General features: G+C 61.9%; 58 protein-coding genes (2 of these 58 only partly in view). 40 read left to right on the forward strand and 18 right to left on the reverse strand.

Annotated elements, in window-relative coordinates:
• The 19 genes from napF to R2E40_RS07890 form a co-directional block, all read left to right on the forward strand.
• Positions 1 to 265: the 3' portion of a ferredoxin-type protein NapF gene (napF, locus tag R2E40_RS07800; RefSeq protein WP_042067718.1), read on the forward strand. It extends 245 nt beyond the left edge of the window; the window shows 265 of its 510 coding nt (coding positions 246-510); its start codon lies beyond the left edge, outside the window; it ends in the stop codon at positions 263 to 265.
• Between the two features lie 29 nt (positions 266 to 294).
• Complete coding sequence (locus R2E40_RS07805) at positions 295 to 558, forward strand: chaperone NapD (RefSeq protein WP_318165156.1); 264 nt, start codon at positions 295 to 297, stop codon at positions 556 to 558.
• A gap of 148 nt (positions 559 to 706) precedes the next feature.
• A complete protein-coding gene (gene napA, locus R2E40_RS07810) occupies positions 707 to 3,196 on the forward strand; it encodes a nitrate reductase catalytic subunit NapA (RefSeq protein ID WP_016350252.1) in 2,490 nt (829 codons plus the stop codon).
• A gap of 16 nt (positions 3,197 to 3,212) precedes the next feature.
• Positions 3,213 to 3,947, forward strand: a complete 735-nt coding sequence (napG, locus tag R2E40_RS07815; protein ID WP_318165157.1) for a ferredoxin-type protein NapG — start codon at positions 3,213 to 3,215, stop codon at positions 3,945 to 3,947.
• Positions 3,944 to 4,819: a quinol dehydrogenase ferredoxin subunit NapH gene (gene napH, locus R2E40_RS07820; RefSeq protein WP_318165158.1), complete on the forward strand. Its 876-nt coding sequence runs from the start codon at positions 3,944 to 3,946 to the stop codon at positions 4,817 to 4,819. Before napG ends, napH begins: the two co-directional genes overlap by 4 nt.
• A complete protein-coding gene (locus R2E40_RS07825; RefSeq protein WP_005299342.1) occupies positions 4,819 to 5,274 on the forward strand; it encodes a nitrate reductase cytochrome c-type subunit in 456 nt (151 codons plus the stop codon). The genes napH and R2E40_RS07825 overlap by 1 nt, the downstream gene beginning before the upstream one ends.
• 11 nt (positions 5,275 to 5,285) lie before the next feature.
• The gene (locus R2E40_RS07830) at positions 5,286 to 5,876 is read left to right on the forward strand and encodes a cytochrome c3 family protein (RefSeq protein ID WP_011705485.1); all 591 of its coding nucleotides are present in this window, start codon (positions 5,286 to 5,288) and stop codon (positions 5,874 to 5,876) included.
• A 262-nt stretch (positions 5,877 to 6,138) separates the two neighbouring features.
• Positions 6,139 to 6,645: a molybdenum cofactor biosynthesis protein B gene (gene moaB, locus R2E40_RS07835; protein WP_011705486.1), complete on the forward strand. Its 507-nt coding sequence runs from the start codon at positions 6,139 to 6,141 to the stop codon at positions 6,643 to 6,645.
• A gap of 9 nt (positions 6,646 to 6,654) precedes the next feature.
• Complete coding sequence (gene moaC, locus R2E40_RS07840) at positions 6,655 to 7,179, forward strand: cyclic pyranopterin monophosphate synthase MoaC (RefSeq protein WP_042067722.1); 525 nt, start codon at positions 6,655 to 6,657, stop codon at positions 7,177 to 7,179.
• Positions 7,176 to 7,421, forward strand: a complete 246-nt coding sequence (gene moaD, locus R2E40_RS07845; protein ID WP_016350256.1) for a molybdopterin synthase sulfur carrier subunit — start codon at positions 7,176 to 7,178, stop codon at positions 7,419 to 7,421. The genes moaC and moaD overlap by 4 nt, the downstream gene beginning before the upstream one ends.
• A 2-nt stretch (positions 7,422 to 7,423) precedes the next feature.
• Positions 7,424 to 7,897: a molybdopterin synthase catalytic subunit MoaE gene (gene moaE / locus R2E40_RS07850; RefSeq protein ID WP_259231236.1), complete on the forward strand. Its 474-nt coding sequence runs from the start codon at positions 7,424 to 7,426 to the stop codon at positions 7,895 to 7,897.
• 103 nt (positions 7,898 to 8,000) lie between these two features.
• Positions 8,001 to 8,729 carry a molybdate ABC transporter substrate-binding protein gene (modA, locus tag R2E40_RS07855; protein ID WP_042067725.1) on the forward strand — a complete coding sequence of 243 codons (729 nt, stop codon included), beginning with the start codon at positions 8,001 to 8,003 and terminating at the stop codon, positions 8,727 to 8,729.
• 104 nt (positions 8,730 to 8,833) lie between these two features.
• Positions 8,834 to 9,514, forward strand: coding sequence for a molybdate ABC transporter permease subunit (modB, locus tag R2E40_RS07860; RefSeq protein WP_011705491.1), 681 nt, complete (start codon positions 8,834 to 8,836; stop codon positions 9,512 to 9,514).
• Complete coding sequence (gene modC, locus R2E40_RS07865; RefSeq protein WP_318165159.1) at positions 9,511 to 10,587, forward strand: molybdenum ABC transporter ATP-binding protein; 1,077 nt, start codon at positions 9,511 to 9,513, stop codon at positions 10,585 to 10,587. The genes modB and modC overlap by 4 nt, the downstream gene beginning before the upstream one ends.
• A gap of 64 nt (positions 10,588 to 10,651) precedes the next feature.
• Complete coding sequence (locus tag R2E40_RS07870; protein WP_042067728.1) at positions 10,652 to 11,428, forward strand: alpha/beta fold hydrolase; 777 nt, start codon at positions 10,652 to 10,654, stop codon at positions 11,426 to 11,428.
• Positions 11,429 to 11,531: 103 nt separating this feature from the next.
• The gene (parM, locus tag R2E40_RS07875; RefSeq protein WP_235354726.1) at positions 11,532 to 12,575 is read left to right on the forward strand and encodes a plasmid segregation protein ParM domain-containing protein; all 1,044 of its coding nucleotides are present in this window, start codon (positions 11,532 to 11,534) and stop codon (positions 12,573 to 12,575) included.
• On the forward strand, positions 12,568 to 13,386 hold the full coding sequence (locus tag R2E40_RS07880; protein WP_235331491.1) for a hypothetical protein: 819 nt from the start codon (positions 12,568 to 12,570) through the stop codon (positions 13,384 to 13,386). Before parM ends, R2E40_RS07880 begins: the two co-directional genes overlap by 8 nt.
• A gap of 51 nt (positions 13,387 to 13,437) precedes the next feature.
• Positions 13,438 to 13,713: a Bor family protein gene (locus R2E40_RS07885; protein ID WP_227291474.1), complete on the forward strand. Its 276-nt coding sequence runs from the start codon at positions 13,438 to 13,440 to the stop codon at positions 13,711 to 13,713.
• Positions 13,714 to 13,888: 175 nt separating this feature from the next.
• On the forward strand, positions 13,889 to 14,179 hold the full coding sequence (locus tag R2E40_RS07890) for a Bor family protein (protein WP_017410450.1): 291 nt from the start codon (positions 13,889 to 13,891) through the stop codon (positions 14,177 to 14,179).
• Positions 14,180 to 14,257: 78 nt separating this feature from the next.
• Here the strand turns inward: R2E40_RS07890 and moeB are convergent, their stop codons facing one another.
• The gene (moeB, locus tag R2E40_RS07895) at positions 14,258 to 15,013 is read right to left on the reverse strand and encodes a molybdopterin-synthase adenylyltransferase MoeB (protein WP_318165160.1); all 756 of its coding nucleotides are present in this window, start codon (positions 15,011 to 15,013) and stop codon (positions 14,258 to 14,260) included.
• Positions 15,010 to 16,236, reverse strand: coding sequence for a molybdopterin molybdotransferase MoeA (gene moeA, locus R2E40_RS07900; protein WP_318165161.1), 1,227 nt, complete (start codon positions 16,234 to 16,236; stop codon positions 15,010 to 15,012). Before moeA ends, moeB begins: the two co-directional genes overlap by 4 nt.
• Before the next feature lie 304 nt (positions 16,237 to 16,540).
• On the opposite strand from moeA, the gene folE reads away from it, so the two are divergent.
• Complete coding sequence (gene folE, locus R2E40_RS07905) at positions 16,541 to 17,197, forward strand: GTP cyclohydrolase I FolE (RefSeq protein WP_011705496.1); 657 nt, start codon at positions 16,541 to 16,543, stop codon at positions 17,195 to 17,197.
• Positions 17,198 to 17,607: 410 nt separating this feature from the next.
• On the forward strand, positions 17,608 to 19,263 hold the full coding sequence (locus tag R2E40_RS07910; RefSeq protein WP_060388980.1) for a methyl-accepting chemotaxis protein: 1,656 nt from the start codon (positions 17,608 to 17,610) through the stop codon (positions 19,261 to 19,263).
• A gap of 271 nt (positions 19,264 to 19,534) precedes the next feature.
• Here the strand turns inward: R2E40_RS07910 and R2E40_RS07915 are convergent, their stop codons facing one another.
• A complete protein-coding gene (locus tag R2E40_RS07915) occupies positions 19,535 to 21,265 on the reverse strand; it encodes a formate--tetrahydrofolate ligase (RefSeq protein ID WP_318165162.1) in 1,731 nt (576 codons plus the stop codon).
• A gap of 66 nt (positions 21,266 to 21,331) precedes the next feature.
• Between R2E40_RS07915 and R2E40_RS07920 the strand changes: the two genes are divergently transcribed.
• On the forward strand, positions 21,332 to 21,748 hold the full coding sequence (locus tag R2E40_RS07920) for a hypothetical protein (RefSeq protein WP_135320140.1): 417 nt from the start codon (positions 21,332 to 21,334) through the stop codon (positions 21,746 to 21,748).
• A 23-nt stretch (positions 21,749 to 21,771) separates the two neighbouring features.
• Here R2E40_RS07920 and R2E40_RS07925 read toward each other — a convergent pair whose 3' ends face one another.
• Positions 21,772 to 22,674, reverse strand: a complete 903-nt coding sequence (locus R2E40_RS07925; protein ID WP_043166406.1) for a LysR family transcriptional regulator — start codon at positions 22,672 to 22,674, stop codon at positions 21,772 to 21,774.
• A gap of 110 nt (positions 22,675 to 22,784) precedes the next feature.
• On the opposite strand from R2E40_RS07925, the gene R2E40_RS07930 reads away from it, so the two are divergent.
• From R2E40_RS07930 to R2E40_RS07945, 4 genes are all read left to right on the forward strand, one after another.
• The gene (locus R2E40_RS07930) at positions 22,785 to 23,345 is read left to right on the forward strand and encodes a YceI family protein (protein WP_011705502.1); all 561 of its coding nucleotides are present in this window, start codon (positions 22,785 to 22,787) and stop codon (positions 23,343 to 23,345) included.
• Positions 23,345 to 24,082 (forward strand): hypothetical protein, encoded by a 738-nt coding sequence (locus tag R2E40_RS07935; protein WP_318165163.1) that lies wholly within the window; start codon positions 23,345 to 23,347, stop codon positions 24,080 to 24,082. Before R2E40_RS07930 ends, R2E40_RS07935 begins: the two co-directional genes overlap by 1 nt.
• A 186-nt stretch (positions 24,083 to 24,268) precedes the next feature.
• Positions 24,269 to 25,390, forward strand: a complete 1,122-nt coding sequence (locus R2E40_RS07940; RefSeq protein ID WP_016350268.1) for an adenosylhomocysteinase — start codon at positions 24,269 to 24,271, stop codon at positions 25,388 to 25,390.
• Between the two features lie 37 nt (positions 25,391 to 25,427).
• Entirely contained in the window at positions 25,428 to 25,739 is a 312-nt protein-coding gene (locus R2E40_RS07945; protein ID WP_029303416.1) for a SelT/SelW/SelH family protein, read from the forward strand.
• 62 nt (positions 25,740 to 25,801) lie between these two features.
• Here R2E40_RS07945 and R2E40_RS07950 read toward each other — a convergent pair whose 3' ends face one another.
• From R2E40_RS07950 to R2E40_RS07960, 3 genes are all read right to left on the reverse strand, one after another.
• The gene (locus tag R2E40_RS07950; protein WP_318165164.1) at positions 25,802 to 27,526 is read right to left on the reverse strand and encodes a lysophospholipid acyltransferase family protein; all 1,725 of its coding nucleotides are present in this window, start codon (positions 27,524 to 27,526) and stop codon (positions 25,802 to 25,804) included.
• A 141-nt stretch (positions 27,527 to 27,667) separates the two neighbouring features.
• A complete protein-coding gene (gene pepT, locus R2E40_RS07955) occupies positions 27,668 to 28,891 on the reverse strand; it encodes a peptidase T (protein ID WP_318165165.1) in 1,224 nt (407 codons plus the stop codon).
• Between the two features lie 782 nt (positions 28,892 to 29,673).
• Positions 29,674 to 29,931 carry a hypothetical protein gene (locus tag R2E40_RS07960; protein WP_024943755.1) on the reverse strand — a complete coding sequence of 86 codons (258 nt, stop codon included), beginning with the start codon at positions 29,929 to 29,931 and terminating at the stop codon, positions 29,674 to 29,676.
• 27 nt (positions 29,932 to 29,958) lie between these two features.
• Between R2E40_RS07960 and speA the strand changes: the two genes are divergently transcribed.
• Both speA and R2E40_RS07970 read left to right on the forward strand, forming a co-directional pair.
• Complete coding sequence (speA, locus tag R2E40_RS07965; RefSeq protein ID WP_024943754.1) at positions 29,959 to 31,860, forward strand: biosynthetic arginine decarboxylase; 1,902 nt, start codon at positions 29,959 to 29,961, stop codon at positions 31,858 to 31,860.
• Positions 31,861 to 32,145: 285 nt separating this feature from the next.
• Positions 32,146 to 32,334, forward strand: coding sequence for a hypothetical protein (locus R2E40_RS07970; protein ID WP_201886462.1), 189 nt, complete (start codon positions 32,146 to 32,148; stop codon positions 32,332 to 32,334).
• Between the two features lie 55 nt (positions 32,335 to 32,389).
• Here the strand turns inward: R2E40_RS07970 and R2E40_RS07975 are convergent, their stop codons facing one another.
• From R2E40_RS07975 to R2E40_RS07985, 3 genes are all read right to left on the reverse strand, one after another.
• Positions 32,390 to 32,680 (reverse strand): hypothetical protein, encoded by a 291-nt coding sequence (locus R2E40_RS07975; protein WP_201886461.1) that lies wholly within the window; start codon positions 32,678 to 32,680, stop codon positions 32,390 to 32,392.
• Positions 32,681 to 32,954: 274 nt separating this feature from the next.
• Positions 32,955 to 34,961, reverse strand: a complete 2,007-nt coding sequence (locus R2E40_RS07980; protein WP_318165166.1) for a methyl-accepting chemotaxis protein — start codon at positions 34,959 to 34,961, stop codon at positions 32,955 to 32,957.
• Between the two features lie 189 nt (positions 34,962 to 35,150).
• Complete coding sequence (locus R2E40_RS07985; protein WP_041218311.1) at positions 35,151 to 36,446, reverse strand: amino acid permease; 1,296 nt, start codon at positions 36,444 to 36,446, stop codon at positions 35,151 to 35,153.
• 247 nt (positions 36,447 to 36,693) lie between these two features.
• Here R2E40_RS07985 and R2E40_RS07990 point away from each other — a divergent pair, with 247 nt between their 5' ends.
• From R2E40_RS07990 to R2E40_RS08005, 4 genes are all read left to right on the forward strand, one after another.
• The gene (locus tag R2E40_RS07990) at positions 36,694 to 37,077 is read left to right on the forward strand and encodes a Rid family detoxifying hydrolase (protein WP_005299455.1); all 384 of its coding nucleotides are present in this window, start codon (positions 36,694 to 36,696) and stop codon (positions 37,075 to 37,077) included.
• A gap of 22 nt (positions 37,078 to 37,099) precedes the next feature.
• Positions 37,100 to 38,389 carry a serine dehydratase subunit alpha family protein gene (locus tag R2E40_RS07995; protein ID WP_318165167.1) on the forward strand — a complete coding sequence of 430 codons (1,290 nt, stop codon included), beginning with the start codon at positions 37,100 to 37,102 and terminating at the stop codon, positions 38,387 to 38,389.
• A gap of 58 nt (positions 38,390 to 38,447) precedes the next feature.
• A complete protein-coding gene (locus tag R2E40_RS08000; RefSeq protein ID WP_017779224.1) occupies positions 38,448 to 39,101 on the forward strand; it encodes a transcriptional regulator in 654 nt (217 codons plus the stop codon).
• Between the two features lie 140 nt (positions 39,102 to 39,241).
• Positions 39,242 to 39,829 (forward strand): histidine phosphatase family protein, encoded by a 588-nt coding sequence (locus tag R2E40_RS08005; RefSeq protein WP_113994085.1) that lies wholly within the window; start codon positions 39,242 to 39,244, stop codon positions 39,827 to 39,829.
• A 58-nt stretch (positions 39,830 to 39,887) separates the two neighbouring features.
• Here R2E40_RS08005 and R2E40_RS08010 read toward each other — a convergent pair whose 3' ends face one another.
• The gene (locus R2E40_RS08010) at positions 39,888 to 40,565 is read right to left on the reverse strand and encodes an HNH endonuclease signature motif containing protein (RefSeq protein WP_318165168.1); all 678 of its coding nucleotides are present in this window, start codon (positions 40,563 to 40,565) and stop codon (positions 39,888 to 39,890) included.
• A 256-nt stretch (positions 40,566 to 40,821) separates the two neighbouring features.
• On the opposite strand from R2E40_RS08010, the gene R2E40_RS08015 reads away from it, so the two are divergent.
• The 3 genes from R2E40_RS08015 to R2E40_RS08025 all read left to right on the forward strand — a co-directional run bounded on the left by R2E40_RS08015 (position 40,822) and on the right by R2E40_RS08025 (position 42,845).
• The gene (locus R2E40_RS08015; RefSeq protein WP_318165169.1) at positions 40,822 to 41,289 is read left to right on the forward strand and encodes a hypothetical protein; all 468 of its coding nucleotides are present in this window, start codon (positions 40,822 to 40,824) and stop codon (positions 41,287 to 41,289) included.
• Positions 41,290 to 41,442: 153 nt separating this feature from the next.
• Complete coding sequence (locus R2E40_RS08020; RefSeq protein ID WP_042065349.1) at positions 41,443 to 41,811, forward strand: VOC family protein; 369 nt, start codon at positions 41,443 to 41,445, stop codon at positions 41,809 to 41,811.
• A 449-nt stretch (positions 41,812 to 42,260) separates the two neighbouring features.
• The gene (locus tag R2E40_RS08025) at positions 42,261 to 42,845 is read left to right on the forward strand and encodes a radical SAM protein (protein ID WP_318165170.1); all 585 of its coding nucleotides are present in this window, start codon (positions 42,261 to 42,263) and stop codon (positions 42,843 to 42,845) included.
• A gap of 57 nt (positions 42,846 to 42,902) precedes the next feature.
• Here the strand turns inward: R2E40_RS08025 and R2E40_RS08030 are convergent, their stop codons facing one another.
• On the reverse strand, positions 42,903 to 43,865 hold the full coding sequence (locus R2E40_RS08030) for an IS1595 family transposase (protein ID WP_318164300.1): 963 nt from the start codon (positions 43,863 to 43,865) through the stop codon (positions 42,903 to 42,905).
• Positions 43,866 to 43,884: 19 nt separating this feature from the next.
• Here R2E40_RS08030 and R2E40_RS08035 point away from each other — a divergent pair, with 19 nt between their 5' ends.
• Genes R2E40_RS08035 through R2E40_RS08045 form a run of 3 tightly spaced genes read left to right on the forward strand, consistent with a single transcriptional unit; the run spans position 43,885 to position 45,891 of the window.
• Positions 43,885 to 44,316, forward strand: a complete 432-nt coding sequence (locus R2E40_RS08035; protein ID WP_318165171.1) for a hypothetical protein — start codon at positions 43,885 to 43,887, stop codon at positions 44,314 to 44,316.
• Between the two features lie 13 nt (positions 44,317 to 44,329).
• A complete protein-coding gene (locus R2E40_RS08040; protein ID WP_318165172.1) occupies positions 44,330 to 45,361 on the forward strand; it encodes a hypothetical protein in 1,032 nt (343 codons plus the stop codon).
• Positions 45,358 to 45,891 (forward strand): hypothetical protein, encoded by a 534-nt coding sequence (locus R2E40_RS08045; RefSeq protein ID WP_318165173.1) that lies wholly within the window; start codon positions 45,358 to 45,360, stop codon positions 45,889 to 45,891. The genes R2E40_RS08040 and R2E40_RS08045 overlap by 4 nt, the downstream gene beginning before the upstream one ends.
• Positions 45,892 to 45,966: 75 nt before the next feature.
• Here R2E40_RS08045 and R2E40_RS08050 read toward each other — a convergent pair whose 3' ends face one another.
• Together R2E40_RS08050 and gdhA are read right to left on the reverse strand one after the other, a co-directional pair.
• The gene (locus R2E40_RS08050; RefSeq protein WP_318165174.1) at positions 45,967 to 47,550 is read right to left on the reverse strand and encodes an alpha/beta hydrolase; all 1,584 of its coding nucleotides are present in this window, start codon (positions 47,548 to 47,550) and stop codon (positions 45,967 to 45,969) included.
• 197 nt (positions 47,551 to 47,747) lie between these two features.
• Complete coding sequence (gene gdhA, locus R2E40_RS08055; protein ID WP_318165175.1) at positions 47,748 to 49,094, reverse strand: NADP-specific glutamate dehydrogenase; 1,347 nt, start codon at positions 49,092 to 49,094, stop codon at positions 47,748 to 47,750.
• 629 nt (positions 49,095 to 49,723) lie between these two features.
• Between gdhA and rluF the strand changes: the two genes are divergently transcribed.
• Positions 49,724 to 50,758, forward strand: coding sequence for a 23S rRNA pseudouridine(2604) synthase RluF (rluF, locus tag R2E40_RS08060; RefSeq protein ID WP_318165176.1), 1,035 nt, complete (start codon positions 49,724 to 49,726; stop codon positions 50,756 to 50,758).
• A 73-nt stretch (positions 50,759 to 50,831) separates the two neighbouring features.
• Here the strand turns inward: rluF and R2E40_RS08065 are convergent, their stop codons facing one another.
• Both R2E40_RS08065 and R2E40_RS08070 read right to left on the reverse strand, forming a co-directional pair.
• Entirely contained in the window at positions 50,832 to 52,067 is a 1,236-nt protein-coding gene (locus tag R2E40_RS08065; RefSeq protein WP_318165177.1) for a cyanate transporter, read from the reverse strand.
• Complete coding sequence (locus tag R2E40_RS08070; RefSeq protein WP_318165178.1) at positions 52,060 to 52,563, reverse strand: nucleoside deaminase; 504 nt, start codon at positions 52,561 to 52,563, stop codon at positions 52,060 to 52,062. The genes R2E40_RS08065 and R2E40_RS08070 overlap by 8 nt, the downstream gene beginning before the upstream one ends.
• Before the next feature lie 110 nt (positions 52,564 to 52,673).
• Between R2E40_RS08070 and R2E40_RS08075 the strand changes: the two genes are divergently transcribed.
• A complete protein-coding gene (locus tag R2E40_RS08075) occupies positions 52,674 to 53,522 on the forward strand; it encodes a LysR family transcriptional regulator (RefSeq protein WP_139703573.1) in 849 nt (282 codons plus the stop codon).
• Positions 53,523 to 53,544: 22 nt separating this feature from the next.
• Here the strand turns inward: R2E40_RS08075 and R2E40_RS08080 are convergent, their stop codons facing one another.
• Both R2E40_RS08080 and R2E40_RS08085 read right to left on the reverse strand, forming a co-directional pair.
• Complete coding sequence (locus R2E40_RS08080) at positions 53,545 to 54,744, reverse strand: MFS transporter (RefSeq protein ID WP_318165179.1); 1,200 nt, start codon at positions 54,742 to 54,744, stop codon at positions 53,545 to 53,547.
• Positions 54,745 to 54,855: 111 nt separating this feature from the next.
• Positions 54,856 to 55,140: the 3' portion of a GyrI-like domain-containing protein gene (locus R2E40_RS08085; protein WP_318165180.1), read on the reverse strand. Its footprint extends 183 nt past the window's final position; 285 of the gene's 468 nt are visible here — the last part of the coding sequence; its start codon lies beyond the right edge, outside the window; it ends in the stop codon at positions 54,856 to 54,858.

Below are 55,140 nucleotides of genomic sequence, written 5' to 3' on the forward strand. Positions count from 1 at the left end.
AGTGCCGATATTTCGCCCGACCACGGAGGCACCCTGGCAATACATCGCCCATATTGAAGCCAACTGTCTGGCCCATGGCCAGGTATTCTGCCAGCGCTGCCAGGACAGCTGCGAACCCCGGGCGATCCGTTTCTCCCCCGTGCTGGGCCGGGTGCCGACCCCCAGCATCGATGCGGCAGCCTGTACCGGTTGCGGTGCCTGCGTGATGGATTGTCCGGTGGGCAGCATCCGGGTGGGGGCACCCGCTGGCGAGGAGTCCAGATGAAGCAGGATCTGTGTGAAGCAGGAGTCACAATGAAACAAGAGTTCCATGTATCGAGCCTGGTGGTGCTGACCCAGCCCTTCTTGCGTCACCAGCTCGCAGACGAGATCGCGACCCTCGAGGGAGCCGAGATCCATGCCGTCAGTGATGAGGGCAAGCTGGTGGTGACCCTGGAAGGTCCGAGCCAGCGTCCCATCATGGCGGCCATCGACGCCATCAATGCGATGCCGGGCGTATTGTCCGCCGCCCTGATTTACCACCAGTTTGATGAGCTCGAGGCCCAGTGCAAGGAGTAGCGCCATGAGGCCGAGCCTGCGTGACTCATCGTAATGGCCGCCATGGATGCAAAGATAAAGCGATGCCGGGGTACGAGTTCGCCGCCCTGAGCCAAAACCAGTTCGATACACTCGACAACTTACGCGATAAGCAATGTGAGGATATGCCATGAAGCTGAGTCGACGCGACTTTATGAAGGCCAACGCGGTGGCGGCAGCCGCTGCCGTTGCTGGTGTCAGTGCCCCTACGCTGGCGGCCAATCTGATCACCAGTACCGACAAGACCGCCATCACCTGGGACAAGGCGCCGTGCCGTTTCTGCGGTACCGGCTGTTCCGTGCTGGTAGGTTCCCAGGATGGGCGCGTCGTGGCGACCCAGGGCGATCCCGATGCACCGGTCAACCGCGGTCTTAACTGCATCAAGGGTTACTTCCTGTCCAAGATCATGTATGGCCAGGATCGCTTGACCCAGCCCATGCTGCGCATGACGGACGGCAAGTTCGACAAGAACGGCAACTTCGCTCCCATCAGCTGGGATCAGGCCTTCGACATCATGGCCGAGAAGTTCAAGGCCACCCTGAAAGAGAAGGGCCCGACCGCCGTCGGCATGTTCGGCTCCGGCCAGTGGACCGTGTGGGAAGGCTATGCCGCCGCCAAGCTGATGAAGGCGGGTCTGCGTACCAACAACCTGGATCCCAATGCCCGTCACTGCATGGCTTCCGCGGTGGTGGGCTTCATGCGTACCTTCGGCATGGATGAACCCATGGGCTGCTACGACGACATCGAGCAGGCCGACGCCTTCGTACTGTGGGGCTCCAACATGGCCGAGATGCACCCGATCCTCTGGTCGCGTATCTCCGATCGTCGTCTGTCCCACCAGGATGTGCAGGTGCACGTGCTCTCCACTTTCGAGCATCGCAGCTTCGAGCTGGCGGACAACGGCATGGTGTTCACCCCGCAGACCGACTTGGCGATCCTCAACTACATCGCCAACTACATCATTCAGAACGACAAGGTGAACTGGGAGTTCGTCAACAAGCACACCCAGTTCCGCAAAGGGGTGACCGACATCGGCTACGGCCTGCGTCCCACCAACCCGCTGCAGCAGAAGGCCAAGAATCCGGACAGCGGTGACTCCACCCCGATGAGCTTCGACGACTTCGCCAAGTTCGTGGCGGATTACGATCTGGAGTCCGTCTCCAAGCTCTCCGGCGTGCCGAAGGACAAGCTCGAGAAGCTGGCCCAGCTCTATGCTGATCCGAGCAAGAAGGTGGTCTCCTACTGGACCATGGGGTTCAACCAGCATACCCGCGGTGTCTGGGCCAACAACCTCTGCTACAACATCCACCTACTGACCGGCAAGATCTCCACCCCGGGCTCGGGTCCGTTCTCCCTGACTGGTCAGCCCTCCGCCTGCGGCACTGCCCGTGAAGTGGGTACCTTCGCCCACCGCCTGCCGGCCGACATGGTGGTGACCGAACCCAAGCACCGTGCCATCGCCGAGAAGATCTGGAAGCTGCCGGAAGGCACCATCCCGGAGCAGGTGGGCTACCACGCCGTGCTGCAAAACCGCATGCTCAAGGACGGCAAGCTCAACGCCTACTGGGTGATGTGCAACAACAACATGCAAGCCGGCCCGAACATGAACGAAGAGGGGCTGCCCGGTTATCGCAACCCGGCCAACTTCATCGTGGTGTCCGACCCTTATCCGACCGTGACCGCCCAGGCGGCCGACCTCATCCTGCCGACCGCCATGTGGGTGGAGAAAGAGGGGGCCTACGGCAACGCCGAGCGCCGTACCCAGTTCTGGCACCAGCAGGTCAAGCCGCCGGAAGGAGCCAAGTCCGACCTGTGGCAGCTGATGGAGTTCTCCAAGCGCTTCAAGGTGGAAGAGGTATGGCCGGCGGAACTCATCGCCAAGATGCCGGAAGTGAAGGGCAAGACCCTGTTCGACGTGCTCTATGCCAACGGCCAGGTCAACCAGTTCCCGAAAGAGCAGAGCAAGGGGGCCCTGAACGACGAGGCCGAGCACTTTGGTTTCTACGTCCAGAAGGGGCTGTTCGAAGAGTACGCCACCTTCGGTCGCGGCCATGGCCACGATCTGGCGCCGTTCGATCAGTATCACGAAGCCCGCGGCCTGCGCTGGCCGGTGGTGGACGGCAAGGAGACCCTGTGGCGCTATCGCGAAGGGTTCGACCCTTATGTGAAAGCGGGCGAAGGGGTGCGTTTCTACGGCAAGCCCGACGGCAAGGCGGTGATCTTCGCGCTGCCCTATGAGCCGGCCGCCGAAGCTCCGGACAAAGAGTACGACATGTGGCTCTCCACCGGTCGCGTGCTGGAGCACTGGCACACCGGCACCATGACCCGCCGGGTCCCCGAGCTCTATCGCGCCTTCCCGGATGCGGTGCTGTTCATGCACCCGGAAGATGCCAAGGCCCGTGGCGTGCGCCGTGGTGAAGAGGTGATCGTCTCCTCCCGCCGGGGCGAGGTGAAGACCCGGGTCGAGACCCGCGGCCGTAACCGTCCGCCCAAGGGACTGGTGTTTATGCCCTTCTTCGACGCGAGCCAGCTGGTCAACAAGCTGACCCTGGACGCCACCGATCCGCTCTCCAAAGAGACGGATTACAAGAAGTGCGCCGTCAAGGTCGTCAAGGCATAAGGCGGGGGAGCGCGAGATGAGTCGTAGTCGGCGCCAGTTTCTGGCCGACATGGCCAAGGGGGCCTGCGGTGTGGGCCTGCTTGGCGTGGGGCTCGGCGGCATGGCGCGTCAGCAGGTGCAGGCCGTGCCTACCCAGGCGCTGCGCCCGCCGGCTGCCCTCGACGAGGCACAGTTCCTCGGTGCCTGCGTGCGCTGCGGGCTCTGCGTCGAGGCCTGCCCCTACGACACCCTCAAGCTCGCCCGGCTGTTTGAACCCGTGACCACCGGCACCCCCTACTTCAAGGCGCGCGCCGTCCCGTGCGAGATGTGTGAAGACATCCCCTGCGTGGTGGCCTGCCCGAGCGGGGCGCTGGATCAGACCATGACCGACATCGATCAGGCGCGGATGGGAGTGGCAGTGCTCATCGATCACGAGACCTGCCTCAACTACCTGGGGCTGCGCTGCGACGTCTGCTACCGGGTCTGTCCACTGATCGACAAGGCAATCACCCTGGAGCTGCAACACAACCAGCGCACCGGCAAGCACGCCATGTTCCTGCCCACGGTGCACAGCGATGTCTGCACCGGTTGTGGCAAGTGCGAGCATGCCTGCGTGCTGGAGGAGGCGGCCATCAAGGTGGTGCCTCGCCAGCTCGCCAAGGGGGAGATTGGCCACCACTACCGGCTCGGCTGGGAAGAGAAGGCGAAGGCGGGCAAATCGCTCATCGGCGACAGGCTCACTCTGCCGACCCGCAAACCGGAGGGGCTATGAGTCGTTATCCGGGAGCCGAGGCCACGGCCAGGCTGGGCTGGTGGCGGTCACACCGCTTCCTGCTGCTGCGCCGGCTCTGCCAGTTCGGTGTGCTCACGCTGTTCCTGCTGGGGCCGCTGGCGGGCATCTGGATCCTCAAGGGCAACCTCTCCAGCTCGCTGCTGCTGGAGACGGTGCCGCTCACGGATCCGCTGACCCTGCTGCAGTCGTTGGCGGCGGGCCATTGGCCCATCCCCACCCTCTGGTTGGGGGCCGTCATCGTGCTGCTGGGTTACTGGCTGGTCGGGGGACGGGTGTTCTGCTCCTGGGTCTGTCCGGTCAACCTGGTCACCGATGCCGCGGCCTGGCTCAGGGGTCGTCTAGGCCTCAAGGGCAACGGTCAGTTCAGTCGCACCACCCGCTACTGGCTGCTGGCCATGGTGCTGGTAGTACCGGCCATCGCTGGTGTACTGGTGTGGGAGCTGGTCAATCCGGTGTCGCTCACCCTGCGCGGCCTGCTGTTTGGCATGGGGGCAGGCTGGGCCTTGCTGGCGGTGCTGTTCCTGTTCGACCTCTTCGTGGTGGAGCGGGGCTGGTGCGGTCACCTCTGTCCGGTGGGGGCCTTCTATGCCCTGGTCAACCGGGTCGGGTTCATCAAGATTTCTGCCAAGGGGCGCGAGCGGTGCAGCAACTGCATGGATTGTTATGCGGTCTGCCCGGAACGTCCCATCCTGCGCGGCCCCGTTCACGGTGCCAAGCGTGGTCACGGGCCCTTGATTGTGGCTCAGGAGTGTACCAACTGCGGCCGTTGCATCGATGTCTGCGCGGAGCAAGTTTTTGAAATCACTGTAGGTTTTGCCGTCAAGGCAGAGAAAACGTCGGAGAACACATAATGAAGAAGCTGATTGGAGCAATGCTGGCCTGTCTGATGGCAGGTTCCTTGATGGCGGCAGTCCCCGAGATCACCAACAGCACGGGGGGCATCAAATCGGAGCGGGGGAGCACGGATCTGGTAACGGATGCCGATGCGGCCCCCATGAAGAACTTTCGCAAGGATGGTGACCTCTACGATCGCCAGTACATGCATCAGCCCCCGCTGATCCCCCACGACACCCGCAACTATGAAGTGGACAACAAGGTCAACAAGTGCCTGGCCTGTCACAGCTTCAAGAACGCCAGCGCCATGAAGGCCCCCAAGATCAGCCCGACCCACTTCGAGACCCGTGACGGCATGACCCTGGGCGAGGTCTCGCCCCGTCGCTACTTCTGCCTGCAGTGCCACGTGCCGCAAGCGGATGCCAAGCCGCTGGTGGAAAACACGTTTAAACCAGTTGAAGCGCTGAACTGAGGAGCCCATAGATGAAATTACCCGGTTTTGTGCAGCGTCTGTGGACCACCTTCAAGTCTCCCTCGAAGGCCGCCCTCTGGGTGCTGCTGTTGATGGGATTCTTCGGCGGGGTCATCTTCTGGGGTGGTTTCAACACCGCCATGGAAGCCTCCAACACCGAGAAGTTCTGTACCGGTTGCCACGAGATGAAGGACAACGTGTTCGTGGAGTACCGCGACACCATCCACTACGCCAACCGTTCCGGCGTGCGCGCCAGCTGCCCGGACTGCCACGTGCCGCATGAATGGACCTACAAGATCATTCGCAAGGTGCAGGCGTCCAAGGAGCTGTGGGGCATGCTGACCGGCAAGGTGGATACCCGCGAGAAGTTCGAGTCGCACCGGCGCGAGATGGCCGAGCGGGAGTGGAAGCGGATGAAGGACACGGATTCGAGGGAGTGTCGCAACTGCCATAACTTCGAATACATGGACTTCTCCCTGCAAGGCAAGCGGGGTGCCCAGATGCACTCCACCAGTCTGGCCAGCGGCGAGAGTACCTGTATCGACTGTCACAAGGGTATCGCTCACCAGCTGCCCGACATGACGGGCGTGAAGGGCTTCTAAGCCCACCTGATGCAGGCCGGGTTCGCCCGGCCTGCTCATATTCCGCCCGGCCAGGGCAAAAGCGCCGCCGTGCGCCCTTTTAATCCCCCCTCTGGCGCGAGTTTTGGTAGAATCGGCCCGCCGTGAGTCGCAGCGCGTGACCAACTGGTCAAGGTTTGGTCCTGACGGACACGAGCCTCTCCTCGCAATCGAGCGCTGCCAGCCGGGATCCTGGCCACTTTTCTTCTCTTTGCTCACGGTCCTTTGCCATCAGGAGCTGCCCATGGGACAGAAAAACAACGCATTCATTCCCCTCAAGATCGCCGTGCTGACGGTCTCCGACAGCCGTACCGCCGCCGATGACAGTGCGGGCGACTATCTGGTTTCTGCCCTGACCGATGCCGGCCACGTGCTGGCCGACCGGGCGCTCTGCCCCGACAACCTGTTTCGTATTCGCGCTCAGGTGAGCGACTGGATCGCCGATGAAGGGGTGCAGGTGGTGCTCATCAACGGCGGCACCGGCTTCAACGAACAGAACCGGGTGCCCGAGGCGGTCGGCGTGCTGTTCGAGCGCACAGTGCAGGGCTTTGGCGAACTGTTCCGCCAGCTCTCCTTTGCCGAAATCAAGGGCTCCGCCATGCAGAGCCGCGCGCTGGCGGGGCTCGCCAATCGCACCCTGATCTGCTGTCTGCCGGGCTCCCCCGGCGCCTGCCAGCTGGGCTGGGAGAAGCTTGTCCAGGACCAGCTCGATGCCCGTACCAAGCCGTGCAACTTTGTCTCCCATCTTTGAGGGCCTTTGATGAACCCGACCGAATCCAAACAGCCTCAGTCCGGCCTGACCCATCTCAACCAGAGCGGCGAAGCCCACATGGTGGATGTGACCGACAAGCAGGTGACCGAGCGTGAGGCTCGCGCCGAGGCGTTTGTCACCATGGCCCCCGCGACCCTGGCCCTGATCCTGAGCGGTCAGCACCACAAGGGGGACGTGTTCGCCACCGCCCGCATCGCCGGCATCATGGCGGCCAAGAAGACCTCGGATCTCATTCCCCTTTGCCATCCGCTGGCCCTTACCCGGGTGGAGGTAGAGATAGAACCCCAGGCGGAGCAAAATAGGGTCCACATTCGCACCCTCTGCAAGCTGACCGGCAAGACCGGGGTCGAGATGGAGGCACTGACCGCCGCCTCGGTGGCGGCGCTGACCATCTACGACATGTGCAAGGCGGTGCAAAAGGACATGGTGATCGAACAGGTGCGGCTGGTGGAGAAAAAGGGCGGCAAGTCCGGCCATTTTAAGCTGGGAGTGACTGACGGAGAGCAAGCATGATCAAGGTACTCTTTTTTGCGCAAGTAAGAGAGCTGGTGGCCTGCGACGAGCTGAGCCTGCCGTGCGACTACGCGACTGCCGAGCAACTGCGAAGCGCCTTGAGCGAGCGCGGCGACAAGTGGGCGCTGGCGCTGGAGGCGGGCAAGCTGCTGGTGGCGGTCAACCAGACCCTGGTGCCGCTGGATACGCCTCTCCATGATGGCGATGAGGTCGCCTTCTTCCCGCCGGTGACCGGAGGTTAAGGATGAGCGAGGCAACCATGACCGATCGCATTCTGGTGCAGCGGGATGACTTCTCGCTGGCCGACGAATATGCCCGCCTCGCCGCCCGGCAGGATACCGGCGCCGTGGTCAGCTTTGTCGGCAAGGTGCGCGACTTCAATCAGGGGGAGCAGGTGAAGGGGCTGGCCCTCGAGCACTACCCCGGCATGACCGAGAAGGCGCTGACGGACATAGTGGCCGAGGCCCGCAGCCGCTGGCCGCTGCAGGAGTGCACCCTGATCCATCGCATCGGCGAGCTGCTGCTCGGCGATCAGATCGTGCTGGTGGTGGTGAGCAGTGCCCACCGCGAGGCGGCCTTCGGGGCCTGCCATTTCATCATGGATTTCTTGAAAACCCGGGCGCCGTTCTGGAAAAAAGAGCTGACCGCCGAAGGGGTACAACGCTGGGTCGAGGCCAAGGAGAGCGACAACACTGCCGCTGCCCGCTGGCAAGCTTGACCTGTTCAAGGGGGTTGGCTCATCGGGAGCCGCGGCCCCTGTTTTCGGGGCCGCCCCCTTGGCTGGGGATAAATAAAAGCGGCCCCAGTCAGGAGGTAAAGGAATGAAACCGCTGTTATCCGTTGTTATCGCCGGGGTCTGCGCCAGTGCGCTGCAGGCAGGTGCCGTGCAGGCCGACGAGGTCAAGGTGGCCGTGGCCGCCAACTTCAAGGGCACCATAGAGCGCATCGGCAAGGAGTTCACCGCCAAGACCGGCCACACCCTGGCCATCTCCTCCGCCGCGACCGGGGTGCTCTACACCCAGATCAGCCACGGCGCCCCGTTCGATCTCTTCCTCTCCGCCGATGTGAAAACCCCGCAGAAGCTGGAACAGGAGGGCAAGGGCAGCGAGCGTTTCACCTACGCCATCGGCCAGCTGGGTCTGTGGCAGAAGGGCGGGCCGGCTCCTGACGAGGCAACCCTGCGCAGCTGGAAGGGCAACCTCGCCATTGCCAACCCGAAAACCGCTCCCTACGGCACCGCCGCCATGGCAACCCTCGACCATCTCAAGATCGATCCCAAGCAGTACCGCCTGCTGACCGGCACCAACATCGGCCAGACCTGGCAGTTCGTCGACACCGGCAACGCCGAGCTGGGCTTCGTCGCCTGGGCCAACCTGGTGGAAGCGGGCAAGACCGGTGAAGCCTGGGCCGTGCCGGCCAACTTCTATCCGCCCATCGAACAGCAGGGGCTGGTATTGAAGAAAGGGGCGGCGGTCGAGGCACTGGTGGCCTGGCTCAAGGGGCCGGGTCAGGCACAGATCAAGGCTGCGGGTTATGCGCTGCCGAAGTGATGGCATGGCAGATCTGCTAACGGCGGGCTGGCCTTCGGGTCGGCCCGCTTGTGTGATGAAGGCACACTCTCCATGGTTGTCCGCATCTATCCGGGAGGAAGGCGATGAGTGAAGGGGATCTGCTGGCGGTCTGGCTCACCCTGAGACTGGCAGCCAGCACCACCGCCATCCTGCTGCTGCTCTCGCCGCCGCTGGCCTGGTGGCTGTCGCGCAGCCAGCACAGGCTCAGACCCGTGGTGGAGGCCCTGGTAGCCCTGCCGCTGGTGCTGCCGCCAACGGTGCTCGGCTTCTATCTGCTGCTCGCCTTCTCCCCCTCCTATGGGCTGGGCGCCTGGTGGCGCGACACCTTCGGGGCGCCGCTGGCGTTCAGTTTTACCGGCCTGCTGCTCGCTTCCATCCTCTACTCGCTTCCCTTCGTGGTGCAGCCGCTCACCTCCGCCTTCGTCAACATGGGCAACAAGGAGCTGGAGGCCGCCGCGACCCTGGGGCTCGGGCCGCTGGAGCGCTTCTTTCACATCATCTTGCCGATGACGCTGCCCAGCTTCGTGATGGCGGCGGCGCTCGGTTTTGCCCACACCCTGGGGGAGTTCGGGGTGGTGCTGATGATTGGCGGCAACATCCCGGGCGAAACCCAGGTGCTCTCCATCGCCCTGTTTGATCACGTGGAGACGATGGACTATCAAAACGCCCACCTGCTGGCGGGCGGCCTGATGGGCTTCTCGCTGGTGATGCTGGTGCTGGTGTACGGGGTGCTGCAGCGCCGGCAACGGAGGCTGTTCGGATGAACGACACCGGCAAGACGAAACCGCTGCAACTCAAGGCGAGGCGGGCGTTTGGCGCCTTTACCCTCGATTGTGAACTGGCGTTGGAGCTTGGGGGGATCCTCGGTCTGTTCGGCCCCTCCGGCTGCGGCAAGAGCAGCCTGCTGCGTATCATCGCCGGGCTGGACAGGGCGCCGGGCGACACGTTGAACTGGCAGGGCCGGGCACTGAGCGATCTGCTGCCCGAGGCGCGCCGCACCGGCCTGGTGTTTCAGGATTCGCGCCTCTTCCCCCATCTGAGCGTGCTCGGCAACCTGCAACTGGCGGCTCGCAAGGGGCGAGGGCGCTGGCAACCCGAGGCGCTGGCAAAGCGGCTCGGCTTTGCCGAACTGCTGCCCCAGCCAGCCCACGGCCTCTCCGGTGGCCAGCGCCAGCGGGTAGCTCTGGCCCGGGCCCTGTTGGCCGAGCCTGATCTGCTGCTGCTGGATGAACCTTTTTCTGCGTTGGACAGGCGCAGCCGCATCCATCAGGCCCACGTGCTCAAGGGCTTGCAGCAGGAGAGCTGCATCCCGATGATCTTCGTCAGCCACGCCATGGAGGAGGTGAGCCTGCTGTGCGATCAGCTGGTGCTGCTGGCGGATGGCCGGGTGGAGGCGCAAGGCCGGCCGAGCGAGATCTTCGCCCGCACCGATCTGTCGCTCGCCAGTCGCGATGACGCCGGGGTGATGCTGGCGGCGACCCTCTCTCACTACGATGACGACGAGCAGATGGCGACCCTGCAGCTCGGCGAGCAGCAGTTGCGGGTCACCATGACCCAGGTGCCGGATGATGGCGGCCCCCTGCAGATCAAGGTGGCCGGGCGGGACGTGGTGATTGCCACCGCCCCCATCGAACACTCCAGCCTCTCCAACTGTCTCACTACCCGATTGCTGGCCGAACGCGAAGTGCGCCCCGGTCAGACTCTGTTGCAGTTGGCACTGGGTCAGCAGATACTGCTGGCCCGGATCACCAGCCGCTCCGCCAGACGGCTGGCGCTCGCCCCGAACCAGCAGATCTACGCCTACATCAAGGCGGTGAGCCTGGTCAGCGAGGGTTGAGCGGATTGCAGAAGAGGCAGAAAATCAGGATGGTTCAGCGGATGAGTCGAGAGGCAATGAACTGATGCGCCGCAATCAGGTGATGAAATCCAACGGTCTTGCCCTGCGCAGCGCGGGGGAGGGCCCCTTGTTGTTGCTGCTGCACGGGCTGGGCTCCTCCAGCCTCGACTGGCAGGCGCAGATCGAACGCTTTTCCGAGCACTACCGGGTGGTGGCGCTGGATCTGCGCGGTCACGGCCAGAGCATGCAGGAGGGGCCGTTCGACGTGGCGACCCTGGCGGCGGACGTGGTGAACTGGCTCGATGAACAGCCTGAGCCCGCCTGGGTGGTGGGCTTGTCGCTCGGGGCTATGGTGGCGCTGGAGCTGGCGCTGCAACTGCCGCACAAGGTGCAGGGGTTGGTGCTGGTCAACGGCTTCAGCGAATTTCTGCTGGAGACGCCAAAGGAGCAGGAGCGCTTTGCCCAGCGGCTCAAGTGGCTGCGCTGGTTCGGCCTGCGGCCGCTCGCCTGGTGGCTCGGCCGCGAGCTCTTTCCCGGCCCCGACCTTGCCCAGGTGCGCCACACCTTCCGGCTGCGTTTCGTGCGCAACAAGAAGAAAATCTACAAGGCGTTGCTGGAGGCGCTACCCGGCTGGTCGGTGCGCGCCCGGCTCGGCAACATCTGGCAGCCGGTGGCCATCATCTCCACCAGTCACGACTATCTGCCGCTGGCCAAGCGGGTGGAGCAGTTCGCCTCCCTGCCCAACGCCACCATCCACACCCCCAACGGCCACCACGCCTGGCCGGCGGAAGATCCCTCCGGCTTTAATCATTTGCTTCACCGGATTTTAGAAACTCATTAAACTGGTCGCCCTTTTATCCCGTGTATGTATTGGTCCGATCGCCTTGCCACGCAAAAAGGCAAGGCAATCGGACCCATTTTGCTCTATCAACAGGTATTTCCTCATGTCTGAAGTAATGAAAATGGCCATCGATGATGGTTCAACCAACGTCAAGGTGAGCTGGATTGAGAACAAGGTGCTCAAGACCATCATCTCTCCCAACTCCTTTCGCAAGGACTGGAAGAGCGCCGCCTTGCGCAAGGACAAGAAGATCTACAACTACGAGATAGGCAACACCAAGTACACCTATGACGCCACTTCCGACAAGTCGCTGGCGACCACCCACGTGGAGTATCAGTACGACGATCTGAACCTGCTCTCCGTGCATCACGCCCTGCTGCAGACCGGCGTGACCCCCTGTGATGTGGCCATCACCGTGACCCTGCCCATCACCGAGTTCTACAACCCGGACGATTGTCAGCGCAACGAAGAGAAGATCGAGAAGAAGCGTCGCAACCTGATGCGGGCCATCTCCCTCAACAAGGGTGAGCTGTTCAACATCGTCAGTGTGGAAGTGATGCCGGAGAGCCTGCCTGCGGCGCTCTCCCGTCTGATCGGTTCGGGCTGCAACGAGTTCACCAAGACGCTAGTGATCGATTGTGGCGGTACCACCCTCGATATGGGGATCATCGTCGGCGAGTTTGACGATGTCTCCGATGTCTATGGCAACAACGAGATTGGTGTGTCCATGGTGACCGATGCCGTGCGCAAGGCACTGGCGGCGGCGGACAGCGATTCCAGTTATCTGGTGGCCAACGAGTTCATCAAGCGCCGCCACGACATGAGCTTCGTGCGCGATGTGGTGAACGACGAGAGCCAGATCCCCAAGATCCTCGAGAAGATGCAGAACAAGATTGATGAACTGGGCTCCCAGGTAGCGCATGAAGCCAAGAAGTTTGCCAAGAACCCGAACCGTGTTTACTTGGTTGGGGGCGGGGCGTCGCTTATCCACGAAGCAATCAAGAACGCCTACCCGACTCTGGGTGACAGGGTCGAACTGCTGGACGATGCCCAGTCAGCCCTGGCTCGCGAGATCTGCCTCTACACCACCGAAGAAGAGGAAGTGTACCGCGAAGCAGCCGTGATGGCCGAGGTCGGTGATGAGTAGTCAACTCAAGCGCATGACCTTCTCCATCTATATGGATCCGGGTGCGCTGGAGTCTGATCGTTACGCGGTCGGGGTATTGCAGAACTGGTACCAACGGGCCCGCAAGATCCAGGATGGCAGTGAGGAGTTCGACTTCTCCAAGAGTCGTTTCCACAAGGATATCTATCTCTCCGGCATGTTCATGTATGTGCTGGCGCCCAACCTCTGCAAGGCCATTGCCAATGCGCTGGGTCCCGAGCAGGTAAGCATGACCACCTTGCGTCATGCCTTCGCCAGTTGTGGCTTCAACCTGGGAGAGGGGAGTGCGTCGGCGCAGCCTGCTGCCGATCTCATGATCGAGCAGATAGTGGCCAGATTGTCCCCCCGGCTTGGTCAGGGTGATACCGGCGGACTGGTGGATGAAATCGTTCAGCGTCTGGGTCAGCAAGCCGCCGTGCCCTCTTCGGACAGTCTGGTGGAAGAGATCGTCAGCCGACTTGGGGAGCAGCAACCAACCGAGCTGTGGGATGAGTTGCGGCAGGGAATGCCGGCTCCTCTTGACCATGAACAGCTGGCCGAGGCGATCGCGGGCAAGCTGCCATCTGCTGCCGGCGAGCAGGACCTGGCGCCGCTGCAGAGCAGCATTCAACAGCTTTCTCGTCAACTGGAAGAGCAGTCGCGGCTTATTCGTGAGCAGCATCGGCTGATCCAGCGTCTGGCCAGTGCCCCTGGTCGCCAAATGACGGCCGCGGGGGACACCGAGCCGCTGGTGGAAGATCTCTCCAACCAGGTGGCCAACATGAAAAAGGTCAAGGCCAAAGGGATCTTCTAAGGCTTCCTACTGACCATCGCCAGAGTAAGAGAGATGAAAAAAATAGTATGGATGGCGTGCGGCGCCTTGCTGTTGTCGGGGTGTGCCCAGCAAACCTTTTTCGTGCACGAGGGTAACCCGGGTCAGCCAACCCGAGAAGTGAGCCATGATTTCGTACTGGCGGGGATTGGCCAGAGTGAGATGGTTGATGCAGCTCTGGCCTGCCATGATGATCCGCAGAAAGTTGTACGAGTAGAAATGCAACAGAGCCCGCAGGATACCTTGATGACCGTCTTGACGTTGGGAATATATACCCCGAGGACGGCCCGGGTTTATTGCAGACTGTGATTTTTGGACAGATATTATAAAGTCTCAAATAAAGCCTTGTTGCCCTTTCTGGATTTTGATAGTGTGCGCGCACCTAGGAATACTCCTTTATTTATCTATTTGATAATTAACAGGAATGTTTCTTTGCGTGGCACCGGCATAGCCGGGAAAAAATAATGTTGTCAGGGATAATAAAATGAAAAAAATGGTATTGACTGCAGCCGTTGCAATGATGATGGCAGGCTGTGCTCAGCAAGGTTTTACCGTGCATTCCGGTAATGCAGTGAAACCCACCAAAGAAGTGACCCACCACTTCTTCATCTCCGGCCTGGGTCAGAGCAAAACCATCGATGCCGCCGCCGTTTGCAACGGTGCCGACAAGGTAGTGCGTGTTGAAGCGCAGCATACCTTCCTCAATGGCCTGCTGGGCGCAGTGACCTTCGGTGTTTACACCCCGCGCGAGGCGCGTGTTTACTGCGCTGGTTAATCCCCGCCGTACGCATGCTGCAAAAAGCCGACCCCATTGGGTCGGCTTTTTTTGTTGGCGAAAAGGCTTGCTGGGGGGTCACCCGTGCGAGCAGACCGGGCAGTTGGGGCGTTTGGGCAGCTTCATTTCGCGAAAGGTGCCGCCAAGGCCGTCGATCATCAGCAGGCGGCCGCTGTAGCTTTTGCCCATGCCGGCCAGCAGCTTGATTGCTTCGAGCGCCTGCAGGCTGCCCACCAGACCCACCACAGGTGCCAGCACCCCCGCCTCGACGCAAGTGAGGGCCTGCTCGCCGAACAGGGCGCTGAGGCAAGCGTAGCAGGGTTCCCCTTCCTGCCAGGTGAAGCTGCAGACTTGTCCCTCCAGCCGGATGGCGGCGCCGCTGACCAGCGGCACGCCGTGCTGGCGGGCCTTTTGGTTGAGCAGGTTGCGAATGGCCAGGTTGTCGGTGCAATCCAATACCAGCTGGTGGCGGGGCAGCAGGGCATCGAGCAGCGCCTCGTCGGCCACGGCGGCGTGGGTCTCCACGTTGAGCCAGGGGGTGAGGGCGCGCAGCGACTGGGCGGCGGAGTCCACCTTGTAGTGGCCGATGCGCTCATCGGTGTGCAGCACCTGGCGCTGCAGGTTGGAGAGCTCCACCCGATCGAAATCGACCAGGGTAAGCTGGCCAACCCCGGCCACCGCCAGATACTGGCTGGCGGCGCAGCCGAGGCCGCCGGCGCCGATCACCAGCACCCTGGCCTGCTTGAGCGCCTCCTGCCCCTCGAAGTCGAAGGATTTGAGGATGATCTGGCGGTTGTAGCGCAAGAGCTCGGCGTCGCTCAGGATCTCGCTCACAGCAGCAATCCCCCGAATGGTTCGACGGTGACCGTCTCGCCTGCCGCGACGCGGCCACGCTCGCGCTCAAGAACGATGTAGCAGTTGGCGCGCGACAGGGAGCTGAACACGGCGGAGTCCTGCGAGCCGGTGCTGCGTACCTCCAGGCCGTTTGGCCCCTGAGTCAGGATGCCGCGCTGGAAGTCGAGTCGGCCCGGCGCCTTCTTGAGCGGCTCTGCGGCAATGGCTTGCAGTTGAAGCGGGCGCTCGAAACGTTGGCCGGCCAGCTTGGCCAGCGCCGGTTGCACCAGCTGATCGAAGGTGACCATGGCGGAGACCGGGTTGCCCGGCAGACCGAAGAACCAGGCGTGAGGCAGGCGACCGAAGGCAAACGGCTTGCCCGGCTTGATGGCCAGCTTCCAGAAGCCGATTTCGCCGAGCTCCTCCAGCAGCTGTTTGGTGAAGTCCGCTTCCCCCACCGAGACGCCGCCGGTGGTGATGAGGGCGTCGGCCTCGCGGTCGGCCTTTTGGAAGGCGGCGCGCAGCTGGGCCGGATCGTCCGGGATGATGCCAAGGTCGAGGCAATCGCAGCCCATGCGATCCAGCATGGCCCGCACGCCGTAGCGGTTGGAATCGTAGATGTCGCCATGGGCGAGAGGAGTGCCGACCGGCTTGAGCTCGTCACCGGTACTGAAGATGGCCACTTTGAGCGGCCGACGTACCGGCACGGTGGCAATGCCGAGGGAGGCCAGCAGCGGCATCTCCCGGGCGGTGAGGCGAGTACCGGCAGCGAGCACGCTGGCGCCCTCGCGGATGTCTTCGCCGCGGCGGCGAATGTTCTGGCCGGGCACCGGCGTGGTCAAAAAGGTGATCCTGTCGCCGTCGGCCTGCGTTTCTTCCTGCATCACCACCGCATCCGTCCCGGCCGGCACCGGGGCGCCGGTCATGATGCGCACGCAGTGGCCGGCGGGCCACTCGCCCTGATAGGGCTGACCGGCAAAAGCCTTGCCCGCCATGATGAGGGGGGTGCCGCCGGCGAGATCCGCCAGCCGCACCGCATAACCATCCATGGCGGAGTTGTCGAACGGAGGCACGGAGAGAGGGGAGGCGATATCCATGGCGAGTACCCGGCCAAGGGCCTCTGGCAGGGGCAGCTGTTCGCTGTCGCAGCAGCCGTCAAGCTGTGCCAGCATGCCCTGCAGGGCGTCGCTCAGGGGGAGTAGTCCGCTGGTATCAAATCCCATGTCATGACCTCATTGTGTGATGGAGGGGGAGTAGAGGGCGGATTATCCCAAAAATCCAGCTGGATGGGCAGGTTGGGCCGGGATAAAACATGCCAGCCGGGCAGATAGACGGTTACCCCGCGGGGGGCGCCCCCCGAATGGGCAGGTCTGGTGGGGTAAAATTCGCCGGATTGGCATAAAGTCAGGGAACGGGCTTGAGTTAGCTTGAATTATGACAATAATCGCCGTTTACTATTGCGCCAAAACAGAATGCCGTCATAGACAAGGCGGCCATCACAGTCCCTGAGCGTGGGAGAGGAACAAGATGACGAGCTTAAGTCGGGAAGCCCTGTTGGTCAGGGCCGCCCTCGAGGCCGAGGGCCTCGAAACACCTCTGGTGGCCAATGCACTGGACGGTCAGCAGAAGCGGGAGAAGATCGAAGGCCACATGCGCGCCATCATGGAGACGCTGGGGCTGGATCTGGCCGATGACAGTCTGGCGGAGACGCCGCACCGCATCGCCAAGATGTACGTCAATGAGATCTTCTCCGGCCTCGATTACGCCACCTTCCCCAAGGTGACGGTGATCGAGAACAAGATGAAGGTGGACGAGATGATCATGGTGCGGGACATCAGCCTCACCAGCACCTGCGAGCACCACTTCGTCACCATCGACGGGCTGGCCCACGTGGCCTACATCCCCCGTGGCAAGGTGATCGGGCTGTCGAAAATCAACCGCATCGTGCAGTTCTTTGCCCGCCGTCCCCAGGTGCAGGAGCGACTGACCCAGCAGATCCTGCTGGCGCTGCAGACCCTGCTCGGCACCAAGGATGTGGCCATCAGCATCAAGGCGACCCACTTCTGCGTGAAGGCCCGCGGCGTGATGGACTCCACCTCCTACACCACCACCACCTCCCTCGGTGGGGTGTTCAAGACCCAGCCCGATACCCGTGCCGAATTTCTGGCCGGCCTGAAGCGCTGATCTGCCCGGAGACGTGCCGCCGCTGCGGCATGTCTCCTCGCTTTCCCCTCCTTTTTCCTTCCCCTGGCTGCTCGCCGGTCACCCGACGATTTTCCTCAAGGGATTGGCAGACCCGGTCGATATACCTTTTCATGGCTTGGGTGCGTTCCTGGGGAACGCACCCAAGCCGGCAAGGTGCCTGTTCCGGCTGCTCTCTCGACCGGGTTCTTGCTGCCGTTTCCCTGCCATGTGCCATCGTGGCTTGGGCTCGGCGCTTGGGCTGATCGGCACTTTGGCAACACTGTTCGCCTCGTTCATGCAAGGACATAGATTCATCAAGGCTGGATGAGCCGCCATGGAGGCGGTGACCGCGGATCGTATCGCTACGGTCTAGACGAGCGTTATCTGTTCACTCATATCCAGGACATGCCATGAATACCAGTACCATGACCATTGGCAAGAAACTCACCGCCGGCTTTGCCGTGCTCGGCCTGATGATGGCCTTCATCGGCGGCTTCTCGTTGCTGCAGTTCGGCAACATGAACCGGGCGGCCATCGGCTTTACCGACAGCATACTGCCCGCTGTGGTGCGCACCAGCACCCTGGGTGAGACCATTAACACCCTGCGCCGCTATGAACTGGATGTGTTTCTGGTGGCGGCCGATCCGCAGCAGAGAGCCCACTATCGGGATCTCAGCGAGCAGAGCCTGCAAGAGGTTGCCCGCCAGGTAAAAGCCCACGACGCCACCATCTGGGCAGAGGATGTGGAGGAGCGTCGCACCTTCGATATCGTCAAGCAGGACTGGGACAAGTACGTCGCCCTGCACCAGCGGGTGCGGCTGATGCAGGATGGCGGCCAGCTGGCCGAGGCCCAGCAGCTGTTCATGAGCGAGGGGATCACCCTCTATACCAATCTGGCCAAGTCGGTGGCGGATCTGATCCGCATCAACCACGGCTACTCCGTCAACTCCCGTGCCCAGGTGGTGGAGGCGTTCGACAGCGCCAAGCTGAGCATCATCATCGCCCTGCTGCTGGGTCTGGGGCTGGCGGCCGTGCTCTCCACCGTGCTGACCCGCCAGATCCGCGATCCCTTGGTGATGCTGGCCCGTCAGGCGCAGCGCATCGCGAGCGGTGATCTGGGCAAGGGCGAACTGCAGGAGTGGATCCGCGGCAGTCGCTTCAAGCGCGACGAGCTGGGTCAGCTCGGCGCCGCCATCGATCGCATGCAGGGTTCGCTTGCGGATCTGGTGAGCGAGATCGCCGGCTCGGTGAGCCAGCTCAGCAGCGCGGTGGAGGAGGTGAGCGCCATCTCCGAGCAATCCGCCACCGGCATGGCTCGCCAGCAGAGCGAGGTTTCTCAGGTCGCCACTGCCATGAACGAGATGCAGTCCACCGTCAACGAGGTGGCCCGCAACACCACGGACGCCATGAGTGCCGCCAAGGATGCTTCCCGCACCTCGACCCAGGGCAACCAGGTGGTGCGCAGCGCCATCAGCAGCATCGAGGAGGTGTCGGTCAAGATTGAGCAGGCGGGCGCCGTGGTGCAGCAACTGGAGCAGGACAGCAACAACATCAGCATGGTGCTGGACGTCATTCGCGGTATCGCCGAGCAGACCAACCTGCTGGCGCTCAACGCGGCCATCGAGGCGGCCCGTGCCGGCGAGCAGGGTCGCGGCTTTGCGGTCGTTGCCGACGAGGTGCGCTCTCTGGCCCAGCGTACCCAGAACTCCACCGCCGAGATCAGCAAGATGATCGAGGTGTTGCAGGAGCGTACCGCCGAGGCGGGCAGCGCCATGCAGCTGAGTCGCCAGCAGATGCAGGAGAGCGTGGGGCTGGCCCGGGAAGCGGGCAGCAGCATCGACACCATCAACGGTGCCGTCACCCAGATCACCGACATGAACACCCTGATCGCCACCGCCACCGAGGAGCAAAACGCGGTGACCGAGGAGCTCAACCGCAGCATCGTCAACATCCACAATGCGGCCGACGAGAACGCCCTGGGGGCTCAGCAGACCGCCCAGGCCTGCGTGGAGCTGAGCAAGCTGGCCAATACGCTGCACCATATGACCCAGCGTTTCACCCTCTAAATCTTGCTGCCACTAGGCAAATAACAGAAGGCCCCGCCAATCGGCGGGGCCTTGTTGTTTCTGACAGGTTTGTTGATCGCAGGGTTGATGAGCGCAGCGTCATCGGTCGGCGCCAGACCCTTTATCCGACCATTTAGCTCAGGCCGACGATATTGCCGTTATCGTCGATATCGATATGACGGTAACCGGTGGCAGGCTGTCGAGGCGGTGGTTTGGCCTGCAACTGGCACTCACCATCAACCATCAACCATCAACCATCAACCATCAACCATCAGCTTAGGCCGACGATATCGCCATCTTCATCGATATCGATATGACGGTAGGCCGGCAGACTGCCAAGCCCCGGCATGGTCATGATGGGGCCCGCCAGGGCATAGACGAAACCGGCACCGGCGCAGAGCTTCACCTCCTCGATGGGCACCTCGAAGTCCGTCGGCACCCCCTTGAGGGCGGGGTCATGGCTGATGGAGAGCGGCGTCTTGGCCACACAGACCGGCAAGTGACCCCACCCCTCGGCAGAGAGTTGCGCCAACTGGCGGCGCGCGCGCTCAGAGAGCTGCACGCCGCGCCCGCCATAACCGCACTCCACCAGGGTTGCCAGCTTGGCGTCGAGGCTCATCTCGTCGGGGTAGAGCAGTTTGACCTTGCCCGGTTGCTCACAGGCGGCCACCACGACCTGGGCCAGCTCGCTGGCACCGGACCCACCCTGGGTAAAGGCGCTGGAGATGGCGCTGCCACAAGCGCCGGCCTGTAGCGCCGCGCGGGCCAGCAAGGCCAGTTCGGCCTCGCTGTCGGTGGGGAAGCGGTTGATGGCGACCACCACCGGCACCCCGTAGCGGCGGGCATTGGCGATGTGCCAGCCGAGGTTGGCGCAGCCCTGCTCGAGGGTCGGCAGATCCTCGCGCAGCAGGCTTTCCGGCAGCGGCTGGCCCGGTCGAATGTCGAGCAGGCCGCTGTTGGCCTTGAGGCCGCGCACCGTCGCTACCAGCACCACGCAGGCCGGCGTGATGCCGGACTGGCGGTGCTTGATGTTGAAGAACTTCTCCAGCCCCATGTCGGAGCCAAAGCCCGCCTCGGTCACCACGTAATCGGTGAGGCCGAGGGCCATGCGATCGGCGATCACCGAGGAGTTACCGTGGGCGATGTTGGCAAAGGGGCCGGCGTGCACCAGCACCGGGGTCTGCTCGGTGGTCTGCATCAGGGTTGGCTGCAGGGCCTCTTTGAGCAGCACCGTCATGGCCCCCGCCACTTCCAGCTGCTCGGCGGTGATGGGCTTGCCGCGCAGGTCGCGGGCCAGCTGGATGCGGCCGATGCGCTGGCGCAGGTCTTTCAGATCGCTCGCCAGCGCCAGAATGGCCATCAGCTCGGAGGCGGCGGTGATGACGAAGCGATCCTGGCGCTCGATGCCATCGGCAGCGCTGCCCTGGCCGACGGTGAGGTGGCGCAGGGCGCGGTCGTTCATGTCGAGGGTGCGTGGCCAGAGGATGTTGTCTGCATCGATATTGAGCCGCTGCAAACCGGTTCTGGCGCTGAACTGGTCGCCGAGCTTGCGCTCATGGAACAGACGGGCATCGAGGGCCGCCGCCGCCAGGTTGTGGGCGGCGGTGAGGGCGTGAAAATCGCCGGTGAGGTGCAGGTTCATCTCCTCCATCGGCACCACCTGGGCGTGACCGCCACCGGCGGCGCCCCCCTTGACCCCGAACACCGGGCCCAGGCTCGGCTGGCGGATGGTGGCGATGCTGGGCTGACCGATATGGTTGAGCCCCATGGAGAGGCCGAGGGTGGTCACCGTCTTGCCCTCGCCAAGCGGGGTGGGGGTGATGGCGCTCACCAGCACCAGCTTGCCCGCCGGTTTGGGGAGAGACTTGAGCAGCCCGAGGCTGAGTTTGCCCTTGTAGTGACCGTAAGGATGGAGCTGGTGCGAAGGGATGGCGAGGCGTTCGGCCAGCACGTGAATGGGGAGACGGGGGGACTGGCGGGAGATCTCGATATCGCTTAGCATCAGCACCTCGTTGGCATGTCAGGTCAAATATGCGGCGCAGTCTAGTGGAATCAACAGGGTTATCCAATGAGTAATAATATTTTGTCCGGCAATCGTGAGCTGCATCTAACGCCCATCGAGCTGGATCTCAACGCCCTCTATCACCCGCCCAAACAACCCTTGACCGCGCTGGGGGTCGTCAGCGCCTTCATTCCGCTGTTTGGTTATGGCTGGCAGGCGATGACCCAGGATCCCGAGACCCACTTTCGCCACGAACTGGGCAAGCGCATCAACAAGCACAAGACCGACGAAGCCAATCTCATCCTGACCCTGCAGCTGGCCGGCATGCTCGACTGCCACTGCCTGCACATCACCCTGCCCTATGCCTTTGACGAGGCGCAGCTGGCGACCCTGCGCCAGCGCTTGCCGCGCTGGCAGCTGAGCCTGCGCGACTTGCTGCTGGTGGCCGAGCTGCCGCTGCCTGCCGATAGCGCCGCTTCATAGCCATCCCGTCACCGCGGCAAGACTTAAGCCTTGCGATCCCAGTAGTGGGGGGCGAGATAGCGCTCCTGCACGAACTCGATGAAACAGCGCACCTTGGCCGAGACGAAACGGCGGTGCGGATAGAGGGCATAGAGCCCCACCTGCCCCTTCTCCCACTCCGGCAGCAGTGACACCAGGGCGCCGGAGCGCAGCGCATCGCCGACGATGAAGGTGGGCTGCAGTATGATGCCCTGATGGTCGCAGGCCGCTCGGGTCAGGGCCACCCCGTTGTTGGCCCGCAGCGGCCCCTGCGGACGCACGCTCAGCTGCTCGCCATCCCGTTTGAACACCCAGTCCGGCTGGGTCAGGGTGTAGAGCAGGCAGTCGTGCTGCTTGAGATCCTCCGGGGTGCTCGGCGTGCCTCGGCGTGCCAGATAGGCCGGGCTGGCACATACCTCCAGCCGCATCATGGCCAGCGGCTTGGCCACCAGGGAGGAGTCCGGCAGGTTGCCGATGCGCAGCGCCAGATCGAACCCCTCTTCCACCAGCGCCACCCGTCGGTCGCTGTACTCTATCTCCAGCTTCAGATCCGGGTAGCGTTCACGAAACAGCGGCAGGGCGGGTGAGAGGTGCAGGTAGCCAAAATCCATCGGCACCGACAGCTTGAGGGTGCCCTGGGGCTGCTGGTTGTTGCGGGTCAGCTGGCTGTGGGTCTCTTCGAGTTCCGCCAGCAGCGCCTGGGAGCGCTGGTAGTAGAACTGGCCAGCCTCGGTGGGGTTGACCTGACGGGTAGTGCGCGACAGCAGCCGGGTGGAGAGCGACTCCTCCAGCTGCTGCATCAGCTTGGAGGTCATGGCGACCGAGATGCCGAGCTGGTTGGCGGCCTTGGTAAAACTTTGACACTCCACCACCTTGATGAAGGTGCGCATGGCGGCTATCTGGTCCATCTTTCACTCTCAGTTGATAATTATTTTAATAAATCGCTGATTATCTATTCCGATATGGAGGTTAGCATCTTGGCTGTTGTTGTGAACCCCCAATATGAAGGAACGAACGGATGAAAATGACCAAGGCCCTGCTGGCCTCCTGCCTGTTTATGGCGGCTCCCCTGATGGCAGCCGATTACGACGTCGATGCGGCGCACACCACGGTGCAGTTCAAGGTGGGTCACCTCGGCTTCTCCGAACTGGTGGGCCGTTTCAATACCTTCAGCGGCACCTTCAGCATGGACGACGCCAACCCGGCGGCGGCCAAGGCGAGCTTCGAGATCGATGCCGCCAGCGTGGACTCCAACCACGAGCCGCGCGACAAACACCTGCGCAGCCCCGATTTCCTCGACGTGAAGCAGTTCCCCAAGATGACCTTCGTCAGCTCCGGCTATGAGGGCACCAAGGATAAGGGCGTACTGAAAGGCACCCTGACCCTGCACGGTGTCTCCAAGGAAGTGGCCTTCGATCTGGTCCATATCGGTGAAGGCAAGGATCCCTGGGGTGGCTACCGCAGCGGCTTCAACGCCACCACTACCATCAAGCGCAGCGATTTTGGCGTGAACTACATGGTGCCGAACATCCCCGACGAGATGAGCATCAATCTGTTCGTCGAAGGCGTGCGCAAGTAATGGGCGCGGCACTCCTGCTGCAAACCCTGGCGGCTCCTTTGGGAGCCGCTTTGTTGTCGTGGCGCTGGCCGCGGCTGGGGTATCTGTGGGGCGCCCTGGCGCTCTGGTTGGTGGGCTGCCTGCTGGGCGGTGCCTACGGGCTGCCGGTCAAGGCGTGGCAGTGGCTGCCGCTGACTCTGCTGGTGCCCGCCCTGGCGGCGCAACTGGCTGACCAGCGGGCCGGGCTTGCGCTGTTTGCCGCTCTGGGGGCGCTGGTGTGGTGGCAGGGGCTGGCCTCGGTGCTGGCGAGCGAGCCTGCCATCTGGCTGGCGTTGCTGCCTGCCATCGCCTGGCTGGGATGGACCAGGCTGCGCGAAGACAGCCGCGAGGGGCTCGGCTTTGCCCTCGGCTTCATCTGGCTGGCGCTGGTGATCGGTATAGACGGCAGCCTGCTGATTGCCCAGCTGGCCGGCGCGCTGGCGGCCTTCGCCGGTTTCCGTGCCCTGCTCGGGGCCTTTGCCGGTAGCCAGGTGGCGCCCGCGGCGCTCGGATTGGCGCTGGCCTTTGTCCAGATGCTCGCCTGGCAATACGTGGAAGTACCGCTGCTGGTGCTGCTGCCGGTCTGGCTGCTGCCGCTGCTGGAGTGGACCTTGCGCAGCAAGCCCTGGATCCAGCGCTGGGCCCTGCTGATCCTGCTGGCGGGTGTGGGGGCCGGACTCAGCCTCTGGAAGGTGTGGCCGGAAGCCTCGTTGTACTGATTTTTAGCATAAAAAACAGTCAATTAACCCGAAAGTTGACGGCTGTGTCATAGTCTGCACAGATAAAGATTGAGCCCCATAGTGGTTTCAGATAAAAAGGTTTTTCAATTATCTGGATACACACAGAACCCGGTCTGACCGGGTTCTGTTTGCCTGCTTGTTTGCGGCGCGCTAAGGAGGCCACAGTTGCGCAGTCAAGGATCTGAGCATCTGTTTTTTCGCCATTTCACCGAGCAGGGACGTCTCGACGGGCTCTGCATTCTGCTGGTTACCCATCTGCTTCCCGATCGCCCCCAGTTTATCCAGGCCCTCGATCAGATCGGGCGGATCGGCGCCATCCTGCCCAAACCCAAGTCAGTGCATGGACCGACCCTGACCTGGGCCCAGCAACACTATCCGGTACTGCCCCTCAATCGCCAGTGGACCAACACCCCGCAGGGAGTGATCGAGCACATAGCCCCGCTGGTGGCACCCCATGAGCGGCTGATCATCCTCGATATCGGGGGCTATTTCGCCAGGACCCAGGTCACCCTCAGCGAGTACTTTGGCCCCCGTTTTCTCGGGGTGGTGGAGATGACCGAAAACGGCCATCAGCGCTACGAGCAGGAGGTGCTGGCCACCCCGGTCATTTCGGTGGCGCGCAGCCCGCTCAAGCAGGCCGAGGATATCCAGATTGGCCTGAGCGTGGTCTACTCCGCCGAATCCCTGGCCCGCACCCTCAACCGTACTTTCAATGTCTGCCAGGCCGCCCTGTTCGGCTACGGCAAGGTGGGCCGCAGCATCGCCCGCGAGCTCAGATGCCGCAATCTGCACCTGGAGCTGGTGGAGACCGACGTGCTGCGCCAGGTGGAGGCACTCTCCCACGGCTTCAAGCTGGTGGGCAAGGCCGAGGCCCTCGGTCGGGCCGAACTGGTGATCTGCTCCACCGGCAACGGCGCACTGGACTTGGCAGATCTGCAGCAGCTGCGCCCCGGCACCATGGTTGCCTCGGTCACCTCGGCGGACGACGAGTTTGCGTTCTGCCTCGCCCAGCTGCCCTGGCCGAGCGAGGAGGTGTGCCCCCACGTGCTGGCGCTGACCCGCCCCGACGGCAGCACCATCTTCCTGCTCAACCGGGGTGAGGCGGTCAACTTCGTCCACGGCGCCGTCATCGGTGAATATGTCTATCTGGTGCTGGCGGAGATCATCGAAGGGGTGCGTCAGCTGGCGCTGCAGCCGCTGGCTCCCGGCCTGTTCGACCTGCCGCAGTCGACCATGCGCACCATTGCCCGCCACTGGCTGGCCGACTTCCACGGGGTTGCCCAGTGAGTGCCTTTTTCTTAGCCGCCATTGATGGAGTGACCACATGAGCGACACGACGCTGCCCACCCCCAAACCCCGCATCGAGATCCGCTACTGCACCCTCTGCCGCTGGATGCTGCGCGCCGCCTGGCTGGCCCAGGAGCTGCTCTCCACCTTCGACAGCGATCTGGGGGAGGTGGCGCTGGTACCGGCCAGCAAGGGGGAGTTTCGCATCCTGGTGGACGGGGTGCTGGTGTGGGATCGGGTGGCCGACGATGGCTTCCCCGAGGCCAAGGAGATCAAGCAGCGGGTACGCGATGTCATCGCCCCCGAGCGTGACCTGGGTCACGCTGATCGCAAGCCGGCCGCCGAGTAGGCCGTATCATCAATGACAAAGAGAGGGAGGCACTGGCCTCCCTCTCTCGTTGTGGCGCCCGCTCAACGGTCGGCAGCTGTGCTCGGCTCATCTTCGGCGGGGAGGCCGATATAGCGGGCCCGCTTGTGGGGCTTGAGGCGGCTCACATCCACCCACACCAGGCCGTCGATGCAGTGGTTGAAGTCGGGGTCGATGCCAAAATCCATGAACTGCACGCCACCTGGCTCGCACAGCTCGGAGTACTGCTTGTAGAGGGTGGGGATGGTGCAACCCAGGTTGTCGAGGCGGGCCTTGAGCTCCCGCAGATCTGCGCCGTAATCCAGCCCGGCAAACAGTGGCGGCGTGGCGGGGTAGGGGCGGCGCGAGGGGGCGAGTGCGAGCTCGGGGGCAAAGTGCTGGCGATAGAAGCTCACCAGCAGATCCTTGGCCGCCGCCGGCAGGCTGCCGGAGAGCGACACCGGGCCAAACAGGTAGCGATAGCGAGGATAACGCGCCAGATAGGCGCCGATGCCGAACCAGAGGTAATCGAGCCCCCTCTTGCCCCAGTAGGCGGGCTGGATGAAGCTGCGGCCAAGCTCGATGGCAAGCTCCAGCCTGGGCAGCAATTTCTCTTCAAAGCCGAACAGAGTGTGGCTGTAGAGGCCATCGAGCCCCTTGCTGGCCAGCAGTTCGGCCACCGGTGCGAAACGGTAGGCGCCGATGATCTCGAGCCGGGCCGGATCCCAGAGAATGAGGTGGTGGTAGTCATCGTCGAAGGCGTCGAGATCCCGCCGCCTGCCGGAGCCTTCCCCCACCGCCCGAAAGGCGATTTCCCGCAGGCGCCCCAGTTCGCGCAGGATCACCGAATGGCTCAGCTCGTGGCGTCGGTAGAGGTAGATCCCCTGACCGTCCGGGGTGTGGCCGAGCGCTTCGTAGGCGTCGATGGCCTGTTTGAGCTGACGGCGCTCTTCCGGCAGGGCGATGGGGGCCTCGGTGGCCAGCAAACCCCGCTTGCCGCGCCCGACTCGGTAGAGGTGGCTGCGCACCAGCCGGGCCGCGCTCTTGGCGGGCAGCTCCTGCACTCCGCTCACCGGGATGCGGGCACCGATGGTGATGCCGATGCGTTTCCCTTGCTGGCGAAACAGCTGCTTGACCAGCAACAGCCCCGCCCAGTCGTTGTGGAGCCAGGCGGCGAGATAGAAGGAGAGACTATTGCGCCCGTCCAGGTGGATGGGCACCAGTGGGGTACGGGTGCGCTGAGCCAGCTTGATGAAGCCCGCCTGCCAGGGGCCGTCCTTGACCCCCTTGGGGCCGAGGCGCGACACCTCGCCGGCGGGAAAGATCACCAAGGCCCCTTCGCTCGCCAGGTGCTCCCCCATCGCCAGGATGGCGCGCCGGTCGGTCTTGCCGCCCAGGTTGTCCACTGGCAGCAGCAGGGGGCGCAGCGGCGTCAGCTGGGCCAGCAGCTGATTGGCCACTATCTTGACGTCCGGCCGGATGCGGCCGAGCAGGCGCAGCAGGGCCAGCCCGTCGAGGGAGCCGATGGGGTGGTTGGCGACGATGATGACCCGGCCGCTGGCCGGAATGTGCTCGAGCTGGGCCTCGCTCACCCGATAGTCGAAGTCGAGCTCGGTCAGCGCCTGCTCGACGAAGTCGAGTCCGCGCAGGTGAGGATGACTCGTGGCAAAGCGTTGAAACGCCTGCTCGTGCAGCAGCCAGCGCAGCCCCTGCCGGAGCAGGGGGCGCAGCAGACCGTGGGCCGAGAGGCGGGGCAGGTGTTGTTGTAGCAGGGCATCGACACTGAACATGGGCTGGGCTCCGATGAGTCATTGCCCTAGCGTGACGCCCTTCTGTTCCCGCCCCATGGCAGCGGGATGACAGTTTGATGGCAAAGAGGGGAGCCGGTTAACCGGCTCCCCTCTTGGGTCATGGCGGCGACGATGGCCGGTTTAGCCGCGCCAGGCCGAAGTCAGGCGCACCAGCGCCACCAGGGTGGTGACCGCTTTCTCCATGGATTGCAGCGGGATGAACTCGTGCTTGCCGTGGAAGTTGTGGCCGCCGGTAAACAGGTTGGGGCAGGGCAGGCCCATGAAGGAGAGCCGCGCCCCGTCGGTACCGCCGCGAATGGGCTTGATCCTCGGGGTGACGTCGGCGGCCAGCATGGCGGCCTTGGCCAGCTCGACGATGTGCATGTGCGGCTCGATCTGGCTGCGCATGTTGCGATAGCTGTCGGTCAGGGTGAGCTCGATGCGCGCCCTGGGGGCCTCCAGTTGCAGCGAGGCGACCCGCTCCTTGAGCTGGGCCTTGCGGGCGGCGAAGCCCTCGTCGTCGAAGTCGCGGATGATGTAGTGCAGGCTGGTCTCTTCCACTGTGCCGTTCATCTGGGCCAGGTGGAAGAAGCCCTGATAGCCGTCGGTCGCCTCCGGGGTCTGCTCGGCAGGCATGGCGGCGTGGAAGCGGGCGGCCAGGGTCTGACTGTTGATCATGCTGCCCTTGGCGGTGCCGGGGTGCACGTTGTTGCCGATAAAGCGCACGGTGGCGCCGGCGGCGTTGAAGTTCTCGTATTCGAGCTCGCCCAGCTCGCCACCGTCTACCGTATAGGCCCACTTGGCCGGGAAGCGGTCCAGCGGGAAGCGGTCGGCGCCGCGGCCTATCTCCTCGTCCGGGGTAAAACCGATCCAGACATCGCCGCGGGGGATCTCGGGGTGGGCCAGCAGGTGGTCGATGGCGCTGAGGATCTCGGCGATGCCCGCCTTGTCGTCGGCCCCCAACAGGGTGCTGCCGTCGGTGGTGATGAGATCCTGCCCCAGGTAGTTTTTCAGGAAGCGGTAGTCGCGAATGGCCAGCACCTCATCCCCCTTGCCCAGACAGATGTCGCCGCCCTGATAGTTTTCGATGATCTGGGGCACCACGTGCGCCGCCTCGTAGTCGGCGGTATCCATGTGGGCGATGAGGCCGATGGCCGGCGCGTCCGGCTGGTTGCCCGGCAGGCAGGCGGTGAGGTAGCCGTATTGGTCCAGGGTGACCCGGCTCAGTCCCATCTGCTGCATCTCGTCGCACAGGGCGCGGGCGAAGACGAGCTGTCCCTCGCTGCTGGGACAGGCGGGATTGGTCGCATCGGAGCGGGTATGAAAAGTCACGTAACGCAGAAAACGCTCAAGCAAGGTATCCATTGGCAAGCCTCGTACCGGTGGGGAGGGGCCATTGTGGCCAATCTGGCGGCGCGGCTTTTTGCGTCAGCGCAGTTTTTGCCGCATTTTTTGGCGAAGATCTGGCTGTAAACGTGTAAGGTGGTTCAGGCTGTGGTTGTTGATATCAAGCGCAGCATAAAATATCCAATTGCTGACATTTTTAAGCGGCTTGTGATGTGGCCAGGCAGGCGCTCATTACTTATGGTGTCGGGGGCGACAACGGATGGCGCAAACCGGCGTTATTTTCAGGGTGGAAAAGAGGGGGTGGACGGACTTCTTCCCCCGCTTGCCAGGCCTGCTGGCGGCAAGATTTGATCGCCTTATTAAAAGCAGTTTTTGAACACTATTTTTTATTGTCACCGCTGGCGGTAAGTGTGTACACTCCGCGCCGATCCAAGGGTAACCCTGAGCAGGCAGAGGCCGCCAGACTCCCGGAAGATCAGACGCCTATAGGGCGAGGCACGCAGCAACGACAGACACTGCTAGGGTATGGTTTCTTTAATACCGGTTAGGCTCCGGTATCAGGGAGAACAACGGACACTCAATGTCCAGTTGACCGAGTGAGCCAACGGCTCATCATCTTCCCTTGTCATGGGCGGTCACTGGTGCTGAGCTGGCTGTGGTTGTTGTCGTCTATCAACACGCACGCGTGCTGACGCCTTCGCTTCTCTTCCTTGAAACCTTCCCTTGCTGTCGTGATGGCTGCCGAATGATGAACGGACCGCGTGGCTGATGCTGTCCGTCATCAAAGTACCGCGGCGCTGTTAGCGCAGCACCGCATACCGTTGAGCTTGATGTAAAGCCACCAGCCCCACATCAAGACTCGTTACTTCCCCAAGATCCACCAGGCAGCCTAGGCTTGCCGCGATGTGCAAGGGATGTGACGGAAGGGCCCGGGTCAACCCGCCGCGTAGTGCGCGCAGGTTGCAGGAGTCGCCCTTCCCGAGCCGGCAGGCCGCCTCGGCGCGCCGCACCTTGTCATCGATGGTCTGGATGTGATTGAGGGTAACGAAGGCGGCCACCGGCCGCTCATTTGCGAGGCATAGCCCATGACTAACTGGTCCAGCAAGGACTCCTTGAAGGTCTACAACGTTCCCTACTGGGGTGCGGGTTTTTTCAACATCAATGACGCCGGTCATGTGACCGTCGCTCCCGACAAATCACGCCCTGATGCACAGATCGTGCTCTCCGACGCCATCGAACAGTTGCGTCAATCCGGGCTGACCACTCCGGTACTGCTGCGTTTCCCCGACATCCTCAAGAGTCGGGTCGATGCGCTGTTCAACGCCTTCGGTCAGGCCATCGAGAAGTCAGGCTATGAAGGGGACTACCTGTGCGTTTACCCGATCAAGGTAAACCAGCAGCGTCGCGTCATCGAGACCATCAGCCAGTCCTACAGCGACAAGCCCCGGCTTGGCCTGGAAGCTGGTTCCAAACCGGAACTGCTGGCCGTGCTGTCCCATCACCATGAGCAAGGCTCGGTGATCGTCTGCAACGGTTACAAAGACCGCGAATATATCCGCCACGCCCTCTTGGGCAACCTGATGGGCCACAAGGTCTACATCGTGGTGGAAAAGCCCTCCGAGCTGGAAATGGTGCTGGACGAGTCAGCTCGTCTCAACATCAAGCCCAACATCGGGGTGCGTGCCAAGCTCGCTTCCACCGGCTCCGGCATGTGGGAATCGAGCGGCGGCTCCATGTCCAAATTCGGTCTGTCCGCCTCCCAGATCCTGGCGCTGATCGAGCGTCTGCGCGGGCTGGGCAAGCTGGACTGCCTGCAACTGCTGCACTTCCACCTGGGTTCCCAGATCGCCAACATCCGCGACATCCAGGGCGGCATCCGCGAGTGCGGCCGTTTCTACGCTGAACTGCGTCGCCTCGGTGCCAACATCGAAGTGGTTGACGTGGGTGGCGGCCTGGGGGTGGACTACGAGGGAACCCGTTCCCAGAGCCACTGCTCCGCCAACTACAGCCTCTCCGAGTACGCCAACAACGTGGTGTGGGGCATCGGCGATGTGTGCCGCGAGTTCGACCTGCCGCACCCGACCATCATCAGCGAGTCCGGCCGTGCCCTGACCGCTCACCACGCCGTGCTGGTTACCAACATCATTGGTGCCGAAGGGGTGGAGATGAACGACATCAGCGCACCGGACGACGATGCGCCCACCATTCTGCAGAACATGTGGAAAGGCTGGCTGGACCTGCGCAGCGAAGATCCCTCCCTGCTGGAGATCTTCCACGACTCGGTGGCAGATCTCGGTGACGTGAATACCCAGTACACCATGGGGCTGCTCAACCTGGAGCAACGCGCCTGGGCCGAGATGCTGCACCAGAACACCTGTCTGGCGCTCAAAGAGCTGCTCAACCCGGTCAACCGCAACCACCGTGCGCTGGCTGACGAGCTCTCCGAGAAACTGGCTGACAAGTGCTTTGCCAACTTCTCCCTGTTCCAGTCCCTGCCGGATGCCTGGGGTATCGGTCAGGTGTTCCCGGTGATGCCGCTGGCCGGTCTCGAGCGTCCGCTCACCCGCCGCGGCATCCTGATGGACATCACCTGCGACTCCGACGGTCAGGTCGAGCACTACGTCGACGGTCTGGGGGTCGAGAGCACCCTGCCGATGCCGGTGTATGGCGAGAACGAAGAGTGCCACGTCGGCTTCTTCCTGGTCGGTGCCTATCAGGAGATCCTGGGGGATCTGCACAACCTGTTCGGTGACACCCACTGCGCGGAAGTGTGGCTCGATGACGAAGGCAAGATGGACATTCGCAACGTAGTGCGCGGCGACACAGTCGATCAGCTGCTGCGTTACGTCAACATCGACCCGTCCGTCATCCGCGAGAACTACCAGCGCATCGTCTCCCACCCGGCGCTGGACGACGCGACCCGCAAGGCCCTGCTCGACGAGCTGGAGCTGGGTCTGCAAGGCTACGCCTACCTGGAAGACGAATAAGCCCGAGGCTTGTTCACCCGCCCCGCGAGACCACGTGGTGCGGAGATAAAAAAACGGCGCCTGCGGGCGCCGTTTTTGCTGTGCACGATCCGCCGCAGCGGGCGCCGGCTGGGTGACTCTTGCGCTTTGTGTGGCTGATGGATGTCGGTGTTGGGCACCATGGGCTGCAGATCCGGCAGATATCCGCGTCGGCCGTCGCTTCCCTTGATCTGCATCAAGTTTGCAGCGGCCGGGTTATCTTACGGTCAGAGTGATGTTGAAGGGATGTAACAAAAGGATGTGCGTATGGAACTTGAAAGGGACCCGAGATGCTATACCGACGTCTGTATCGACGGTAAGTGGTATCACTACGATCACTGCAGCACCCACGTCTACATGTTGATGGGGGGCGCAGCGCCCTGCCTGCAGCTGGCCTATGAGCCCAGCAGCGAAGAGGAGCTTATCGAGATGCTCCGCCAGCTCGCCTGCGGTTGAACCATATTGCTGTGGCCATCGGCAGCTTGCCGATGGCCGCACTTCATTTATCAGCTCAATTGCCCCGCTTCTGCCCCAGCAGTCCCTTGCCGAGCTCCTGCAGGGCGATGGCCGCGGCGTAACCGGCGTCCGACTTGCCTATCTCATCGGCCACGTAGAGGAAGTTGGAGTGATACTTCTCCACTGCCTCGCGCGGGTTGGCCGCGTCGATGAAATCCTCTTCCACCTCGAACCCCTGCGCCAGCAGCGCCTCTTTCTCGGGCAGGAAGGTGGGGGAGGCCATGTCGATAAAGGTGTACTGCTGCCGGTTGGAGGCCGGGATAGAGAAAAACTGGTACTTCGCCATTTGCGATACCTCGCCTGAACTAGTTTGTCGTGATGCGAGCTTCCTCTCGCCGAACTGTTTCTTGGGCGTCGAACTGATCCCCGGGCCTGTTGCAGGCAATAAAGGTAACGTTCGAATCTTGTTGTGGCTGAAGATTACCCCGCTTTCATCTCATTGCACAATGGGTAGTCGATACTTTTTTCGCCAAGAAAAACAATGTGGCCCGACCGCCTGAATTGGCAAAAAAAGCCAGCCCGGCAAGGGGCTGGCGATGGCGTGGGTGATGGGCGCCGGCTCAGAGCACGAAGCTTTGCACCATGGCTCGCAGCTGCTCGGTGAGCTGGTGGATCTGGCGGGCGGCGTCGCGGGCGGCGTTGGCCACCTGCAGCGCTTCGTCGCTGCCATCGGAGATGCGCACCACGTTGCGCTCTATTTCGTTGACCACGGCCCCCTGCTGCTCGATGGCGCTGGCGATCACCGAGTTGGTGTCGACCATACTGCCCACCCGCTCGGTGATGGCGCCAAAGGCCTGCTGGGCCTCCTGGGCGAGGCCGACCCCCTCCTGCGCCTCGCGGCTGGCGGCGGACATGGCGCTGACCGAGGCGCGGGCGCCGGTTTGCAACTGCTCGATCATCTGCTGGATCTCGACCGTGGCCCCCTGGGTGCGGTTGGCCAGCGAGCGCACCTCGTCGGCCACCACCGCGAAGCCGCGCCCCTGCTCACCGGCACGGGCCGCCTCGATGGCGGCGTTGAGGGCCAGCAGGTTGGTCTGCTCGGCGATGCCGCGGATCACCCCGATGACGCCACCAATCTGGCTGCACTGTTGCTCCAGCTGGCCGATGGTCTCGGCGGTGCGCAGCACCTCGCGGTTGATGTGGTCGATGGCGGTGATGGTACGCTCGACCACCGCCTCGCCCTGACCCACCACGGCTTGCGCCTCCTGGGTCATGCGGGCTGCCTGCTGGGCGTTGCCTGCCATGTCGTGGGAGGTGGCAGCCAGCTCCTTGATGGCGGTGGCCACCTGATGGGTCTCCCCTTGCTGATCGGCGATCACCTCCTGGGAACGGCAGGTCCGCGCGTCGATTTCGGTAGCGCTCTCCACCACGCTGACGCCGTTCTCCCGCACCCGCAGCATCAGGGTGCGCAGGGTTTGCAGGGTCACGTTGTAATCCCGGCTGATGGCCGCCAGCTCATCCTGGCCGACGATCTCGATCTGCAGGCTGAGATCCTGTGCGTTGACCCGGGCGGCGATCTCCCGCACCCGGCCCACGGTGCCGCGCAGGGAGAGATAGGCGCCGATCATCAGGTAGAGATAGACCAGCAGGATGGCGGTCAGCGGCCCGGTCACCCACCAGAAGTGGCGCTGGTTGGCGGTCATGCGCTGGTGCAGGTCCGCCTCCAGCCGCTGGCGCACCTGACCGGCCAGCGCCGTGATGGCGGTATCCAGCCCATCCCCCAGCGCCAGCACCTCCTTGCTGGAGAGCTGCACCTGCTGATCCTTCATCATCTTGTTTTCCAGGGTGTCGACCCCCTGATGGGCTTGCAGCAGCAGGGCGTCGGTCTGCTGGCCCAGTTCGCTGCGATAGGCGGGCGCCATCTCATAGAGCAGGGTCAGGTCGGCCTCCAGCTCCTGCAGGGTGGCGTTGATGAGGTCGAGGCGAAAGCGCAGGGCGCTGTAGCCCTGGGCCTGAAACAGGCCGAAGTCGGCGATGGTGGCGGCCCGATCCCGCACCTGGGCCAGCAGATCGCGCAGCTGCGGCAGCCGCTCGCTGGCGAGCACCACCATGTAGTAGGTGCCGAGCGCGGGATCCTGCACCAGGCTGCTGGCGGCGGTGATGCTCTTGTAGAGGTGGCGCACCTCGGTCAGCAGCTTGTCGTGGCGCAGGTTGCTCTGATCCACCTCGAGCCCCAGCGCCTCGTTTTGCAGGCTTGACCACTCCTGGGCGAGGGTATCGAACACGGGGTTTTGCTGTTTGGTGGCGGCAAAGGCAGCCAGGCTCGCATCGACGGCCCGGGCCGCGGCCTTGACCTCCTCCTCGCCGACCGGGTTCTGCTCATAGCCGTGCCGGGTGACCAGGTTGCGATGGGTCAGCAGGGCCTGCTCGATGGCGGGCAGCGGCGCCAGCTTGACCACGCCGGCCAGCTCCTTGCGGGCTTGGGTGTTGTCGTCCTGCAGCCGACCCAGCAGGTTGGTCATGCTGTAGGCGAGCGGCAACAGCATCAGGCAGGACCAGAGCAAAAACTTGTACTTGAAGGAGAGCTGATTGCCGAGCCGGATGGCGGGCGTGAATATCCATTTCATATGAAGCCTCGGGCCCCGACGGGGCGTGTAGCGGGATGGCTGGATATTACTCCTCGCCGGGTGGCTCGGCTGGGGGCGGGGTGGAAGTTGTGATCCCCTTGGCTTTTTCCCGTGGCGAGGGGGGCTGAATGGGTCAGAAAAACGGGCCACCCTGAGGGTGACCCGTTGTCGATGGGAGAAGGTCGCGGCTCAGTTGAACGCCAGGAAGGGCGAGACGCAGAGCAGCAGGCCGGTGACGATGATGATGTAGAGGGAGACCCCCTTGTACTTGTGCAGCGCCGGCACCTGATAGACCAGGTAGGCCGGGATGAGGCACCCCACCATGCCGAAGATGGGGCTGCAGATGGAGGTGAAGCTCAGCACCGGGGCGTTGAGCACGATGGCCCCCCAGGAGAGCAGCACGGTGAACAGCATGATGCCCTTGCCCACCAGCCCCTTGTTGATGCGATCTTCCGGCATCACCCGGCGCAGCAGGTTCATCGCCAGCCCCTGGCAGGCTTCACGAAAGCCGAGATAGACGCCGAAGTAGGCTGTCATCACCGCGAAGATGTTGAGGGTGAGGCTGAGCAGCTTGAGGGTCTGGCCTGGCATGCCCTGGGCCACCATGGCCAGCGCCGAGATGTTCTCCTCGGAAGCCTTGACCGCCTGCTCGTGGCCCATGGCCAGGGTGAAGGAGACGGCGTAGAAGAACACCACCACGAACAGGATGCCGAAGGCGATGTTCATGGCGCGCATCGCCTTGAAGCGGGCTACTTCCAGGGATTTTTCCCGCGAGCGGTAGGAGATCACCATGGGGCTCAGGCTCTGGATGAAGAGAATGGAGGTGAGGGTGAAGGGGAGCATGACGATGGCATCCTTCAGCCAGTCACCGCTGGCCGGCATGGCGGTGATGTTGGCGGCATCCCACTTGCCCACCATCATCAGGCCGAGCACCGCCACCACGCTGATCTTGGTCAGCACCATGAAGGTGGAGATCTTGAACAGCAGGTTTTCGCCGCGCGAAGCCAGCGCCACCAGGGCGCAGATCAGCACCAGTCCGTAGAAGGGATTCTCGGAGAGCAGTTGCTGGGTGACCCCGAAGCTTTGCAGGAAGGAGGCGCTGTCATTGGTGATGGCGGTGGAGTAGACGAATACCCAGATCACCAGCATCACGAAGTAGAGGGCGCCAAGCAGCACGCCCCAGTTCTTGCCGAGGTAGCCGCTGATGACGCTGGGGTAGTCCTTGCACTCGGGCGAGGTGGCCAGGGTATTGATGAAGAGGCGCTGGAACATGTACATGGCCGGGTAGCCGATCACCGCCGACAACAGAAACACCCACAGCCCCATCAATCCCACCTGCACCGGCAGGAAGACGATCCCCGCCCCGATGGCCATGCCGATGCTCATGATGACCCAGCCCCAGTCGGTGCTGTCAAAACGAACCGCTTCTTTCCATTCCAGCGTGCCCATCACGGGCCGGGTGAGTGTCGTACTGTGCGCGTCCATAAAATACCTTGTTTTTGTAGGGGTAAAAACCAGGCGCAAATATAGTTGAATAAAAAGCGGCAAAACAATGCTTTTTATCGCTCTTCTACCTAAAGAGGGAGGCAGATCACGCTTTCAATTTGCACCTGTCACCGAATTTATCGCTGTTTTTGCAGGTTTTAGTTGAATGGAATGCTTAATAAGCAAATAATGTTGAACAAGCGAGACTATTGATTGCAAAAATAATTGCATTTTAAGGAGTGACGATATGAAAAAGATCATCGTGGCGGATGCCGCACCCGATGCCATCGGGCCCTACAGCCATGGCACTGCCTATGGCGACCTCATCTTTACCTCTGGCCAGCTGCCGGTGTGCAAACAGCAGGGCGGCGTGGTGGAAGGGGGCATCGAAGCCCAGAGCCGTCAGGCGCTGGAGAACCTGAAGCATGTCTTGGAAGCCGCTGGCGGCAACCTGGATACCGTGCTCAAGACCACCTGCTATCTCGCCGAGATCAGTGATTTTGCCGCGTTCAACGAGGTTTATAAACGCTATTTCCTGAAAGATTGCCCGGCCCGCAGCTGCTTTGCGGTGAAGGATCTGCCGATGGGTGTCAGGGTGGAAGTGGAAGCGATCGCTCACATCGCTGGTTAATGTTGATAGAAAGGGTGTTCTGATGAAGCAAGCGTGGCAGCAGTATCTGCAGATTATTCAACAGGTTGTCAAACCGGCGCTGGGTTGTACCGAGCCCATCGCCGCCGCTTATGCCGCCGCCGTCGCCGCCCGGCAACTGGGCTGCAAGCCCGTCCGGCTGGAGGTGGTGGTGTCGGACAACCTCTACAAGAACTCCATGGGGGTCTATGTGCCGGGCACCGGCAAGATCGGGCTGGCCATTGCCGCTGCCGCCGGCGCCATCGGCGGCAACGCCGAGGCCGGGCTGGAGGTGCTGGCCGCCATCACGCCGGCCCAGGTCGCAGAGGCGCAAGAGCTGATCGATGCAGGCCAGGTGCAGGTGAGCCGCACCTCGGCCCCCGAGTTCATCTATTGCCGGGTCCGCTTGCTGGGCCTTGATGCAGAGGGCACCGAGCACAGCGCCGAGGTGACCCTGTGCGGCGGCCATACCCGCATCGTCGAGCAGCGCCGCAATGATGAAGTGACCTTCACGGCCGAGCAGGGCCAGGGCGGCGCCACCGGAGCCATCTGCGACGGGGTCGACATCAGCATCGCCGCCATTCATGAGTTCGCCACCCAGGTGGAGTTCGAGCAGATCCGCTTTATCCTGCAAGCCTCCGAGCTCAACGGCAAACTCTCCGACGAGGGGATGAACAAGCCCTACGGCCTCGAGATCGGCCGCACCATGCAGCAGAACATCCAGGCCGGCCTCATCGGCGAGGATGTGATGAACCGCATCGTGATGCGCACCGCGGCGGCCTCCGATGCCCGCATGGGGGGCGCCAGCCTGCCGGCCATGAGCAACTTCGGCAGCGGCAACCAGGGCATCGCCGCCACCATCCCGGTGGTGGTCATCGCCGAGCGCTTCGGTGCCAGCGAGGAGCAGCTGGCCCGTGCCCTCATCATGAGCCACCTGGGGGCCATCTACATCAAGTCCCACTATCCGCCGCTGTCGGCCTTTTGCGGCAATACGGTCACCAGCGCGGCGGCCGCCATGGCGATGGTCTACCTGGCGGGCGGCAGTTTCGAGCAATCCTGCCACGCCATCCAGAACGTGCTGAGCGACAGCGCCGGCATGGTGTGCGATGGCGCCAAGGCCTCCTGCGCCATGAAGGTGAGCACCTCCTCCGGGGCGGCGGTGCGCGGTTTTCTGATGGCGCTCAACAGCCACGGGGTATCGGGGCAGGGGATCGTGGCGGGCAACGTGGAGCAGACCATTCGCAACGTGGGCCAGATGGTCAAAGACGGCATGTCTGCCACAGACAGCACCATTATTGATATCATGTCCGCCTGAGTGTCCCTGTCGGCTGCCGCCCTTGTCCGGGTCGGCGGCCCTTTTATAAGGTTTCAATGTGAAGCTGCAAGAGCTGAGTCCGACCGATTTCGAGATCCTCAAGGCGATGGAGATCATCGTGGACGGCATCGCCGCCATGTATGGTCAGCACACCGAGGTGCTGCTGCACAGCCTGGATGCGCGCAATCCGTCGATCATCAAGATTGCCAACGGCCATATCACCGGGCGCAGCGTCGGTGCTCCCATCACCAACCTAGCGATGATGAAACTCAAGAGCGGGCAGGATATCTCCAGCCCCTACATGACCAAGTGTGCCACCGGCAAGACCCTGCGCTCGCTCACCACCGTCATTCGCAATGGCGAGGGGCAGGCCATCGGCTTGCTCTGCATCAACACCGACATGGATGCCCCGCTGCAATCCGTGCTGCGCACCATGATGCCGGAGTGCCTGCACGGCCACGATGGTCATGCCACCCCGGAGGTGTTTGCCCGCAACATCGACGAGGCCCTCAACAGCACCATCGACACCGTCAGTGCCGAGGTGCGCGGCAACGAGGCGGTGCCCCCGTCCCAGAAGACCCGGGTCATGGTCAACCAGCTGCACGAGCTCGGCATCTTCGAGCTCAAAGACAGCGCCCAGATAGCGGCCCGCCAGCTCGGCATCTCGGTTCACTCCATCTACCGCTATCTGCGGGAGATCAAGAAGGGCTGAGCGCGCGCAGCCAGCATTAACGGGTCAGCATTGACCCGTTTTGTTTTTTTACGCCCCCCGCCTGCGCCTTGGCTGCCCCGGCGCATCTGTTATCATGCCTCTTCTGTTCTTGTTATCTCATTGAACCTGCTGGAGAAACCATGTCCCGTACCCTCTATCTGCTGCGCCACGGCCAGACCCGTTACAACGCCGAACTGCGGCTGCAGGGGCGCTGCAACTCCGAACTGACCGCCAAGGGCGAAGCCCAGGCCCTCGCCATGGGGGCCCGTCTGGCCAAGCTCCTGGCCGAGCCCGCCGACTGGACCCTTTACGCCAGCCCCCTCGGTCGGGCGCGCCAGACCGCGGAGCGGGTATGCCAGCAGCTTGGCTTGGACAGTGAGCGTATCGTCTGGGACGAGCGGCTGGTGGAGCTGGGGATGGGGGAGTGGGAGAGTCGCCGGGTGCCCGAGCTGCTGGCGGCCCACCCCGAGCTCGATCTGGAGCAGCCAGACTGGTATCTGCAAGCCCCCGAGGGCGAGAGTTTTCAGAGCATTCAAGGCCGGGCCCTGAGCTGGCTGCAGGATGAGCGTATCGCCGAGCGCGCCATCGTGGTCTCTCACGGCCTGTTCGGCGCTATGCTGCGTGGCGCCTATGCGGACTTGGACTACACCACCACCTGGCTGCAGGAGCTGCCGCAAGATGCCTTCTTCAAACTGAGCGGCGGCCGCATCGAGCGGATCCCCTGCTGACCCCGGCCAAAACGGCTCGCCATCGGCGAGCCATTTTTTTATGAGCGCAGAAGGCGCGTTATTCTCGCACCAGCCTGGGCAGCGCCTGGTAAAGAGCTTCACGCTTTTGTGCCTGGTTGACGCCATAGTGCAGCTCACGGTGGCAATTAGGGCAGAGCGCCACCGTGTTGCTGATGGTATCCGAACCCCCTTCGGCGAGTGTGCGCAGATGATGCACCTCTAAAAAGGCGTCCCCCGTGGTGGCATGAAAAGGGGCCGGCTGTGCGCAGCTTTCGCAATGGCCCGCCGCCGTCATCAATACCCAAGCCTTCACCTTTGGATCTCGCCCATAGCTTGTGTTGGTTGCATAACGCTGCTGTGGTTCTTGGATGCCGATGGGCGTGGGGAGTACTGGCTTGATCTTGTAGCGGCTCACTTGATGCTCAAAGGCAGCCTTGCCGGTATAGGGTTGGCCATCGAGCTCACAGAGCAGGCGCTCTATGATGGGGGCATTGTGGGGGCCCACGTTTTTAGCAGGCTTGAGACCTGATACCCAGGTCCGTCCTAGCAGGGCGCAGATATAGGAGATGTTTTGCATTCGATACTCGAATGCCTTCTCGGTGCGGCCAAACTGGTTAGCGAGTTCGGTGTAATAGTGCTTTTTGACGAAGGGGATGCCATTTTGCTCCATGGTGCGCATTGCCAGGTAGGCGCTGACCGTCGCCCTTAGTTCCTCTTCTGTCCATGTCCCGCGCAAAACTGGCTCCTCAGCCCTGTTTCTCGGTCGCCTCAAGCCCCGACATGATCGGGATGGCCCCATCCGAGTTAACTGATATGGTGCGCATCTTAATCCAATCGACACCTTATTTCAGCTGTATCGGCACAATAATGTGTTCATCATCAAGCAATTAGCTGATAGTAAGCAGTAGGCTAGAGCGGGTCCTTTCATTAGGGCTTAGCGCAGGGGGAGTCACAAACGTCAGTTGACCCAGGTCATCCACAAGGAGGTGGTGATGGATCCGGTTTCTTATCTTTTCTCGGCTTATCTCAATCTGGTACAGCAGCAGGTATCGGATATTTATGGCACTGAGCTCAAATCGCTGGTGGTGGAGTATGAGGGGGAACAAATCCCCTTTGCCTTCCAGTTTTGGCAGCTGCAGCCGAAAAGCGTCTGCCGCAGCTACGAGCAGGATGCACGGCGCTTCAGCCAATGCACTGTCAAGGCGGCGGCGCTATTTAGCAAGCTGTGCGATCAGTTGTCCCGCCAGGATGACAGCAACGCGCAGCAGCCTCAGTATCGCGCCATGTACTGCGCCGCTTCAGTTAACTACCGCCCCATGATCGCCGACATTCGCGAGCGCAAACCGGATGCAGCCCGGCAAGCTGAGCGCGCCTGTAATCAAGCCATTCTGGCCGCGATGGACAGTGATGATGAAACCCTGCTGGCCCAGCGTGACCAGGCGTGTCATACCCAACAGTGAAGGCCAACGCCGACTTCACTCAGCTAGCGGCTTTGCTTGGCCATCTTTGCGCCATTCGGCACAGTTGCCAGGTGGACAATTGGGTATGATGAGGGTGCCCACAGGCCCGTCTGTCGGGCCAGCACTATCGACACGCATCAGCCAGGAGGGGACATGATCAGCCATATCGACCATCTGGTATTGACGGTCAGTGACATCGAGCGGGCCGTCGCGTTTTACAGCTCGGTGCTCAACATGGAAGCCATCACCTTCGGGGCGGGGCGCCGGGCCCTGCGCTTTGGCAACCAGAAGATCAATCTGCAACTGCTGGGGCAGGAGCCGCGCAACCGGGCGCAGGTGGGCTCGGGGGATCTCTGCCTCATCACCCGCTGGCCGCTGGCACAGGTCATCGCCCAGCTCCATTGCCACGGGGTAGAGATAGTGGAGGGGCCGGTGACCAAGAGCGGAGCCTGCGGGCCTATCGAGTCGGTCTACTGCCTGGATCCGGATCAGAACCTGATTGAGATCAGCCGTTATCCCTGATGGCGCTTGGCATCGGGTGACGGCCGGTGGATACCAGTCCTGCTGGGGCGTGCTGAGGGGCTCCCACGTTGGCCCCATACTGCTGCACCGCCGCAACGGGCTCTAGGCTGCGTTCCTAAAGTGGTTGAAAAGCAGTCTCACCACTTTGTAGAGCCCTATCCCTCCAAAAACACAGCATTTATTCACTTCAAAACCACGTAAATCAGGCCTCTTTAGAGGCCCAGTTCATGGCTTGAAATTGCTGCACCTGAAATATGAACACGTTAAGAACACAGCCTAGGAACGCGTAGCTGATACAGTCTTCGTAATGCCAGTTCTAATAAGGCCCTGACGGCCTGGTCTCATTCGAAAACATCCAGCATGAAAATCAAGCCCCGAATGGGTATTGTCATTATCCACATAGATGCAAATGATAATGAATTCTATTGGCATGTAGGAAGCGTTATCACATGAGTGTGGCTATCGAAGACCTAATCGTACTATCCCCTAAAACACTAACAATAATAACAACTTACCAGTGCACAGCCGCTTGTGCTGAGTGCTGTTTTGAGTGTACCCCCAAGATCACACATCGACTTAGCCTTAAAGAGATACTGGGAGCCATTGACTCTGCAATAGAAATGTATCCTGACATTGAAATTGTTGTATTCACCGGAGGTGAGTGCTTCATGCTCAAAGAGGATCTTTTTACCGCCATTAAGCATTGTACAAGTTATGGACGACAGACTCGCTGCGTTACAAATGCATACTGGGCGAAGAACTTTGACATGGCAGTCCGTTATGCACGGAAGCTGCATGACTCTGGAATCAGTGAAATAAATATCAGTACTGGCCTCGATCATCAACGTTGGGTTTCGGAAAAAACAGTACTTAATGCAGTAGAGGCATTAACTGAAAATAATATTTTCACACTGGTTACAGTCGAGAAAGATACCGACTCATCAAGTTGCTTGGAAAGCATACAGAAGAATGACTTAATAAAAAACTACAAGCAGACGATACTAAATTTAAGTTGCAGTCTAATGCGTGGATGACATTTTTTGAGGATAGTACAGCGAGAGGATATATAGACAGAGATGCTATTGATAAGGCTATGTCCCAATTACGTGTTGCATGGGGCGCCCCAGCGCCTCATGCAAGCAGCGTGAGATATTCACTTCCCGCCCATAGCGCTCCAACATCCTGCGCCAACCCAGATAATTCCTCAGATAGTGGGTCGCTACCCCATGGAACCGCTCCATCCACTCCTTCAATCGCCTGTGGTACCCGTTCACATGTTGGATGTGATATGCACCCACCACCCGCTCTCCCGCTCGATTGCGCACCACTTGGTGTGTTATCCCTTGCCCCTTGCTGAAACTCGCATACACCCCGGCACCATCGCTGCACAGGACGGCATCCGGGGCGATAAGCGGCTGAAGCACTGCCTTCACCGCCCTGGCATTCAACTGTTCCAACTGGAAGTCAGCCAGGTGGCCTGCCCGGTCTTGCACCACCATCACCGGGATGTAATCCGGTCCTGTGCCTCGGGTACGGCCTTTACCTCCACGATGGCGGGCCGGGCGGGGCAATCCGCGCTGTCCTTTGAACGACTCCAGGAAGAAGGTCTCATCGACCTCGACAATACCCTCTTCCCGTACCGCCTGGTGGCTGGCCATGGCCTTCAGGAAGCGGTGACGCCACAAAAAGGCGGTGTTTTTACCGACCCCACAGCGGAGCGCCGCCTGCCGGACGGTCAGACCGTCGATGAGGGCCTGAGCATAGTCTTCCCAGCATTGTGGCTTGCGAAGTCGGGCGAGAGGCGTGTTGGTGAGCACGGAACTGGTGCGCAGACACTGCTTGCAGCGATAACGACGCAGCCCGCGAGACCAGCCCCAGGGAGCCAGCTGTGTGGCCTCGGCCTGGCAGTGAGGGCAGCATTGGCATGCGGGGAGTTGAGTGGCCAACGAGGTGATGGGGTGAGGGGTGGTGAGTTCATGTTGCGCGAGACGACGCTGACGCGAAGTGAGCGATGGAAAGAGGGACAATAGATGTTGAAAGGCTTGGGTATCCATGATGGGGGCCCTCAAGGTGATGACCTACTTCAAGGTTAGCCTTTCAACACATAACTGGGACAGAGCCATTGATAAAGGCTGTGACCAAGTATTCGAAAACATTGTCATAACACCCAAGAAAAAAATATCAGCATGCTGTGGCCTTACTTTGGAACACATCAATGAAATGAAAGTGGGTGAAATCCATGACTTAAGTGGATATGTAGAACACCAAAAAAATGATTTCTTAAAATTATGGATTAAAGTCGATGGCCCAATAAAAATAATAGATAGTCTACTCGGGGAGGGAAACAATAAAACAAAGAATGTAAGCCACCAATGCGAGGCTTGTGTAATGCTCCATAAAGATCCTGAAATTATTATAGGCCTTAAAAAACGCTACCAGCACTATATTCCATACGTGCTGAACAAATACTTATTAACTAAGTCTGCGACTACAAACCAGCGGTAAGCTAGAGGATACAATGAAAAAATACGTGGAATACGGCCTTATTGGTCTTGTTGGACTGAATGCGAACACTGTACTGGCTGAAGACAACGACAATACACTAAAGAAAAGAAAGTTTGGCGAACCTGAAAGTGTGAAACTCAGCAATAACGCTGCGACTACACCACTACGGCTCTCTATGAGCAGGGTTCATCTTCCACCCGAAATATGGGCAGACGTTGAAAACCTATCAAATACCTGGAGTGTTCTCATTGGGGCAAAGCTCACACCAAAGGAATATACCAAAGCGGTTAAGTCGTTGCAGATATCTGATACAAGTAAAAAACACATTACCAGTTCTAAAGAATATAAAATATTAACATCTCTAGCTTCAGAGAATAATCTTGCTCTGGCAAAAAAGGGAGACTACGAACAACTTATAAATAATTTAATGGCTGAGGGAATATTAGATAGTAATGCAGAATCGCACTTAACCAATAAAATTGAAAATCTAATTACTAAAAACAAAGTTATCAGAGCGACTATTGAGGATGGTTTCAATACAAACCAAACATTAAATGATGTTTCTCAAACAGACTTGGAGCAACTGGTCTCAGTATTTAGTGCCAGCCGAGTTGAGCCTAGGGCATGCTCAGTGGCAGCAGCGTGTGTTGCATTCATCGCAGTTGCTGTTGCTACCTATGCTGGAGCAGCAATCAACGTCGCAGCAGCACTTAACGTAGCCGTTCAAATTTCGGTAGCTGTGAACGTAGCAGTGACTATTGATGGATGCGGTGTAAACTGCCATGAGCCATACTCAGTGGGGAGTCTTGAGAGGTCCATGAGAGATCAACTATCATTAATAGAAGCGTTTTCCAAGCAATCTGAAACACCCATGCTTTACAGTAAAGCGATTGTTGATTTCAAGAGAAAAGAAGCAAGAGCTGTTCTCCAAGCTGTAATAAATCTAGGGATGATAAGTATTACCGATGAACAACAAGAGACGGCACTAAAAGCTCTTGATAATATTGTTCTTGACTCCCTTGGAGTTGTAGGAGAAGTACAATGACCTATGATATTCCTTGGTCGATTCAAAGTATTGCATATGCTGTATTAATGCTGTTTATTTTACCTGTAGTATTTACCTCTGGCTCAGAATTTCTTTTTACAAAGAGGCTATCCTTCGGAGTTTCAATGTTTTCCCTTGCGTTAGGTGGGGTGCTCCTAATGGTAGGTACACTACAAATCGTATCATCTAAAGTGATTATAGATAATAATTCGATCACATTATCTAGCCTTATGTACAATGAGACCTTCATTTTTAATGATATCGAGCACGTATCAGATGTATATGATATGACGTTACCTCGCCATGATAAACCAACACTTCGGAAGAACGGAATTGGATTATTTGGCTATAATGCAGGTACATTCCGATTTAGTGATAATAAAACTGGATTTGTAATGATGGCAACCCCTCCATATCTAGTTATTGAGTTGAAGGGAGGGAATAGAAAGGCGGTTTTTTCAGCAGATAGAAAAGTTCATGAAGAAATTAGAGGGCACTTAACCCCATTGGTTCATGATAATGATTCTTGAATCAAAATATTAATTAAACACCGGCCTCAGGCCGGTGTCTCTCCCCTTCCTGAACAGCCACCTTAGGAACATAGCCTAGAAGGGAGCCTCGCTCTCCTGCGCATCCTGTAGAAACTGTTCCCGCTCCGCCTGATAGGCTGCTTCGTCTTCGCTGTCCCAGACCGGGGTTGGCTGCTTGCCCGCCGGCGGTTGGGCTGGCGCGGTCAGCGTCTCTATCACCTTCTGCTGCAGATAGGGGAAGAAGGGGTTGGAGGAGGTACGGGTGAGGGCACCGGGGTTGACGATCAGCACCCCGCGCTCACCGCGCAGGGCCAACCCTCCCAGATTGATGCCGTATTGCTCGCGCAGCTCGGGCCTTGGCGCCATGCCGTAGAGGGGGTCATCCATCGGAAAGGGCAGGGCCACGTGGGAGAGGGAGTAGATCTCCCTGGGGTAGTCGATGTCGAGGGGCTGGATCTGCTCAGGTCCGCCACCGGCCGGCAAACTGCTGGCCTGGGTGCGGGTGCTGGCGGGCGCCTGGTTGCCCACCACCGTCAGCCGGTAGGAGAGCGGCGGGCGCGGCAGCAGGTGGCTCAGCGCCAGCTCGGAGGCGCTGCTCAGCAGCGGGCCGAACAGGGTGCCACGGTTGATGTCGAACAGCACCAGCTCGCTGCCGTTGGCAGGCAGAAAGTGATAGAGATCGGCGATGATGGAGCGGGTACTGACGGTGTAGTCCATCACCGACTGGAAGGTGAGGGTGGGCGGGAAGGCCGCCAACTCGCCGCTGGCGGCCTGCTCACGCACCTGCTGCTGGATGGCGTGGGTCAGCCGGTAAGACTGGCGCGCGCCGTTGACCGGAAACGAGTTGTACTTGAAGGGGTTGAACTCCGGCATGGTGTCGAGCCAGGCGGCGCTGGCAAAGGCGGGCAGCAGGGCGGGCACCGCCTTGAGGCCGGCGAAGCGGGCAAAGCGGGTGACCCCTATCATGGGGGAGATAAGCACCAGCCGATCGGGCCTTGCCAGTGCCCCTGTCTTGTCACCTTCCGCATCGAGCGCATATTTTACCGCCAGCGCGCCGCCGTTGGAAAACCCCACCAGATGCAGCGGCAGCGGGCTTGGCGCCAGTACCCTGGCCTCGCGCACCGCCAGCCGGGTGGCGGCCAGCCAGGTCTCCCAGTCGATGTCGATCAGCCCGGCCGGCACGGTGCCGTGGCCCGGAATGCGCAGCCCCAGGGCGATGAAGCCCTGCTCGCGGTAGCGCTGGGCCAGGTGGCGCAGGCTGTAGGGGGAGTCGGTCAAACCGTGCAGGAACACCGCCACCCCTTTTACCTCGCCGCTTGGCCGCAGCAGATAGGAGCGGTTCCAGTCGGTTGCAAAATGAGCCGGATTGATGGGGGCATCCTGATAGTAGCGATTGCTGTCGAGCTGCTGCTCCGGCGGCGTTCTGGCGATCACCTCCTTGGTCACCAGCTCGAACAGCTGCTGCTCGTGGGTCAGATAGGCCTGCCAGTCGCTGTTATCGAGCTGCTCGGCGCTGAGCTCGGGCGGCACCAGGGTGTGCCAGGGCTGCAACGGCGCCGCCTGCCAGGCGAAGTAGGCTACCAGGGTCCAGCCGAGCAACAGCAAACCCAGCAGGCTGAGAAGAAGGCGGCGAACGAGGCGGCGGGTGCGAGCCAGCATGGGAGAGTCCTTGGCACTGATAAAAGAGGGGCGGCCCCGCGTCCACGGCGGCCGTACTAAGGGTCGAAAGCTGGCTTAAAGCCTAAGGGAAACAAGGTGATAAGTACAGACAGTGAGCGGCTCATCCAATGAAACAGAGGGCAGCTCCGGGGCTGCCCTCTGTGGTAATGCTGTCCGTCTGTGCGGTTGTTGGAGCGTCAGCAGACCCCCTGGGCCAGCATGGCGTCGGCCACCTTGACGAAGCCGGCGATGTTGGCGCCGCTTTCGTAGTTCACGTGACCAGTCTCATCCTGGCCATAGTGCACACAGGTGGCGTGGATGCTGGTCATGATCCCCTTGAGGCGGGCATCCACTTCTTCCCGGCTCCAGCAGAGGCGCTGGGCATTCTGGCTCATCTCGAGACCCGAGGTGGCGACCCCGCCGGCGTTGGCGGCCTTGCCCGGGGCAAACAGCACCTTGGCTTCGTGCAGACTACGGATGGCGGCGGCGCTGCTCGGCATGTTGGCCCCCTCGGCCACCAGTTGCACGCCATTGGCAATCAAGGTGGCGGCGTCAGACTCATCCAGCTCGTTCTGGGTGGCGCAGGGGAGGGCTACGTCCGTCGGCAGGTGCCAGGGAGTGCGGCCGCTGAAAAACTCCAGTCCCTCCTCGTGGGCGTAATCGGCGATGCGCTTGCGTTGCTCGTTTTTGAGCGCCATCAGCCGCGCCAGTTTCTCGGGGGTAAAGCCCGCCGGATCGTAGACGGTACCGCCGGAGTCGGAGGCGGTGATGACCCGGGCGCCGAGGGCCATCGCCTTCTCGATGGCGTACTGGGCTACGTTGCCTGAACCGGACACAGAGACCGTCATGCCGTTTAGGGATTGTCCCCGGTTGGCCAGCATGGCCTCGACGAAATAGAGCAGGCCGTAACCGGTGGCTTCCGGGCGGATCAGGCTGCCGCCAAAGGAGAGCCCCTTGCCGGTAAAGACGCACTCGGCACTGTTGGTGAGCTTCTTCATCATGCCAGCCATGTAGCTCACCTCGCGCCCACCCACCCCGATGTCGCCGGCCGGTACGTCGGTGTCGGCGCCGAGGTGGCGATGCAGCTCCAGCATCAGCGCCTGGCAAAAGCGCATCACCTCTCCCTCGCTCTTGCCCTTGGGATCAAAATCGCTGCCCCCCTTGCCGCCGCCCATGGGCAAGGTGGTGAGGGCATTCTTGAAGGTCTGCTCGAAGGCGAGGAACTTGAGCACCGAGGTATCCACCGAGGGGTGAAAGCGCATCCCCCCCTTGAAGGGACCGATGGCAGAGCTGTGCTGCACCCGGTAGCCCCGATTCACCTGCACCTGGCCTCGATCATCCACCCAGCTCACCCGAAACTGGATCAGCCGCTCCGGCTCCACCAGCCGCTCCAGCAGGCCGTGCTGCAGGTAGCGGGGGTGGCGCACCACATAAGGCCAGATGGAGGCGATCACCTCGCTCACGGCCTGAATGAACTCCGGTTGATGGGGATTGCGGCTGGCGACCTGGGCCAGAAAATCCGCCTGGGAGAGGGAATGACTCATCTGTAACTCCTGTAGTGAAGGGTAAAAGTGGCCTCTTGCCAGAGAAAAGTGCACACCCTGCAACCAAATTTATGGTTTTTGTCAGGCCTGGATGCAGGTGAATATTTGGTGTTTTTCGCAATTGGGCGAAAATTGTTGTGTGAATCGCCGAAAACAGCAGAAAAGAGCGCCGGAAGGGGCAGATAATTCGCGCGAATCAAAATCTTTTTATGCATTTTTGATTAATAAATAGCAAGGAAATGTTGCTGTCATTTGGCTTGGGTTATCGTTTCTTGCATATTTCATGCATCTTTATGGCGTAGCGAGAGAATCCCGTGCAACGGCGGAAGTGGCCATTGCCATGCTGACTTCGGTGGCGCTGGCGGCAATCGAATGGCCGCGCATGACGATGCAATACCGGGGGCTGACCGCGTGACAGGGGGCGCATTTTGCGAGAAGGGGACGGGCCGAGTGCAACTATCCGGCGTGTGTCAGGGGGCAATATGTTAATGTGTCGGCGCTTTTTGCCGGACAGGTCGGTAGCGGCCTTTTTTGAAGATGGAATGATATGCACAATTTTGAGTTAGTGAACCGGCAGCGTGCCGCCCTGATGACCCGGATCCAGGCCGCAGGCCAGTGGCAGGTGACCCATGCTGGCTGATGAATCCATGCGCCTGAACAAATACATCAGCGAGAGCGGCATCTGCTCGCGCCGCGAGGCCGACCGCTTTATCGAGCAGGGCAACGTCTTCATCAACGGCAAGCGGGCCGGGGTGGGGGATCAGGTGTTTGCCGGGGATCTGGTCAAGGTCAACGGCCAGGTGATCGAGCCGCGCGAGGCGGACAGCCTGGTCTTCATCGTCCTGAACAAGCCGGTGGGCATCGTCTCCACCACCGAGGCGGGCGAGAAGGACAACATCGTCGACTTCGTCAACCACAGTACCCGCATCTTCCCCATCGGCCGGCTCGACAAGGACTCTCAGGGACTCATCTTCCTGACCAACCACGGCGATCTGGTCAACAAGATCCTGCGGGCGGGCAACGATCACGAGAAAGAGTATCTGGTGACCGTCGACAAGCCGGTCACCGACGAGTTTATCCGGGGCATGGGCGCCGGGGTGCCGATCCTGGGTGCCGTCACCAAGAAGTGCAAGGTGAAGAAAGAGGCGCCGTTCGTGTTTCGCATCACCCTGGTGCAGGGGCTGAACCGCCAGATCCGCCGCATGTGCGAGCACTTCGGCTTCGAGGTGACCAAGCTTGAGCGCATTCGCATCATGAACGTCAGCCTCAAGGGGCTGCCGGTGGGCGAGTGGCGCGATCTCACCGACGACGAGCTGATCGAGCTGTTCAAGCTGATTGAAGACTCCTCCTCCGAGGTGAAACCGGCCAAAGGGGGCCAAGCTGCCGCCGGGCAGGGCGGTAAACCCAAGGCGTCTGCCGCGCAAGCCGGCCAGCCGGCACCGGGCAAAAAACCGCGCCGGGATGATGATCACGAGATTGGCGGGCGTCCCAACGTGCCGGGGCCGTCGGCATTCGAAAGCAAGAGCCCGGCCGGCAAGGGGGCTGCCGGCAAAGGCGGCTCGGCCAAAGGTAGCGCAGGCAAAGGCGCCCCGAACAAGGGGGCCAAACCGGCCGCCGGCAAACCGCGCGCCGGTCAGGGTGGGCGGCAGAAGAAGGGGCGTTAAGCCCCCTCTCACTCCCCGCGTTGACAGTAAAAAACACCGGCCACAGGCCGGTGTTTTTGTTTTGGCGATTGAGCTAGGCGGAAGGGTTGTCCCGCGTCAACGGAGCCGTGGCTTCGTTGCTGGATTGTCGCATCGCCCTCGGGTAGTAACGCGGGTCGAGGCGCAGCACCAGCAGGCTCATCAGCACCAGGCCAGCCAGCTGCCACTGCCAGGCGGCCGCAAAGTCACCGCTCAGGTGATGCAGGCGGGCCGCCACCCAGGGGCCGGTGGCCGCCAGCATGAAACCGAATCCCTGCATCAGGGCGCTGAGGGTGCCGGCGCGGCGCGGGTCCGGCAGGTGATCGAGCGCGATGACCATGATGAGGGAGAAACTGCCGCCAAGCCCGGCGCCGCACAGCATGGACCAGAGGATGGGGGCGGCAGTTGGCGCCAGCCAGAGGCCGCCAAAGCCCGCCAGCTGCATGGCGATGGCCAATCCCATCCAGGGGCGCCGGTCGAGCCGGCGGGCGGCCAGCAGTGGCAGGCCGAGGCCGCTCACGGTCTGGGCCAGCGCCAGCCAGGCCACCAGCTCGCCCCCCTGTTGGGGGCTCCAGCCCTGCGCCATGTAGGCCGGCGCCAGCCAGGCCACGACGATGCCGTAACCGCTGTTGATGATGCCAAAGCAGCTTATCAGCAGCCAACTGCGGGGCAGACTGATGAGGCGCTGCTCGCCGCCGCCGGACATTGCCACCGGCGTCGCGGGCAGCCGTACTCGCCAGCCGAGCCAGCCCATGGCCAGCAGCACCGGCAAGCTCCACAACGCCAGCGCCTGGGACCAGTCGAGCCGGGCGGCGAGCTGCGGGGTGAGGCTGGCACCCAGCGCCCCGCCCCCCATCATGCAGGCCGAGAAGATGCCCATCACCAGCGGCACCTTCTGCGCAAACGCCTGCTTGATGAGGCCGGGCAGTACCCCTTGTACCAGGGCCGAACCCAGCCCGCAGAGGGCGGCGCTGGCGATAAGCAGGGCGCCGCTGGCCGCCTCGAAGCGCATGGCGCTGCCCATGCCCAGCAGCAGCAGGGCCGTCCCCAGCAGCTGACGCGGCCCGCTGCGACTGTGCAGGGCCGGGGTGAGCAGCACGCCGCCGCCGATGAGCCAGAGTGGCAGCAGGGTCAGCCAGGCCAGGGTGTCCATGCCAAGCCCGAGCGCTTCGGCAATATCGCGGCTGAGGGGGCCGATGGCGGTGAGAAACGGCCGCAGGTTGAGCCCGATCAGGATCACCAGTATCAGCAGGGCCTGCTGCTGGCGCGTATCGATGCGGGCCTTAAGCATGGTCTTGTGCACCATAGAGCTCGGCGGCGGCCAGCGGGCTTGGCAGCTTGATAAGCGGCAGGGGGGCTGGCACGAGGGGCAGGCCCAGCTTGTGGTAGGCGGCCGTGCTGTCAAAGCCGAACGGGGCCGCATCCTCGTTATCGAAGGCATAATAGACGGCGACAATGCCGTTCATCACCAGGGCGCTCAGGCACATGGGGCAGGGGTGACCGCTGGCGTAGACGATGGCGCCCGCCAGCGGCCCGACCTGGCTGGCCTGGCGCAGGGCTTCCAGCTCGGCGTGGCGGGTGGGGTCGCCATCCTGGTGCATGCCGTTGACGGCGCTGGTCACCAGCTGGTTGCCTTGCACCAGCAGGGCGGCAAAGGGGCGGCCTCCCTGCTGGCGGTTATGAAGGGCCAGTTGCAGCGCCTGTTCCAGCCACTCCTGATGGCTGGGATTGGCGGTCAGCGACGCGATCAGGCGTGAGCCGGCGGGTTCGGCAAGGGAGTGGGGCATGACGGATCCTCAAGGCAAGGGGATGGGAGGAGACCAGCCTAGCGGGGGAATCAGTCATGGGGAAATTAAATGATAGAATGACATCCAGTGGTTTTGCAAATGGAGTCGCCATGCTGGATCCCCTCTTGCTGCGCAGCTTTGTCGCCATCGTCGACAGCGGCAGTTTTACCCGTGCCGGTGAACGGGTGCACCTCACCCAATCCACCATCAGCCAGCAGATGCGGCGGCTCGAGCAGCAGCTCGGCTGCCCGCTGCTGGACCGCTCCGGTCGCCAGGTGGTGACCACGGCAGAGGGGGAGAAGCTGCTGGGGCTGGCCCGCAGTATCCTGGCCCTGCTGGCCCGGGCCGAGGAGCAGGTGGCCGAGGCCAGCCTGCAACTGAGTTTGGGGGTACCGGAGGATTTTGCCGCCGGTGCCATCGCCCCGGTGCTGGCAGCCTTTGCCCGCGATTACCCGCAGGTGCGGCTGGAGGTGCACAGCGGCCTCAGTCACGAGCTCTGGCAGCGCTTCGAGGCCGGCGAGCTGGACTTGGCGCTGGTCAAACAGGCGCGGGGACAGGGGGCGCCGCGCGCCTGCTGGCACGAGCCGCTGGCCTGGGTCGACAGCCGTGCCTGGCCCGCCAGCGAGCGGGAGCCCTTGCCGCTGGTGGTGTTCCCGAGCGAAGGGCTCTATCGGCGGCAGGTGACCGAGGCACTCGACGGGATGGGGCGGCGCTGGCGCATCGCCTACGTCAGCGCCAGCCTGGCCAGCCTGCAGGGGGCGGTGAGCGCCGGGATCGGGGTCAGTCTGCTGCCCCGGCGCTTGCTGCAGCCGGATCAGCAGGAGCTGACCCACTGGCCAGCGGTGGCGCCGGTGGAGCTGGCGCTGCACCTGGGGGCGGAGCGCGGCGAGCCGCTCACTCGGCTCTGCGAGGCCCTCATCAGCCTGTGCGATCGGGTGATGGGGCCCGCTGAGCAGTGAGGGGACGCAGGCAAGTGCCTGCTTAGCGCACCTTGGTGCGCACGATGAGCAGAGTGATGAGCGCCAGGGTGAAGACGAGCGGGGCCCAGGCACCGTGATGGCTCACCAGGGTGGCGCCGGCGGCGGCCACCCCGGCCACCCCCTGCTGCAGGAAGCCGCACAGGGCCATGGCGTAGGCGCCGTGTTCGCGGCCATCGCTCACCGCCAGCGCCATACTGTTGGGAAAGAGCACCGCCTGCCCGAAGATGATGAGGCAGTAGCAGGTCATCATGGCCACCAATCCGCCGCTGCCCTGCAGGGCGCCCTGTGCCCAGAGCAGCAGCATGCCGCCGGCCGCCAGCAGTATGAGCGTGGCCCCCTGGCGCATCAGCTGGCGGCCTCCCACCCGGGCGACCCGCCGGTTGACCGTCATGGCGCCGGCGAAGTAGGCGATACCGATCAGCAACCCCAGGCTGCCGAAGGTGGTGACCTCGAGGGCAAACCCCTGCTGCAGCACGAAGGGGCTCACCTCCTGCAGGGTCACCGTGATGGCAAAGCCGATGCCGCCGGTGCAGGCCGGCCAGAAAAAGCCGGGGCGGCGCAGCAGGCTGGCGTAACGGGCCCACATGCCACCACTCGCAGCCGCCGGATTGGGCCCCTGCAGCGGCAGGCTGCTCATCAAGAGCAGCGCCAGCACACCGACCCCGGCCATCAGCACGAATCCCAGCTGCCAATGGGCATAACGGCTGATGAGGCCGCCGATCCACTGACCGCCGCCGAGGGCGGTGATGAAGGCGATGGAGAGCACCGAGAGGCGGCGCGCCAGCTCATCGCCGTGCCAGTGATCCCGCACCAGGATGCGGGCGATGATGGCCGCGCCGCCGGCCGCCACCCCTTGCAGGGTGCGCAGGATCAAGAGCAGCGGCCCCTGGCTGGTGGTGGCCAGCAGCAGGCTGAGGCCGACAAACAGCAAGAGTGACAGGGCGAGGGGCAGCCGGCGACCGTAGCGATCGGCGGCGGCGCCCCAGAACAGCACCGGCAGGGCGGCGCCGATGACGAACAGCGAGATGGAGAGCTCGGCCCCTTGCCGGGTCATGGCGAGATCCGTCATCACTACAGGCAGGGAGGGGAGGTAAACGGTGGTGGCCATCTGGGCCATGAAGACGATGAGGCAGGCCAGCGTCATGATGCGGGCGGCGCGGCTCCAGAGACCGGCCTGGTCGAGACATTCCTGGTTATCCATAACAACTCTCGGGCAGTAAGGGAGCCATATCCTTGCACTGCCCGAGCGCCGAGTCAGCCCCTCGTCTGGGTTAAACCTTGCCGGTTTATCAGGGCAGAGAGCATTGGGTGCTCAGGCGATGGCCTGGCGCGGCAGCACGGCGAGCCAGAGTTCGACCTCACCGCTGTCGGTGTCCGGGTCAAAGGCGGTGCCATAGCGCTCGAAGTCGGGCTTGTGGGCCGACTGGTAAGCGGACTGTGCCAGCCAGTCCAGCGCCTGTTGCCAGGTGTGCGGCATGGCCGAGACATGCCCCTGATGCAGGAAGACGGCATAGGTCTGGGGCTCGATGCGCATCCGCCCCAGCGTCCTGGGCAGCACCTCCAGCGCGGCGACCTCCACCGCACACATGTATTCGCA

Source organism: Aeromonas sp. CD, from assembly GCF_033349375.1.
Taxonomy (GTDB): domain Bacteria; phylum Pseudomonadota; class Gammaproteobacteria; order Enterobacterales; family Aeromonadaceae; genus Aeromonas; species Aeromonas hydrophila.

Bases quoted from the DNA above. Each gene is read 5' to 3' on its own strand.
- R2E40_RS07890 (WP_017410450.1), top strand. From the start codon at position 13,889: ATGAAAAAAATGGTATTGACTGCAGCCGTTGCAATGATGATGGCAGGC.
- moaC (WP_042067722.1), top strand. From the start codon at position 6,655: ATGAACCCGACCGAATCCAAACAGCCTCAGTCCGGCCTGACCCATCTC.
- rluF (WP_318165176.1), top strand. From the start codon at position 49,724: ATGCTGGCTGATGAATCCATGCGCCTGAACAAATACATCAGCGAGAGC.
- R2E40_RS07830 (WP_011705485.1), top strand. From the start codon at position 5,286: ATGAAATTACCCGGTTTTGTGCAGCGTCTGTGGACCACCTTCAAGTCT.
- R2E40_RS08020 (WP_042065349.1), top strand. From the start codon at position 41,443: ATGATCAGCCATATCGACCATCTGGTATTGACGGTCAGTGACATCGAG.
- R2E40_RS07925 (WP_043166406.1), bottom strand. From the start codon at position 22,674: ATGGACCAGATAGCCGCCATGCGCACCTTCATCAAGGTGGTGGAGTGT.
- R2E40_RS07885 (WP_227291474.1), top strand. From the start codon at position 13,438: ATGGCGTGCGGCGCCTTGCTGTTGTCGGGGTGTGCCCAGCAAACCTTT.
- R2E40_RS07870 (WP_042067728.1), top strand. From the start codon at position 10,652: ATGCGCCGCAATCAGGTGATGAAATCCAACGGTCTTGCCCTGCGCAGC.
- R2E40_RS07805 (WP_318165156.1), top strand. From the start codon at position 295: ATGAAACAAGAGTTCCATGTATCGAGCCTGGTGGTGCTGACCCAGCCC.
- R2E40_RS08005 (WP_113994085.1), top strand. From the start codon at position 39,242: ATGTCCCGTACCCTCTATCTGCTGCGCCACGGCCAGACCCGTTACAAC.
- R2E40_RS08080 (WP_318165179.1), bottom strand. From the start codon at position 54,744: ATGGATAACCAGGAATGTCTCGACCAGGCCGGTCTCTGGAGCCGCGCC.
- R2E40_RS07915 (WP_318165162.1), bottom strand. From the start codon at position 21,265: ATGCTAAGCGATATCGAGATCTCCCGCCAGTCCCCCCGTCTCCCCATT.
- R2E40_RS08065 (WP_318165177.1), bottom strand. From the start codon at position 52,067: ATGCTTAAGGCCCGCATCGATACGCGCCAGCAGCAGGCCCTGCTGATA.
- moaE (WP_259231236.1), top strand. From the start codon at position 7,424: ATGAGCGAGGCAACCATGACCGATCGCATTCTGGTGCAGCGGGATGAC.
- gdhA (WP_318165175.1), bottom strand. From the start codon at position 49,094: ATGAGTCATTCCCTCTCCCAGGCGGATTTTCTGGCCCAGGTCGCCAGC.
- napG (WP_318165157.1), top strand. From the start codon at position 3,213: ATGAGTCGTAGTCGGCGCCAGTTTCTGGCCGACATGGCCAAGGGGGCC.
- R2E40_RS07995 (WP_318165167.1), top strand. From the start codon at position 37,100: ATGAAGCAAGCGTGGCAGCAGTATCTGCAGATTATTCAACAGGTTGTC.
- R2E40_RS08015 (WP_318165169.1), top strand. From the start codon at position 40,822: ATGGATCCGGTTTCTTATCTTTTCTCGGCTTATCTCAATCTGGTACAG.
- R2E40_RS08040 (WP_318165172.1), top strand. From the start codon at position 44,330: ATGAAAAAATACGTGGAATACGGCCTTATTGGTCTTGTTGGACTGAAT.
- speA (WP_024943754.1), top strand. From the start codon at position 29,959: ATGACTAACTGGTCCAGCAAGGACTCCTTGAAGGTCTACAACGTTCCC.
- modA (WP_042067725.1), top strand. From the start codon at position 8,001: ATGAAACCGCTGTTATCCGTTGTTATCGCCGGGGTCTGCGCCAGTGCG.
- R2E40_RS07980 (WP_318165166.1), bottom strand. From the start codon at position 34,961: ATGAAATGGATATTCACGCCCGCCATCCGGCTCGGCAATCAGCTCTCC.
- folE (WP_011705496.1), top strand. From the start codon at position 16,541: ATGACGAGCTTAAGTCGGGAAGCCCTGTTGGTCAGGGCCGCCCTCGAG.
- R2E40_RS08030 (WP_318164300.1), bottom strand. From the start codon at position 43,865: ATGGATACCCAAGCCTTTCAACATCTATTGTCCCTCTTTCCATCGCTC.
- moaB (WP_011705486.1), top strand. From the start codon at position 6,139: ATGGGACAGAAAAACAACGCATTCATTCCCCTCAAGATCGCCGTGCTG.
- R2E40_RS07825 (WP_005299342.1), top strand. From the start codon at position 4,819: ATGAAGAAGCTGATTGGAGCAATGCTGGCCTGTCTGATGGCAGGTTCC.
- pepT (WP_318165165.1), bottom strand. From the start codon at position 28,891: ATGGATACCTTGCTTGAGCGTTTTCTGCGTTACGTGACTTTTCATACC.
- R2E40_RS07910 (WP_060388980.1), top strand. From the start codon at position 17,608: ATGAATACCAGTACCATGACCATTGGCAAGAAACTCACCGCCGGCTTT.
- R2E40_RS07920 (WP_135320140.1), top strand. From the start codon at position 21,332: ATGAGTAATAATATTTTGTCCGGCAATCGTGAGCTGCATCTAACGCCC.
- R2E40_RS08045 (WP_318165173.1), top strand. From the start codon at position 45,358: ATGACCTATGATATTCCTTGGTCGATTCAAAGTATTGCATATGCTGTA.
- R2E40_RS07985 (WP_041218311.1), bottom strand. From the start codon at position 36,446: ATGGACGCGCACAGTACGACACTCACCCGGCCCGTGATGGGCACGCTG.
- R2E40_RS07935 (WP_318165163.1), top strand. From the start codon at position 23,345: ATGGGCGCGGCACTCCTGCTGCAAACCCTGGCGGCTCCTTTGGGAGCC.
- modB (WP_011705491.1), top strand. From the start codon at position 8,834: ATGAGTGAAGGGGATCTGCTGGCGGTCTGGCTCACCCTGAGACTGGCA.
- R2E40_RS07880 (WP_235331491.1), top strand. From the start codon at position 12,568: ATGAGTAGTCAACTCAAGCGCATGACCTTCTCCATCTATATGGATCCG.
- R2E40_RS08075 (WP_139703573.1), top strand. From the start codon at position 52,674: ATGCTGGATCCCCTCTTGCTGCGCAGCTTTGTCGCCATCGTCGACAGC.
- R2E40_RS08070 (WP_318165178.1), bottom strand. From the start codon at position 52,563: ATGCCCCACTCCCTTGCCGAACCCGCCGGCTCACGCCTGATCGCGTCG.
- R2E40_RS07970 (WP_201886462.1), top strand. From the start codon at position 32,146: ATGGAACTTGAAAGGGACCCGAGATGCTATACCGACGTCTGTATCGAC.
- moeA (WP_318165161.1), bottom strand. From the start codon at position 16,236: ATGGGATTTGATACCAGCGGACTACTCCCCCTGAGCGACGCCCTGCAG.
- R2E40_RS08025 (WP_318165170.1), top strand. From the start codon at position 42,261: ATGAGTGTGGCTATCGAAGACCTAATCGTACTATCCCCTAAAACACTA.
- parM (WP_235354726.1), top strand. From the start codon at position 11,532: ATGTCTGAAGTAATGAAAATGGCCATCGATGATGGTTCAACCAACGTC.
- R2E40_RS07930 (WP_011705502.1), top strand. From the start codon at position 22,785: ATGAAAATGACCAAGGCCCTGCTGGCCTCCTGCCTGTTTATGGCGGCT.
- R2E40_RS08035 (WP_318165171.1), top strand. From the start codon at position 43,885: ATGACCTACTTCAAGGTTAGCCTTTCAACACATAACTGGGACAGAGCC.
- napH (WP_318165158.1), top strand. From the start codon at position 3,944: ATGAGTCGTTATCCGGGAGCCGAGGCCACGGCCAGGCTGGGCTGGTGG.
- R2E40_RS07945 (WP_029303416.1), top strand. From the start codon at position 25,428: ATGAGCGACACGACGCTGCCCACCCCCAAACCCCGCATCGAGATCCGC.
- R2E40_RS07975 (WP_201886461.1), bottom strand. From the start codon at position 32,680: ATGGCGAAGTACCAGTTTTTCTCTATCCCGGCCTCCAACCGGCAGCAG.
- R2E40_RS08050 (WP_318165174.1), bottom strand. From the start codon at position 47,550: ATGCTGGCTCGCACCCGCCGCCTCGTTCGCCGCCTTCTTCTCAGCCTG.
- moaD (WP_016350256.1), top strand. From the start codon at position 7,176: ATGATCAAGGTACTCTTTTTTGCGCAAGTAAGAGAGCTGGTGGCCTGC.
- R2E40_RS07950 (WP_318165164.1), bottom strand. From the start codon at position 27,526: ATGTTCAGTGTCGATGCCCTGCTACAACAACACCTGCCCCGCCTCTCG.
- R2E40_RS07990 (WP_005299455.1), top strand. From the start codon at position 36,694: ATGAAAAAGATCATCGTGGCGGATGCCGCACCCGATGCCATCGGGCCC.
- modC (WP_318165159.1), top strand. From the start codon at position 9,511: ATGAACGACACCGGCAAGACGAAACCGCTGCAACTCAAGGCGAGGCGG.
- napA (WP_016350252.1), top strand. From the start codon at position 707: ATGAAGCTGAGTCGACGCGACTTTATGAAGGCCAACGCGGTGGCGGCA.